At 34.5% G+C, this 57,671-nt stretch carries 59 protein-coding genes and 7 tRNA genes (1 of these 66 only partly in view); 51 read left to right on the plus strand and 15 right to left on the minus strand.

Going from position 1 to position 57,671, the window contains the following annotated elements; all coding sequences use genetic code 11:
* Positions 1-332: 332 nt before the first annotated feature.
* The gene (locus C794_RS03035) at positions 333-524 is read right to left on the minus strand and encodes a hypothetical protein (RefSeq protein ID WP_017795674.1); all 192 of its coding nucleotides are present in this window, start codon (positions 522-524) and stop codon (positions 333-335) included.
* Positions 525-839: 315 nt separating this feature from the next.
* On the opposite strand from C794_RS03035, the gene C794_RS03040 reads away from it, so the two are divergent.
* The 7 genes from C794_RS03040 (at position 840) to C794_RS03070 (ending at position 6,882) form a co-directional block, all read left to right on the plus strand.
* Positions 840-2,006, plus strand: a complete 1,167-nt coding sequence (locus tag C794_RS03040) for a CapA family protein (RefSeq protein WP_017795675.1) — start codon at positions 840-842, stop codon at positions 2,004-2,006.
* A gap of 90 nt (positions 2,007-2,096) precedes the next feature.
* Positions 2,097-2,909, plus strand: a complete 813-nt coding sequence (locus tag C794_RS03045) for a DUF368 domain-containing protein (protein WP_017795676.1) — start codon at positions 2,097-2,099, stop codon at positions 2,907-2,909.
* Positions 2,910-2,931: 22 nt separating this feature from the next.
* On the plus strand, positions 2,932-3,252 hold the full coding sequence (locus C794_RS03050; RefSeq protein WP_017795677.1) for a thioredoxin family protein: 321 nt from the start codon (positions 2,932-2,934) through the stop codon (positions 3,250-3,252).
* A 117-nt stretch (positions 3,253-3,369) separates the two neighbouring features.
* Positions 3,370-4,059 carry a response regulator transcription factor gene (locus C794_RS03055; protein WP_017795678.1) on the plus strand — a complete coding sequence of 230 codons (690 nt, stop codon included), beginning with the start codon at positions 3,370-3,372 and terminating at the stop codon, positions 4,057-4,059.
* Complete coding sequence (locus tag C794_RS03060) at positions 4,056-5,453, plus strand: sensor histidine kinase (RefSeq protein ID WP_017795679.1); 1,398 nt, start codon at positions 4,056-4,058, stop codon at positions 5,451-5,453. Before C794_RS03055 ends, C794_RS03060 begins: the two co-directional genes overlap by 4 nt.
* A gap of 87 nt (positions 5,454-5,540) precedes the next feature.
* Positions 5,541-6,173 carry a PepSY domain-containing protein gene (locus tag C794_RS03065; RefSeq protein WP_017795680.1) on the plus strand — a complete coding sequence of 211 codons (633 nt, stop codon included), beginning with the start codon at positions 5,541-5,543 and terminating at the stop codon, positions 6,171-6,173.
* Positions 6,174-6,318: 145 nt separating this feature from the next.
* Positions 6,319-6,882 carry a PepSY domain-containing protein gene (locus C794_RS03070; protein ID WP_017795681.1) on the plus strand — a complete coding sequence of 188 codons (564 nt, stop codon included), beginning with the start codon at positions 6,319-6,321 and terminating at the stop codon, positions 6,880-6,882.
* A gap of 384 nt (positions 6,883-7,266) precedes the next feature.
* Here the strand turns inward: C794_RS03070 and C794_RS03080 are convergent, their stop codons facing one another.
* The 5 genes from C794_RS03080 to C794_RS03100 all read right to left on the minus strand — a co-directional run bounded on the left by C794_RS03080 (position 7,267) and on the right by C794_RS03100 (position 12,416).
* Positions 7,267-8,847 carry a bifunctional metallophosphatase/5'-nucleotidase gene (locus tag C794_RS03080; RefSeq protein WP_017795683.1) on the minus strand — a complete coding sequence of 527 codons (1,581 nt, stop codon included), beginning with the start codon at positions 8,845-8,847 and terminating at the stop codon, positions 7,267-7,269.
* Between the two features lie 109 nt (positions 8,848-8,956).
* On the minus strand, positions 8,957-9,763 hold the full coding sequence (gene phnE, locus C794_RS03085; RefSeq protein WP_017795684.1) for a phosphonate ABC transporter, permease protein PhnE: 807 nt from the start codon (positions 9,761-9,763) through the stop codon (positions 8,957-8,959).
* On the minus strand, positions 9,763-10,578 hold the full coding sequence (phnE, locus tag C794_RS03090; protein WP_017795685.1) for a phosphonate ABC transporter, permease protein PhnE: 816 nt from the start codon (positions 10,576-10,578) through the stop codon (positions 9,763-9,765). Before phnE (C794_RS03090) ends, phnE (C794_RS03085) begins: the two co-directional genes overlap by 1 nt.
* A complete protein-coding gene (gene phnC / locus C794_RS03095; RefSeq protein WP_017795686.1) occupies positions 10,575-11,351 on the minus strand; it encodes a phosphonate ABC transporter ATP-binding protein in 777 nt (258 codons plus the stop codon). The genes phnE (C794_RS03090) and phnC overlap by 4 nt, the downstream gene beginning before the upstream one ends.
* A 102-nt stretch (positions 11,352-11,453) precedes the next feature.
* Positions 11,454-12,416 carry a phosphate/phosphite/phosphonate ABC transporter substrate-binding protein gene (locus C794_RS03100; RefSeq protein ID WP_017795687.1) on the minus strand — a complete coding sequence of 321 codons (963 nt, stop codon included), beginning with the start codon at positions 12,414-12,416 and terminating at the stop codon, positions 11,454-11,456.
* 232 nt (positions 12,417-12,648) lie between these two features.
* Here C794_RS03100 and C794_RS03105 point away from each other — a divergent pair, with 232 nt between their 5' ends.
* The 4 genes from C794_RS03105 to C794_RS03120 all read left to right on the plus strand — a co-directional run bounded on the left by C794_RS03105 (position 12,649) and on the right by C794_RS03120 (position 14,916).
* Positions 12,649-13,095 (plus strand): MarR family winged helix-turn-helix transcriptional regulator, encoded by a 447-nt coding sequence (locus C794_RS03105; RefSeq protein ID WP_017795688.1) that lies wholly within the window; start codon positions 12,649-12,651, stop codon positions 13,093-13,095.
* A 307-nt stretch (positions 13,096-13,402) separates the two neighbouring features.
* Entirely contained in the window at positions 13,403-13,678 is a 276-nt protein-coding gene (locus tag C794_RS03110) for a glutaredoxin family protein (RefSeq protein WP_017795689.1), read from the plus strand.
* Positions 13,679-13,752: 74 nt separating this feature from the next.
* Entirely contained in the window at positions 13,753-14,115 is a 363-nt protein-coding gene (locus C794_RS03115) for a YppG family protein (RefSeq protein WP_017795690.1), read from the plus strand.
* A 108-nt stretch (positions 14,116-14,223) separates the two neighbouring features.
* Complete coding sequence (locus C794_RS03120) at positions 14,224-14,916, plus strand: alpha/beta hydrolase (protein WP_017795691.1); 693 nt, start codon at positions 14,224-14,226, stop codon at positions 14,914-14,916.
* 42 nt (positions 14,917-14,958) lie between these two features.
* Here the strand turns inward: C794_RS03120 and C794_RS03125 are convergent, their stop codons facing one another.
* Together C794_RS03125 and C794_RS03130 are read right to left on the minus strand one after the other, a co-directional pair.
* Positions 14,959-15,822 (minus strand): DegV family protein, encoded by an 864-nt coding sequence (locus C794_RS03125; protein WP_017795692.1) that lies wholly within the window; start codon positions 15,820-15,822, stop codon positions 14,959-14,961.
* Between the two features lie 84 nt (positions 15,823-15,906).
* Positions 15,907-16,818 (minus strand): DMT family transporter, encoded by a 912-nt coding sequence (locus C794_RS03130; protein WP_017795693.1) that lies wholly within the window; start codon positions 16,816-16,818, stop codon positions 15,907-15,909.
* A gap of 448 nt (positions 16,819-17,266) precedes the next feature.
* Between C794_RS03130 and cshA the strand changes: the two genes are divergently transcribed.
* A complete protein-coding gene (cshA, locus tag C794_RS03135; RefSeq protein ID WP_017795694.1) occupies positions 17,267-18,754 on the plus strand; it encodes a degradosome RNA helicase CshA in 1,488 nt (495 codons plus the stop codon).
* A gap of 199 nt (positions 18,755-18,953) precedes the next feature.
* Here the strand turns inward: cshA and nagB are convergent, their stop codons facing one another.
* On the minus strand, positions 18,954-19,706 hold the full coding sequence (gene nagB, locus C794_RS03140; protein WP_017795695.1) for a glucosamine-6-phosphate deaminase: 753 nt from the start codon (positions 19,704-19,706) through the stop codon (positions 18,954-18,956).
* Positions 19,707-19,836: 130 nt separating this feature from the next.
* Between nagB and C794_RS03145 the strand changes: the two genes are divergently transcribed.
* The 5 genes from C794_RS03145 (at position 19,837) to C794_RS03165 (ending at position 25,441) form a co-directional block, all read left to right on the plus strand.
* Positions 19,837-20,583 carry a GntR family transcriptional regulator gene (locus C794_RS03145; protein ID WP_017795696.1) on the plus strand — a complete coding sequence of 249 codons (747 nt, stop codon included), beginning with the start codon at positions 19,837-19,839 and terminating at the stop codon, positions 20,581-20,583.
* Positions 20,584-21,022: 439 nt separating this feature from the next.
* Positions 21,023-21,871 (plus strand): MurR/RpiR family transcriptional regulator, encoded by an 849-nt coding sequence (locus C794_RS03150; RefSeq protein ID WP_017795697.1) that lies wholly within the window; start codon positions 21,023-21,025, stop codon positions 21,869-21,871.
* Positions 21,872-22,004: 133 nt separating this feature from the next.
* A complete protein-coding gene (gene murQ / locus C794_RS03155; protein ID WP_017795698.1) occupies positions 22,005-22,889 on the plus strand; it encodes an N-acetylmuramic acid 6-phosphate etherase in 885 nt (294 codons plus the stop codon).
* 11 nt (positions 22,890-22,900) lie between these two features.
* Positions 22,901-24,268 carry a PTS transporter subunit EIIC gene (locus C794_RS03160; RefSeq protein WP_017795699.1) on the plus strand — a complete coding sequence of 456 codons (1,368 nt, stop codon included), beginning with the start codon at positions 22,901-22,903 and terminating at the stop codon, positions 24,266-24,268.
* 99 nt (positions 24,269-24,367) lie between these two features.
* Positions 24,368-25,441 (plus strand): DUF871 domain-containing protein, encoded by a 1,074-nt coding sequence (locus C794_RS03165; protein WP_017795700.1) that lies wholly within the window; start codon positions 24,368-24,370, stop codon positions 25,439-25,441.
* 159 nt (positions 25,442-25,600) lie between these two features.
* On the opposite strand, the gene C794_RS03170 is transcribed toward C794_RS03165, so the two are convergent.
* On the minus strand, positions 25,601-26,356 hold the full coding sequence (locus C794_RS03170) for a prepilin peptidase (protein WP_017795701.1): 756 nt from the start codon (positions 26,354-26,356) through the stop codon (positions 25,601-25,603).
* 290 nt (positions 26,357-26,646) lie between these two features.
* Entirely contained in the window at positions 26,647-27,423 is a 777-nt protein-coding gene (locus tag C794_RS03175) for a rhomboid family intramembrane serine protease (protein WP_017795702.1), read from the minus strand.
* Between the two features lie 175 nt (positions 27,424-27,598).
* On the opposite strand from C794_RS03175, the gene acpS reads away from it, so the two are divergent.
* The 14 genes from acpS to C794_RS03245 all read left to right on the plus strand — a co-directional run bounded on the left by acpS (position 27,599) and on the right by C794_RS03245 (position 39,281).
* On the plus strand, positions 27,599-27,958 hold the full coding sequence (gene acpS, locus C794_RS03180) for a holo-ACP synthase (protein WP_017795703.1): 360 nt from the start codon (positions 27,599-27,601) through the stop codon (positions 27,956-27,958).
* A 60-nt stretch (positions 27,959-28,018) separates the two neighbouring features.
* Positions 28,019-29,548 (plus strand): bifunctional ADP-dependent NAD(P)H-hydrate dehydratase/NAD(P)H-hydrate epimerase, encoded by a 1,530-nt coding sequence (locus tag C794_RS03185; RefSeq protein WP_017795704.1) that lies wholly within the window; start codon positions 28,019-28,021, stop codon positions 29,546-29,548.
* Positions 29,549-29,589: 41 nt separating this feature from the next.
* A complete protein-coding gene (locus tag C794_RS03190) occupies positions 29,590-30,633 on the plus strand; it encodes a LolA family protein (RefSeq protein WP_017795705.1) in 1,044 nt (347 codons plus the stop codon).
* 358 nt (positions 30,634-30,991) lie between these two features.
* The gene (locus C794_RS03195) at positions 30,992-31,276 is read left to right on the plus strand and encodes a CopG family ribbon-helix-helix protein (RefSeq protein WP_011065027.1); all 285 of its coding nucleotides are present in this window, start codon (positions 30,992-30,994) and stop codon (positions 31,274-31,276) included.
* Between the two features lie 4 nt (positions 31,277-31,280).
* A complete protein-coding gene (locus C794_RS03200) occupies positions 31,281-31,640 on the plus strand; it encodes a type II toxin-antitoxin system PemK/MazF family toxin (RefSeq protein ID WP_011065028.1) in 360 nt (119 codons plus the stop codon).
* A gap of 357 nt (positions 31,641-31,997) precedes the next feature.
* On the plus strand, positions 31,998-32,867 hold the full coding sequence (locus C794_RS03205; protein ID WP_017795706.1) for an RsbT co-antagonist protein RsbRA: 870 nt from the start codon (positions 31,998-32,000) through the stop codon (positions 32,865-32,867).
* Between the two features lie 2 nt (positions 32,868-32,869).
* Positions 32,870-33,226 carry an STAS domain-containing protein gene (locus C794_RS03210; protein ID WP_011065030.1) on the plus strand — a complete coding sequence of 119 codons (357 nt, stop codon included), beginning with the start codon at positions 32,870-32,872 and terminating at the stop codon, positions 33,224-33,226.
* Between the two features lie 2 nt (positions 33,227-33,228).
* The gene (locus C794_RS03215) at positions 33,229-33,630 is read left to right on the plus strand and encodes an anti-sigma regulatory factor (RefSeq protein WP_017795707.1); all 402 of its coding nucleotides are present in this window, start codon (positions 33,229-33,231) and stop codon (positions 33,628-33,630) included.
* Positions 33,631-33,700: 70 nt separating this feature from the next.
* The gene (locus tag C794_RS03220; protein WP_017795708.1) at positions 33,701-34,714 is read left to right on the plus strand and encodes a PP2C family protein-serine/threonine phosphatase; all 1,014 of its coding nucleotides are present in this window, start codon (positions 33,701-33,703) and stop codon (positions 34,712-34,714) included.
* Positions 34,715-34,802: 88 nt separating this feature from the next.
* Positions 34,803-35,135, plus strand: a complete 333-nt coding sequence (locus tag C794_RS03225) for an STAS domain-containing protein (RefSeq protein ID WP_017795709.1) — start codon at positions 34,803-34,805, stop codon at positions 35,133-35,135.
* Complete coding sequence (rsbW, locus tag C794_RS03230) at positions 35,135-35,611, plus strand: anti-sigma B factor RsbW (protein WP_017795710.1); 477 nt, start codon at positions 35,135-35,137, stop codon at positions 35,609-35,611. Before C794_RS03225 ends, rsbW begins: the two co-directional genes overlap by 1 nt.
* The gene (gene sigB / locus C794_RS03235) at positions 35,583-36,374 is read left to right on the plus strand and encodes an RNA polymerase sigma factor SigB (protein ID WP_017795711.1); all 792 of its coding nucleotides are present in this window, start codon (positions 35,583-35,585) and stop codon (positions 36,372-36,374) included. The genes rsbW and sigB overlap by 29 nt, the downstream gene beginning before the upstream one ends.
* Positions 36,371-36,967 (plus strand): SpoIIE family protein phosphatase, encoded by a 597-nt coding sequence (locus C794_RS03240; protein WP_017795712.1) that lies wholly within the window; start codon positions 36,371-36,373, stop codon positions 36,965-36,967. The genes sigB and C794_RS03240 overlap by 4 nt, the downstream gene beginning before the upstream one ends.
* A gap of 139 nt (positions 36,968-37,106) precedes the next feature.
* On the plus strand, positions 37,107-39,281 hold the full coding sequence (locus C794_RS03245; RefSeq protein ID WP_017795713.1) for a Tex family protein: 2,175 nt from the start codon (positions 37,107-37,109) through the stop codon (positions 39,279-39,281).
* A 45-nt stretch (positions 39,282-39,326) separates the two neighbouring features.
* Here C794_RS03245 and C794_RS03250 read toward each other — a convergent pair whose 3' ends face one another.
* Positions 39,327-40,790 (minus strand): catalase, encoded by a 1,464-nt coding sequence (locus tag C794_RS03250; protein WP_017795714.1) that lies wholly within the window; start codon positions 40,788-40,790, stop codon positions 39,327-39,329.
* A 620-nt stretch (positions 40,791-41,410) separates the two neighbouring features.
* Between C794_RS03250 and C794_RS03255 the strand changes: the two genes are divergently transcribed.
* The 8 genes from C794_RS03255 to C794_RS03290 all read left to right on the plus strand — a co-directional run bounded on the left by C794_RS03255 (position 41,411) and on the right by C794_RS03290 (position 42,954).
* Positions 41,411-41,863, plus strand: coding sequence for a SprT family protein (locus C794_RS03255; protein ID WP_017795715.1), 453 nt, complete (start codon positions 41,411-41,413; stop codon positions 41,861-41,863).
* A 190-nt stretch (positions 41,864-42,053) separates the two neighbouring features.
* Positions 42,054-42,128: transfer RNA gene (locus tag C794_RS03260), tRNA-Asn, on the plus strand.
* 5 nt (positions 42,129-42,133) lie between these two features.
* Positions 42,134-42,224 (plus strand) — tRNA-Ser (locus C794_RS03265).
* A gap of 19 nt (positions 42,225-42,243) precedes the next feature.
* A tRNA-Glu gene (locus C794_RS03270) sits at positions 42,244-42,315 on the plus strand.
* A 23-nt stretch (positions 42,316-42,338) separates the two neighbouring features.
* A tRNA-Asp gene (locus tag C794_RS03275) sits at positions 42,339-42,415 on the plus strand.
* A gap of 5 nt (positions 42,416-42,420) precedes the next feature.
* A tRNA-Gln gene (locus C794_RS03280) sits at positions 42,421-42,495 on the plus strand.
* Positions 42,496-42,788: 293 nt separating this feature from the next.
* Positions 42,789-42,864 (plus strand) — tRNA-Lys (locus tag C794_RS03285).
* A gap of 6 nt (positions 42,865-42,870) precedes the next feature.
* Positions 42,871-42,954 (plus strand) — tRNA-Leu (locus C794_RS03290).
* 121 nt (positions 42,955-43,075) lie between these two features.
* Here C794_RS03290 and C794_RS03295 read toward each other — a convergent pair.
* From C794_RS03295 to C794_RS03305, 3 genes are all read right to left on the minus strand, one after another.
* The gene (locus tag C794_RS03295) at positions 43,076-44,185 is read right to left on the minus strand and encodes a tyrosine-type recombinase/integrase (RefSeq protein ID WP_017795716.1); all 1,110 of its coding nucleotides are present in this window, start codon (positions 44,183-44,185) and stop codon (positions 43,076-43,078) included.
* Between the two features lie 44 nt (positions 44,186-44,229).
* Entirely contained in the window at positions 44,230-44,571 is a 342-nt protein-coding gene (locus tag C794_RS03300) for a hypothetical protein (protein WP_017795717.1), read from the minus strand.
* 207 nt (positions 44,572-44,778) lie between these two features.
* The gene (locus C794_RS03305; RefSeq protein WP_017795718.1) at positions 44,779-45,180 is read right to left on the minus strand and encodes a helix-turn-helix domain-containing protein; all 402 of its coding nucleotides are present in this window, start codon (positions 45,178-45,180) and stop codon (positions 44,779-44,781) included.
* A gap of 262 nt (positions 45,181-45,442) precedes the next feature.
* Here C794_RS03305 and xis point away from each other — a divergent pair, with 262 nt between their 5' ends.
* From xis to C794_RS20785, 12 genes are all read left to right on the plus strand, one after another.
* Positions 45,443-45,643, plus strand: coding sequence for an ICEBs1 excisionase (gene xis / locus C794_RS03310; RefSeq protein WP_017795719.1), 201 nt, complete (start codon positions 45,443-45,445; stop codon positions 45,641-45,643).
* A 417-nt stretch (positions 45,644-46,060) separates the two neighbouring features.
* A complete protein-coding gene (locus C794_RS03315; protein ID WP_017795720.1) occupies positions 46,061-46,438 on the plus strand; it encodes a DUF961 family protein in 378 nt (125 codons plus the stop codon).
* A gap of 112 nt (positions 46,439-46,550) precedes the next feature.
* Complete coding sequence (locus tag C794_RS03320; RefSeq protein WP_017795721.1) at positions 46,551-47,900, plus strand: FtsK/SpoIIIE domain-containing protein; 1,350 nt, start codon at positions 46,551-46,553, stop codon at positions 47,898-47,900.
* Between the two features lie 87 nt (positions 47,901-47,987).
* Positions 47,988-48,989 carry a replication initiation factor domain-containing protein gene (locus tag C794_RS03325; protein ID WP_017795722.1) on the plus strand — a complete coding sequence of 334 codons (1,002 nt, stop codon included), beginning with the start codon at positions 47,988-47,990 and terminating at the stop codon, positions 48,987-48,989.
* A gap of 377 nt (positions 48,990-49,366) precedes the next feature.
* The gene (locus C794_RS03330; protein ID WP_017795723.1) at positions 49,367-49,942 is read left to right on the plus strand and encodes a cupin domain-containing protein; all 576 of its coding nucleotides are present in this window, start codon (positions 49,367-49,369) and stop codon (positions 49,940-49,942) included.
* 239 nt (positions 49,943-50,181) lie between these two features.
* Positions 50,182-50,493: a hypothetical protein gene (locus C794_RS03335; RefSeq protein WP_017795724.1), complete on the plus strand. Its 312-nt coding sequence runs from the start codon at positions 50,182-50,184 to the stop codon at positions 50,491-50,493.
* Positions 50,486-51,451: a conjugal transfer protein gene (locus C794_RS03340; protein ID WP_017795725.1), complete on the plus strand. Its 966-nt coding sequence runs from the start codon at positions 50,486-50,488 to the stop codon at positions 51,449-51,451. Before C794_RS03335 ends, C794_RS03340 begins: the two co-directional genes overlap by 8 nt.
* A 13-nt stretch (positions 51,452-51,464) precedes the next feature.
* On the plus strand, positions 51,465-51,716 hold the full coding sequence (locus tag C794_RS03345; protein WP_017795726.1) for a hypothetical protein: 252 nt from the start codon (positions 51,465-51,467) through the stop codon (positions 51,714-51,716).
* A 12-nt stretch (positions 51,717-51,728) separates the two neighbouring features.
* Positions 51,729-52,274 (plus strand): conjugal transfer protein, encoded by a 546-nt coding sequence (locus C794_RS03350; RefSeq protein ID WP_017795727.1) that lies wholly within the window; start codon positions 51,729-51,731, stop codon positions 52,272-52,274.
* Positions 52,243-54,645 (plus strand): ATP-binding protein, encoded by a 2,403-nt coding sequence (locus C794_RS03355; protein ID WP_017795728.1) that lies wholly within the window; start codon positions 52,243-52,245, stop codon positions 54,643-54,645. Before C794_RS03350 ends, C794_RS03355 begins: the two co-directional genes overlap by 32 nt.
* A gap of 40 nt (positions 54,646-54,685) precedes the next feature.
* On the plus strand, positions 54,686-56,764 hold the full coding sequence (locus C794_RS03360; protein WP_017795729.1) for a CD3337/EF1877 family mobilome membrane protein: 2,079 nt from the start codon (positions 54,686-54,688) through the stop codon (positions 56,762-56,764).
* 49 nt (positions 56,765-56,813) lie between these two features.
* Positions 56,814-57,671, plus strand: the 5' portion of a protein-coding gene (locus C794_RS20785; RefSeq protein ID WP_017795730.1) for a lysozyme family protein. The gene runs 165 nt beyond the window's last position; 858 of the gene's 1,023 nt are visible here — the first part of the coding sequence; its start codon is at positions 56,814-56,816; its stop codon lies beyond the right edge, outside the window.

The raw sequence follows: 57,671 nt of genomic DNA on the forward strand, positions 1-57,671 counted from the left end.
GTATTAACACATTATAAACTCATGACGAGGAATTGTGACAACAATCTAACAGATGTGGATTCTAATGTTTATTTGAATCAAAAAAGAGGTTGGGACAAAAGTATTTACGCAAAAGATAAATCCAAATGAATGTCCTTTGAAAAACCGCTTCAGAAATATACTCCGTTTATCCTCAGGCTAGTCTAGGCCTCCCACCCATAAAGATTCTCCGTGTATTTCTTACGCTTGTTCTAGCTATCATCCGTCTTTTGATTAAACCTTTTTGTTATGTCCTAACCTCTTTTTGGAATAGTGATTTTTGTTTCATAACCTTAAATCGTACTTGTTCTTTTCTACACTTCTCCGTTTTTCTTATCTTGTTCTTTTTCATTTGGAATATATCTAGAATAGTATGCTGCAAATACTAAACAAATTAATGCTAAGCCCCATGCTACAATACCGCTCCAATAAACCTCAACTTTAGAACCAATATAAATAATCAGAGCGCTAAGCAAAATCAATATTAATGTATAATATCTCTTCATGATCGATCATTCCCCCAGGTAAGGCACCTATATAATTATTGTTTATTTATTAGTATGTGTTTTTATATGTCCTTATTATACCAAATGAACTTACCTTCTACATATTATTTGTTTTTTTAATCTATGATTTTCATAATAAGATATTTTATAAAATCCGAATGTTGCTTTGTCTGATTTTTTATTGCGGGAAAGAATGTGAAATTGATTGATTCAGGTCAAAGAAAATATCATTAAATTTTAATGAATTTATCAAAAAAGAATCGAAAATTTAGTGGATAAAATGGTATGATATAGACTAGTGAGGGAGTGCTGGGTTTGAGAATGTTACATCGATTTTTTCCTGTTTCTATAATCGCTATTTTCATCTTAATATTCATTAGTTTTATCAATATTGAAACCACTGAGAAAAGGTATAATGTTCATGCTGGACATACATCATTGTTACAGGAAAAAAATTCTCCAACTATAGAAAAAGAAATTACTGTATCTGCTGTTGGAGATGTATTGATTCATAGTCCGATTTATGAAGATGCAAGAGTGGAAGATGGATTTGATTTTAATCCAATGTTAAAACATGTTAAAACACATCTTGATTCCTCTACTGTTACGATAGCTAACCAAGAAACCATGATAGGTGGAGAAGAAATGGGTTTATCATCTTATCCGTCTTTTAATAGCCCATTTGAGGTTGGGGATGCACTCAAAGAGAACGGGGTGGATATTGTAACGCTTGCCAATAATCATACACTAGATCGCGGTGAACAAGCTATAACTAATGCAATTGAACATTGGCAGTCGATAGACATACTTTATGAAGGTGCTTATCAAAGTCAGGAAGATCAAGAGAATATCAGAGTATTGGAAACTGAAGAAGGTATTACAATTGCTTCTTTAGCTTTTACATATGGTACAAACGGAATACCAGTTCCACAAGGAAAAGAATACTTAGTCAACTTAATTGATCAAAAAAAAATGAAAGAAAAAATTATCGAGGCAAAAAAAATAGCGGATGTGATTGTTCTTTCGCTACATTTTGGTAATGAAAATGAGCGCTATCCTAACCAATCTCAGAAAGACTTAGCAAAATTCGCTGCTGATCTTGGGGTAGATGTAATTATCGGACATCACCCACATGTATTACAACCAATTGATTGGGTTGAAGGAGAAGACGGACACCGGACTTTAGTTGCCTATTCACTTGGGAATTTTCTTTCTAATCAACAAAAGTATAATCAACGTGTTGGTGGGATATTTGGATTCTCGATAACCAAACAAATGAAGGATGAAGAAGAAAAAATAGAAATTCATTCTCCGACGTTTGTACCAACATATGTTGATTTTGAAAATGACTACACTAACTATAGGGTCATCCCGATGTTTCAATTAACGAATGATCAATTAACTAATGCTCAAGAAAAATATGAAGAAACAAAACAACATGTCAATCAATATATAAACGAAGTGGAATTTCTAGAAAAATAATAAATAGAGATCTTTATTGTATCGTTTCTGTTCATTTTGGTATGATTGATTTGTTCAAGATTGTTGGTAAAAAAGAGGAGAAATAATGACATGGAATGGAAAAATATATATCGTGGTTTAGCTATGGGAGCAACCGATGTTGTTCCTGGTATAAGTGGAGGTACAATAGCTGTTCTGTTAGGCATTTACGATCAATTGATACAAGCATTGAATGGAATTTTTAGTAAAGAATGGAAGAAGCATTTGAGCTTCCTAATTCCCCTAGGTATCGGAATGCTAACAGCAATATTCTTATTAGCTAGTGTAATTGAGTGGTTATTCGAGCATCATCCACAACAAACACAATTTTTCTTTTTAGGATTAATTTTAGGCGTATTACCGTACCTATTTCACAAAGCTAACGCAAAAACAGACTTTAGAATTAGACATTACGTATATTTAATCATTGGATTTATCGTTGTGAGTATTATGGCATTCTTTAATCCTACAGAAGGGCAAGCAATTGAGAATATGACTCCAGCGACATATTTATGGTTATTTGTTTCGGGTTTTATTGGTAGTAGTGCGATGATCATTCCTGGTATCAGTGGTTCGTTTATGCTGTTATTACTCGGAGTGTATGCTACGGTTATATCAGCAATTAGCAATTTATATTTTGATATAATTATCGTTACTGGGTTAGGAATTGCGATTGGTTTTATTGTCATGAGCAAAATTATTGCCTACTTTTTAAGGAATCATTATACTTCCACTTATGCAGTAATTATTGGACTTGTAATTGGAGCAGTAGTAGTTGTTTATCCAGGTTTTTCAGATGGAATAGTAGGATTAATTATTAGTGTTATTACATTTGGTTTTGGTCTTTTTGTAGCGTATATATTAGGTCGTGTAGAGTATAAATAACAATAGATTGGAGCGATGCGTAATGAAAGCAATTGAAAGTGTTGAAACGTTTAACGAAATTATTGCTAGTGAGCAACCGGTAATTATTAAGTTTTATGCTGATTGGTGTCCAGATTGCAAACGGATGGATATGTTTATCGATGGAGTAATCGAAGAATTTAACAATTATGATTGGTATGAAGTGAATAGTGATGAGGTAGAGGGGCTAGCAGAAAAATATGAAGTGATGGGGATTCCGAGTATGTTAATCTTTAAAAACGGTGAGAAAATTGCTCATCAACATAGCGCATATACGAAATCACCTGAATCTGTGTCGGAGTTTTTACATCAACAATTAGATTAAAATTACATTAAAAAAGTGATCATTCTCTTAGAATGGTCGCTTTTTTTACGATTCCTAGTTTATAATAAGAAGAAAATTGCCTTAATTTATATTTAAATGAAGGAAGGGACATGATTCATGGCAGAACGTATATTAATTGTAGAAGATGAACATAAAATTAGTAGAGTATTACAGTTAGAGCTTGAATACGAAGGTTATGAATCTGAAGTAGCTAGTAATGGAAAAGACGCGTTAGAAAAAATTAAACAGGGAAACTGGGACCTTGTATTATTAGATATCATGATTCCCGAACTAAGTGGATTAGAAGTGCTAAGACGTGTCCGGCGAGCAGAAAATCAAACGCCGATTATCTTATTAACCGCTCGTGATGAAGTGCATGATAAGGTAAGTGGTCTTGACTTAGGGGCGAATGATTATATAACGAAACCATTTCAAATTGAAGAATTGCTTGCTCGCGTACGTGCGCATTTACGAAAAGGTGTCCAAACAACGAATGATAATCAGAATTTATCTGTAGCAGATCTACAAGTGAATTTACATGCATATGAAGTCACGCGTAGCGGTGGGAAAATTGAATTAACTCCTCGTGAATTTAATTTATTGGTATGCTTATTAAAAAATAAAAATATTGTTCTCTCACGGGAACAGTTAATTGAATCAGTATGGGGATACGATTACTTTGGTGATACAAATGTGGTAGATGTTTATATTCGTTATTTACGCCAAAAAGTAGATAAAGACTTTGAGACACCGCTGATTCAAACAGTACGCGGGGTAGGTTATACAATTAAGGACGATAAACAATGATATTTCGAAAAATAATTAATTTCTTCTCTTCCATAACATTACGAAAAAAAATCATCTTTTTCTCAACATTTTTTATGTTGATTTTAATATTAATTGTAAATACGGCAATTTATTTCCTGTTTTATCAATCAGCTTCAGAAGGAGAGTTGGATCAATTAACAACTCATACGGATACATTGATTGAGACAATTGGGAAGAATTCGTCTGTTTCTCGAGAAGAGATGAGCGATTTATTAACGGCGTATTTACCAACAAATGGAATGATTCGAGTTATTGATGAGAATGAGAATGATGTTACTGGTAAACTTGCGAAATCACAAGAATACACTGATGTGCCCATTGAGTATACAACAACGGAAAGAAGAGAAGTTATTTCTTTTAATCAAATGGATGTTGCTATTGTCACGAAACCAATTATTTGGCAAAATGGAGAAATTGTAACCATTCAAGTCTCCGATCATTTAATTCATATGAATGAAACGATGCAAACGTTAAGGTATGTGCTATTTTTCTCGAGTGCGATTATATTAATTCCGACTATTATTGCAAGCTTTCTGTTGAGTCGTTTCTTATTAAACCCAATTCAAAAATTAAAAGAGACGATGCAGACCAATATTTCAAAGAGAGATTGGCAAAAGATAGATATTGAAAACAGATCAAAAGATGAACTTTATGAAATGGAAGTAACATTTAATGAAATGATCGATTCTTTGAAAGAAAATTATGAGAAGCAGGAAATTTTTGTATCAAACGCATCTCATGAATTGAAAACGCCTATTCAGATTATCAAAAGTTATGCACAGTTATTAAGTCGACGTGGGGAAGGTAATCCTGAATTGCTGCAAGAATCTACGGAAGCTATCGATTCCGAAGCTGACCGAATGCAAAATTTAGTCGAGCAAATGTTAGCGTTAGCCAAGAATCAACAGGAACAAGTTATGGAAACATTGGATATGAGAGAACTTCTCCAACAAGTTATCATTACATTCCAAAAAGCGTATGCTCCAAGAGAGATAAATTTATTGGTGGATGAGAAAACAAAGTATGTATGGCAAGGAAATCCTGATCAAATCAAACAAGTTATTTATATACTGTTAACAAATGCGCTAAAATACAGTGAAAAAGAAGTGCATATCCGACTACAACAACAGAACGATGAAATGATAGTATCTGTTCAAGACTTTGGAGAAGGTTTAGCGGAGCAAGATCAGCAACATATTTTTGAGAGATTTTATCGAGTAGATCGTGCACGTAATAGAGAATCAGGCGGTACGGGACTAGGACTAGCAATCGCTAAGGTCATAGTTGAATCCTATCAAGGAGAGATAACTGTCCAGAGCAAGATAGGTGAAGGTTCGATATTCCGTATTCATCTTCCTAACATGGACCAATAAGATAACAGATTCTCATCAAATTCTAATCTTTTTATTAGTATTTTATGATGATTGGTATGATAAAGTTTTCATGTAGAGGTGAAGCATATGAATAAACGTACACTACTCATCGGAGTAGTAGTAATATTAGTCGTTAGTTTGTTTTTTATTTATCGTACAGGAGCTTCTTCCAGTGAACCAAAGCTATCCCAAGCCGAAATAAAAGAACTAGTGGAAGCACAGTACCCTGGGAATCAAAATGAACCAAATCTGCAATTAAAGGATGGCGAGCCTGTATATCAAGTGGAAGTACAGCAGGAAAATGGTAGTTACGAAGTGTTATTAGATGGGAACACAGGTAAGGTATTGGATATCTATCAAACAGAAGCTGAAAAAGCAGAGAATGTGGAACCAGATGATAACAATAATACAACACCTGATGAAAATTCAAATAAAGATAATGACCAAGATGGTCAGCAGAATAATGATGATACAGATAAAGCTGATAAAGACGAACCATCATCTGAACAAGGAAACAATGCGATCATCTCATCAGATGAGGCAAAAGAAATTGCATTACAACAGTTTTCTGGAACTGTAAGTGAACTTGAGTTAGACGAAGATGATGGAACAATGATCTATGAAATTGAAATAGTGGATGGGAATAAAGAAGCGAATATCGAAATTAATGCGTACACGGGAAATGTTATTGTAATTGAAACTGAAGTGGACGATGATTAGGCTACTAATTCATATTGGTAGCTTTTTTAATAAGCTACATTAAATACCTTTCTATAAATTCTCATGAAATTTTAATCTTTATCAAAGCGTCTTATAATCCTTGTTGGATATGATGTAGTTAACAACAACAAGGAGGTAATTTTAAATGAAAAAGAAATTAGTAGTGCTAGTAGGTGCGTTAACAATCTCAACAGCGGTAGGATTAGGACTTTCCCAATCGGATCAAGCGGCTTCAGCTTCTGAAAATCAAGAACCAACTTTATCTTCGGATGACATTACATCCATCGTTAAAGAACAGTATGAGGGTAAAATTACTGATTTTGAACTAGACAGAGATAACAATCAATCTCATTACGAAGTAGAGGTAATCCATGATGATGAAGAATATGACTTGGAGATTGATGCGGAAACAGGGGAAATTATCAAAGAAAACGTAGAGAAATTTCAACTAGAAAATAAACAGGAAGCAACTAAAAATTCTAATTTTGATAGCTCAAACTTCATTGGTGATCAAAAAGCAAAAGAAATTGCGTTGAAACAATTCTCTGGTAAAGTTGTAGGATTTGAGTTAGATGAAGATGATGATAAGTATGTATATGAAATTGAAGTAAGAGAAGGAAATAAAGAAGCGGATTTTGAAATTGATGCAGTAACAGGTGATATTTTGGAAATGGATACCGAAATTGATGATGATCGATTCGATGATTAATTAAATTTCTTGTTCTATACCCTTGAGTGTAAAATGAGATTACATGAACAAAGAGCTTTGGTTGGATTCTTTTAAAAAAGTATTGTAGGCTGGGTTACTAATCAACAGCTTCTAACTATAGTTAACTGCACAAAAAAGCACAAGAGGTTTGCTCTTGTGCTTTTTTTATATTAATCAAAATACCAAAATAGCTTAAGAGATCCAAAAAGTGGTGAATAGAGCCGTTTTAAAACCCAAAAAAGAGCTTAAAAATCAAAAAGTAGTGAGTAGAAAGCTCTTGGGACATGACCCGCACGAATTGCTATATCCCAAAGTAGACTCGTTATTAGCCGTTCAAGAGTAATCCTGTTTTGTTAAAAGCCGCCGTCCAATTGAATTTCCCAACTAATTGTGATTCATAACCACCTGATAATTATTCGTCGTAATAGCAGCAACACGAGGATGTTTTTCGAAATACGTTTGAATGAGTTCTACAGCATCCTTTTGGATTTCTTTTACTACTTTCTTATGTTTAAACATATCGTAATTACCACCGCCAGATGCACGGTAATTATTTAATACAACGTGAAAAGTATCGTGACTTTTTATTGGTTCACCATGGTAGCACATATTGGAAACACGATCACCTGGTGGATTTGAAATGTTCATTGTATAATCAATTCCATGCCAGATATCATAATTATAATGTTGTGGTTTTGGTTCTACAAAACTAGGATTGACGATAATTTGGTTATCTTCAATAGTAAAGTATTCTGCGCTTTTTTCTAAGGCATCTTTTATGTCTTGTCCAGTTAATTCTAATACAGTTAACGTATTGGGATACATATAATTAGATACAATATCGCGCATTGTAACTTCCGAAGAAAATCCTTTTGACGTGTTATTCAATAACGCAGAAACAGATATATCAACTTCCGCCGCATCCATTTGTACTTTATGAATAAATTCTATAAATGGATGCTTATTAATACGTGCTTGAAAAGAGTCATGAATAACCATATCTCCATCAATCTTCCCAATAGGTTGATCTAACCATGTTTGCGTGGAAGATTCTAATGCTTCCATGTAGTTAAGTACTTGTTGATTGGATTTTACATCTGTAAATTGCTGAATATGGCCTTTTTTACTATCAATCATCCATTTATCCTGTTTATCTTTGATGAGAGTAATTTCGGCTTTCCCATAAGCTTGCCCATTGTGTCCTGGTTGTAAAACGATAACATTATTTTTTAGCTCATTAATTCGACGATGTTGATGACCAGTGAGTAAGATATCGATACCTTCAATTTCTTCAACCATTTGATAGCCTTGATTTTCACCAGTCAAATCTTCGGTAGCTTCTCCTGTATGTAAGTCTTTTTCAAATCCTCCATGATAAGCAGCAATTACAATATCGGGCTGTTCGTTCTCTTTAATGTAAGAAACCCAACTATTCAATATATCAAATGCATCTTCAAATGATAAACCTTCAATATGCTCAGTGGACTCCCAATTAGGAATGTAATGGGTAGTTACCCCTATTATTGCTGCTGTTATTCCATTATTAAATGTTTTAATAATATAAGGGGGACCAAATGCAGGTTCTTTTGTTTGTATATTTATAATGTTTGCAGATAACCAAGGGAAATTAGATTCATGAATGGCTTGTTGTAAAACCGCGTGTCCAAAATTAAATTCATGGTTTCCGATTACTCCCGCGTCTATTTGTAATCGATTCATTATTCCTACCATAGGATTTGGTTTATCCAGATGTTCCTTCACGTAATGTGTCATAAGTGGTGTTCCTTGAATTAAATCACCATTATCAATAACAATTAGATTCTCTTCGGATTCTTTATGTTCCTCTACCACTGTTGCATATTTAGCAAGTCCAATATCTTCTTTTTTATTTGTTCCATACTGTATTGGCATTGCATGTCCATGTACATCACTTGTATATAAGATAGTTACTGTTGATTGATGCAATCAAAAAACATCCTTTCTATCATACTACTGTCTGCTTGTAATCGTTAAAACGCCCTCGAGCAATAGTAGACTTTACTCGAGGACGGAAGAATTGCCATTAATAAGTTTCTTATACAATCTTACGACGAATTTTTGCAGAAGCAAAATCAATGATCGTTACTACAATAATGATCGCCAGCAAAATCATACCCATTTCATTCCAATTACGGTTACTAGATGCGAACATAATCATTGTACCAATACCACCTGCTCCAACGATACCTAGTATAGAAGAAGCACGGATATCTACTTCAAAACGATAAATGGCATAAGACAGGAATTCTGGAATGATTTGTGGAAGGACACCGTGGAATAAAATTTGAACTTTATTCGCACCTGAAGCTTCCATTGCTTCGATGACTTGCATATCAATGGATTCGATAATTTCAGAGAACATTTTTCCTAGCATCCCTGTAGATCCAATCGCAATAGCGAGCACCCCTGCAAATGCATTTGGTCCAACTGCTACTACAAATAGAATGGCAAGGATAATTTCTGGAAATGCACGTACGGAAGATAAGAAAAATTTCCCGATGACCGAAGTGATGATTCCGCCCATCATATTGCGTGCTGCAATAAATGATAATGGAACAGCTATTACTGCTGCCATTAACGATCCAGCGAATGCGATAAAGATAGTCTCTAACATACTTGCGGATACATCACCTAAAGCAGACCAATCAGGACTGAATAATTCTGGGATGACACGCTGGAAATTATTTATAGCTCTTTCGATTGCACGTCCCCAATCAATATCAATAGTCACAAACGTCCATATGTACATTGCAATAACAAGTATAGCAATAATAATATTACGGACTTTCTTCGCTAAAGAGTTCTTTGGTTTTGGAGGTAAGGAAAGATTTTTATTTTCCATTATAATAACGCCTCCCTTAATTTCGTGCTGATATACTCAATGATAATGACAACTACTAAAATAACGACAATAATCATCATTGCATTTGGATAATTATAAAATTGTAATTGTTGGTTCAGTACTAAACCAATACCACCAGCACCTACAAGACCAAGGACGAGTGATGCACGAATATTAATTTCAAATACATAAAGCACAAGTGAAGTAAATTGTGGTAATACTTGTGGGACTAGTGCATACAAAATGACTTGAAATACATTTCCTCCAGATGCGCGCATTGCTTCTAGTGGATTCATATCGACGGCTTCAATCGTTTCACTAATTAACTTTGCAAGAATTCCAATAGAAAATACAATTAGTGCTAAGATACCAGGAAAAACACCGATACCAAACAATCCAACAAAAATTACTGCAAGAACAAGGTCTGGGATAGTACGTAATATATTTAAAAAAGTACGAGATATGTAATATAATGGTTTGACTGTTGTAATATTGCGTGCTGCAAGTAATGATAGTGGCACAGTGAAGAGCGCTGCCACTGTAGTTGCGATAATTGCCATTTGTATCGTTTCAATAATAGCAGGTAGTATTGGCATAATAACTGCTGGATTTGGTGGGAAGAACTTTTCAATTACTTCTTTCATATTAGAAAGTGCATTTTCAAATCCGCTTGTCATTTGTTGTTGTGTATTTATCATGCTATATAAATACATTGCTAGTACAACAAAGAAGATAACAGTAACCTGCATTTTTGTTTTTGCTGGATAAAGAGATGGAATTTCTTTTTTACTCAATGGTTGCTTGGAGTTTGTCACGACTCTTTTGCACCCCCACGTAGGTCATCTTCACGTATAGAGCGACCATAAATTTCTTCGAAGGTACTTTCACTAACCTCCGATACAGGACCGTCAAATACAACTTCACCAGCTCGCATTCCTATAATCCGATCCGCATATTCCATCGCCATATCGATAAAGTGAAGGTTTACGATTGTTGTAATTTTGTCTTCACGGTTAATTTTCTTTAAATAAGTCATTACTTGATGAGAAGTCGGAGGGTCGAGTGATGCGACAGGCTCATCAGCTAAAATATACTTTGGTTGTTGGGTGAGAACACGTGCAATGCTAACCCGTTGTTGTTGTCCCCCACTAAGTTCATCGGCACGGTTATAAATCTTTTCTGCAATATTAACACGGTGCAGACTCTCATAAGCTAATGCAACATCTTCTTTTTTATATTGATTAAAGATAGATCGGATAGTGCCCGTATGCCCAAGGCGACCAGCTAGCACATTTTTAAATACATTAGAACGTTTAACGAGATTATAATTCTGAAAAATCATACCTGTTTTCGTGCGTAACATACGTAACTTATTTCCGCTATACTTTAAAATATTTTCATCATCAAGGATTAGCTCGCCAGTTGTTGGAGTAACTAATCGGTTAATACTGCGAATAAATGTAGACTTACCAGCCCCTGATAAACCGACAATTACAACAAATTCTCCATCATTGATTTTTACATTAATATTTTTCAGACCTTCCGTTCCATTTGGATAGACAAGGCCGACATCCTTAAACTCAATCATAGTAGAAATCCTCCATTACAAAATAAGTCAAAACACTAGGAAAAAAGGGGAGTATAATAACTCCCCTTTTTTATTAGTGTAGTCGATTGAAAAAGCATTGAATTATAGTTCGATATTATCTTTGAACTCCTGGTATGTATCTCGAACAATGTCGTATTCTTCATCCGATGCTTCATCGATTGCATCCCAGTTATATACTTCGTTCATAATTTGAATCATCTCTTCATCATCATTAAAAGACAAGAACGCTTCTTTTACTTTTTGTACAAAGTCATCTGGCAGTTCTTTTGTTACAGAAATAGTGTCATTTGGAATTTCATCTGTATAACCAAGAATTGATAAGTCTTCCATTACAGTTGGATATTCTTCTTCTAATTCCGTTCTTACATCATCAAATGTTGTTGCAACGTCTGCATCTCCATTTAAAACAGAAATAGCTGAGTTGTCGTGTCCACCGGAAGAAATAGACCCTCCGAAGAAATTACTTTCTAATTCAGCAGCTGTATCATAATCAAATTCTTCCATTAATTGACTGGCAGGGAATAAATATCCTGAAGTGGAACCTTGATCCGCATAAGCCCAAACTTTCCCCTCTAAGTCTGCTAAACTCTCAATGCCAGAATCAGAGCGTACTACATATTGTGCCTTATAGGTTCCAGAACCGTAACGAATGGATTTTAAAATAACTTCTGCATCATATTGTTCACTAGCAAGCACATAACCAAATGCAGGGATAAATCCAACATGTACTTGGTTTGCACCCATTGCTTCTACTAACGCATTATAATTAGTCATAACTCGACCCTCTACAGTAATTCCTAGTTCTTCCCCTAGTCTTTCTGCTAAAGGTTCTACTGTATCTGCAATGGTGTCAGAATCCTGCGATGGAACAAATCCCATTACAAGCGTTTCAGGGATTTCACCATCAGCAGCTGCTTCATCTCCATTTGCTTCATCCCCATTCGAGCTTGAATCATCAGTACCTGCATCTTCATCAGAGCTACCACATGCTGCTAAAAATAATACAAGTCCAATGATTAGCAATAAACTGTAAAATTTCTTCATCTTGACCCTCCTATGTAATATAAAGAAATATCTTACAGTTCTATTAAATAATATTTTCAACTAAAAATCTAGTCAATTTCTGTAAATTAACTTTGTTTTAACAATTAATTTTGAGATAGATCGGAATTTTTGTATTATTATTTATGGTTAGTTATGTAATAATTTATGCTTTTTTTTTGAAAACCGATATAATAAAAGTGGGGGAATGTATAATTGAGGGAGTGGAGCAAAGATGGAATTGGTAACGAAGAAACAGGATCCATCCTTAAAGTTACTAGTTATATTATCCAAAGCGTACAAAACAGTAATGGAGCAAGTAGAGTTAGATGTGAAGTCCAGGGGAATAAGTTTAACTGATTTTGCTGTTTTGGAATTATTGTATCATCGGGGGAAACAACCTTTACAAAAAATCGCAGATAAAATTTTGTTAACAAGCGGAAGTATTACGTATGTTGTAAATAAGCTTGAAAAACAAGGATATTTAACGAGAGAACAGTGTGAATTAGACAAGCGAGTTACCTATGCTGTTATTACTGATAAAGGTACAGAATTACTCGATTCTATTTTCCCAGGACATTGGGAAAAAATTAAAAAAATCATGCATGGACTAGACTATCAGGAAAAGGAAGAAGCAATTGTTTTATTAAGAAAGTTAGGAACGGCAATTCGAGAACTTTAATATTTAGTTATTATAATTTTTATCATGAGGCTGAGGCAAAGGTAGAAAAATACTTTTCCCGGTCTCATTTACGCATGAAGCCATTACTGTAAAAATCGGCATTCTGCCATCTGCAATAGAAGCCAAACAAATATCTTATTAAGGGATCTAAGAAGTAGATAACCTGCATAGAGAGTAATATAAGTTAATTTTTAGGGGATTATAACAGTAAAGTTTCAATATTGTTAAGTTAATGTTTAGGTCAATGCTTTCATGGGTAAAAGATAATACGAAGAATAAATTTCGTACTACATCAGGAGGAATGACAATGAGTAAAGTGGTGGTCTATGTTAGTGAAGTTAACGAACCCTCCAAAAAAGTTATTGAGCTATTGGATGACTATAAAATAACTTATGAGATGAAAAATGTAACTAAAAATAAAACGTATTTGCAGGAATTACAAAGTAAAGGGATTTATGGTACTCCGGCTACAGAAATAGACGGAGACATGGTATTAGGTTTTCAAAAAAATAAGTTGAAGTACGCATTAGGCGTAGATGATGTTTCGCATTATTCCTCTTTGTTTGATGGGTTCAATTCATAATATATTTGACTTTCACATCTCATTCTGGCTGAACATATACTATTATAAAAAGTACACCAAAGGGTGTGTGAATCATGCAACGTCATAGGTATCCACGTCAAATGAATACTATTCCTGAGAATTATAACTTTAATCAAGTACCCCAACAACAACCTTTATCTCAATTAACTACTAACTGGAATACACAACAACACCCCTCCACCCCGTACGAAGTTTTTGCGAAACCGGAATTACCATTACAGAGTTTGGTAAATCAGCAAGGGCAAGGAAATTCGCCTAATTCGGCTCAATCTAACCAACAGTTCAACACCGGGGAAGGAGAAAATCCGTTGAAGTTTGATAAGGTTATGAATACAGTTGGACAATTAGCAAGTACGTACCACCAAGTTTCACCAATAATTAAAGAGTTCAGTACGTTCGTTAAAGCTTTTCGTTAATTTAGCTAACCCGCATAACATGCATGAGATTTAGGTAAAATAAAACTGTTCTTCCACTTTTGGAAGAACAGTCGTTTTGGGGAAGCACACCAAAAAGGAGAAATCATTATGATAGCGTGCTTGATCATACACGGCTACACGGGAGGTCCATATGAGGTAGACCCTTTAGCAGACTTTTTAAGAAATAATACAGATTGGCATGTAGAAGTTCCTACATTACCAGGACATGGGGAACAGCTTAGTCTCGAAAATGCATCTTACAAAAATTGGATTCAAGCAGCAGAGGCTGCTCTTGAGCCTTTACGAGATAAATATGAAAAGGTGTATGTAATTGGTTTCTCTATGGGAGGAATGATTGCTGCCTATCTTGCGGCAAGGTATCAAATAGACAAATTAGTGTTATTAGCACCTTCTGGAAAATATTTGAGTTTCAAGCAAATTGGCTTAGATATTGCAACATGTATAGGTGATGGTATCCGTGGGGATTTAAGCAAAAACAAGCTGTATAATCATTATAAGAAGAAGTTAGGTATGGTACCTTTAAAAGCAAATATTGAATTTATGAAATTGGTTCGCTTTACAAGGCGCTACTTGGATAAGGTGAATTCTCCAGTTTTAATTGCACATGGACAACTTGATGGGATAGTTCCTTATAAAACGGCATATTATTTAGATAAGGAAATCCATTCTGAGGAAAAAGAAGTCGTCGTGTTTGAAAGGTCTAGGCATTTAATATGCTTGGGAGAGGATAAAGATACCTTAAATGGAATGGTATATGATTTCCTCATTCAACAACAATAAAAAAACGTATGCTCTTTCCTGGTAGAGCATACGTTTTTTTAGTTATTTATCTTTATCTTTAAAGAATGCCATTACAAGAGCGCCTTCCCCGCCATAAGTCGAAATTAAGGGCCCTGTTTCAGCAAGAAGAGCATCTTTAAAATGATATTTATTTCGTATTTCTTTAAGAACGCTGTTCGCACGATCCTCGTCTCTACAGTGCGTCATTGAAATGATTTTGCTCTCAGTATTTTTTGTGTATTCACCAATTTGATCAATAAAACGACGAATTGACTTTTTATCGCCACGTACTTTTTCAGCTACTTCAATTTCTCCCTCATCTGTAGCTTTCATAAGAATTTTGATATTAAGTGTTTTTGCAATTCGGCCTTTCATCTTTTCAAGTCTTCCCCCAAGTACGAGGTTTTCTAGTGTCTTTAAAACAAATAAAGTAGTTGTTTGTTCCACTCGTTCATGTAGGTGTTCGACGAGGTGATCAAATGAATATCCTTCTTCTAATTTTTTACCTGCTTCATGTAATAAAAGTGAAATTCCACACGAAGCAGTTTTTGTATTGATTACTTCAATTACACGATTCGGTTCTTCTTCCAATAACAACTCTTTTCCAGCTAATGCATGATCATACGTACTACTTAGTGCACTAGAAAGGCTAAGCATAATAATAGGTTTGTCTGCGGGGATTTTCTTATATTCTTCATAAAAGTTATGTGGGCTGGGTGCTGCAGAACGAGGTAACTCACCTAAATCCTTTACTTTTTTATGATAAGCTTCAATTCCCATCGTAACTCCACTTGTATATTGTCCATCACTAAAATGAAGATAGAGTGGAACTACCTTCACATCTAACTTTTCGCTTAAAAATGCTGGAATATCAGCAGAACTATCTGTCATTAGTTGAATATGCATCTCTTCACCTGCTTTTATAGTAACTGTGAACTTTATTATAACAGTTAATGTATAGTAATAATACGATTTTAGCGATTTATGTGTTTATTTATGACGTTTAGTTGAAATTGTTACCTGTTTTTTTCTTGAGGTACTTACGATAAATAAAAATAACCCAAAAATGATAATTGTTCCGCCTAACAATTGAGCCCAAGTGGGGGTTTCGCCTAGAAAGATTACTGCTAGGATACTTGCTCCAATTGGTTCAAAAACAATCGCCATGGAAATTGTTGCCGTACTTAGCCATTTTAATGACCAATTAAATAAAGAATGGCCTAAAAAAGTCGGGATTATTGCTAAGGCAATGAAAATCCACCAATGGTCAGCAGGATAATGAAAGAAATCTTCTTGTCTAATAATATTAAAAAGAATAAGTGTGATAGCACTTACACCGTAAACAACAAATGTATAAGTTATTAAAGAGACATGCTTACGAACTTGTTGTCCAGATAAAAAGTAAATTGTTACTGCTACAGCCCCAAGTAACGCTAATATATCTCCAAATAACGCACTCCCAGAGATTTGGAAGTCATTGAAACCGATAATGATACTGCCTATAATTACAATGGCAATGCTAATAATTGCTCCAGATGAAAAACGTTCCCCAAATAAAAAATATGTTCCAATAAAAGCAAATATTGGTTGCATGGATACAAATACTACAGAACTGGCGACGGATGTATAGTTTAATGACTCAAACCAAAAGATAAAATGCATTGCAAGGAAAATACCTGCTAAGATAGATAAAAACCAATTTTTACTGGTTATTTTTTTGAATTCATGACGATATTTTCCAATAACAATGGGTAATAATAAGAGTGCAGCAAATAATAAGCGGTAATTTGCAATAATAGAGGCGGGGGCTTCTGTAGCAAGCCTTACAAATATAGCTGAAGTAGAAATGGATAAAACTCCTATTGCTACTGCAACATATGGATTAAAAGGTGATTTACGCATAATATGACATCCTTTAGTTTCTTGATGATTCAATACTGTAAATAATATGTTTTAAACGTAATAAATTAAGTAGATACTATTTTATCATGTACGATAAAAAAAATCATTTTAAGCTATAGAGTAGATATATGTACTTTAAATGTGATATGATAATGGGAGCATTCGTTTCGAGGCCTCTTACCAAACGGTGAAGCCTTTTTTATACTTTACATGTTAGAAGCCGATTATTATGGATAACCACATAAAGGTCTTATTATTCCCTTTAATTGCTGACGATGAATGTAAGTTTCATTTCAGCAATTTTTAAATCGTGCAATGGATAGGAGACCCATTGCTCTAATAGGGTTCTACTTCTAAAAATTGTACAACCAAAAGGATGGAATAAAGTATGAGAAAATCACAGGCCTCTTTTGCGATGAATATTCACAAAAAAGGAGTCGACTATTAGGTGACAAAATTCAACGAACTAGGTGTTTCCGCCCCAATCATGAAGGCATTAGAAAAAATGGGGTTTGAGGAAGCTACACCAATTCAAGCGGAAACTATCCCTCATGCACTAGAAGGTCATGATGTTATTGGCCAAGCACAAACAGGAACAGGTAAAACAGCTGCATTTGGTATTCCGTTAATCAATAAGATAAATCCAAAAGTAAGAAAGGTGCAGGGCTTGATTGTAGCACCTACACGCGAACTTGCTATTCAAGTAGCAGAAGAAATAAATCGTTTAGCTAAATTTAAGAGTGTAAGAGCTCTTGCAATATATGGTGGTCAACCAATGGATCGTCAAATTAGAGCGTTAAAAGATGGTCCACATATTGTTGTGGCAACACCAGGTAGATTATTGGATCATATGCGTCGCAAAACAATTCGCATTGATGAAGTGCACACAGCTGTTTTAGATGAAGCTGATGAAATGCTTAATATGGGATTCATTGACGATATTCGTGATATTCTAAAAGGTATTCCAGAAGAAAGACAAACTTTACTTTTCTCTGCGACAATGCCTAAAGAAATCCGTAATATCGCTACTACGCTTATGAAGGAACCAAAAGAAGTTAAAGTTAAAGCGAAAGAAATGACTGTAGAGAATATCGATCAGTATTTTATCGAAATTCCTGAGAAATATAAATTTGATACTTTAAACAATCATTTGGATATTAATTCACCAGAACTTGCGATTATATTTGCACGTACGAAAAAGCGTGTTGATGAAGTAGCTGAAGGGTTACAAGCAAGAGGGTATCGCTCTGAAGGTATTCACGGTGACTTAACACAAGGAAAACGTATGTCTGTGTTGAAGAAATTCAAGCAGGGTCGTGTTGATGTATTAGTAGCAACAGACGTAGCAGCACGCGGTCTTGATATTTCTGGGGTAACGCATGTTTATAACTTTGATATCCCGCAAGATCCAGAAAGCTACGTACACCGTATTGGACGTACAGGACGAGCTGGAAAAATGGGTGAGGCAATTTCTTTCATTACTCCAAGAGAAATGGCTCATTTAAATCTTATTGAACAAACAACAAAGAGTAAGATGAAGCGTATGGCACCACCAACGAATCAAGATGCTCGTCGTGGACAACAACAAGTAACGATTGAAAAGCTAAAGAAAGCAATTAATGAAAAAGACTTAAAAGTATACGAAGATGCAGCGAAAGAATTATTGGATGAGTACGATTCAATTACAGTTGTTTCAGCTGCTATCAGTATGATGACGAAAGAGCGTCGTGATACACCGGTTCGTATTTCTTCTGTCGCACCAATCAGCGTGAAGAAAGCGAAAAACCAAAAAGATAATAAAAATAATAGACGTTCTAATAACAAACGTTTTTATGGTGGTCGTGGACAAGGTGGCCGTAACCAAGGAGGACGCGGTCAAGGTGGTCGCAACCGAAAAGGAAAAGGTAATTACCAACGCCGTAATAGAGATAATTAAGTAACAAAGGCGCGAGCGCCGGACGCGATTGGTTCAGTAATTTAATTGTTTGCTGCACACAACTTTTATAATCTTCCTATGCAAGTTAAAAAATCCCGCTACACAAGATATGTAGTGGGATTTTTTTCGAAGTTTTTCACAAAATATGTTGTCTAGTTATGAGTAACTCGTTTGGTTAATAGGTTACTGAACAATTTGATTACATAGTTTCTGAAACATAATTACAAGAGATGTTTCTTAAAGCAGCTTTATCTGCGATAATTTTGACATTCTGATGTGTTTGAAGAATAGATGCTGGAAAATCCTCATTTACTTCAGCATTTACTAATTTTTCAAGCGCATCTGCTTTCTCGCTTCCAGAAACAAGTAGGAGTATTTCCTTTGATCGCATAATAGATTTTATTCCCATTGTGATTGCCTGTTTTGGTACATTGTCAAAGGAGTCAAAAAAACGTGCATTTGCTTTTCTAGTAGATTCATCTAAATCAATGACATGTGTTTGACTTTCAAAGGAAGTACCAGGCTCATTAAAACCAATGTGCCCATTTCGACCGATTCCTAGAATTTGAATATGAATACCACCAGCCTGTTGGATTTGTTTTTCATAAGATGTACATTCATTGGTTAAATCATTTGCCATTCCATTAGGCAAATGGATATTTTTAGAAGGAATATCAACATGGTTAAATAGAAATTTCTGCATGTAATAGTGATAACTATTTGTATTTTCTTTGTGCAGACCAACATATTCATCTAAATTAAATGTAGATACATTTGTAAAGGAAATTTCATGATTATGATAAGCTTTAATTAAATGTTGATAGAGACCTTCAGGAGTTGATCCAGTCGCTAATCCGATAACTGGTTTATTTATTTGCTTTATGGTATTGATTACGTGCTGGCTAGCGAGCTTACTCATCAATTGATAATTTTCGGTTTGTATTATTTTCATTTTCATCCGACCTTCTTTTTTTAAAATAAACATATACAGTTGTCTATACATGTTAATGTACATTAAACGTTAATTCTGATAAGCTATTTTTAATTAAATTTTTCACTGCATCAATTAAAGGGGTATTAAAATGATTGATAAAAATTCACCTATACCAATTTATTACCAATTAGAAGAATATATAAAACATCAAATTGATAAACAAAAGTGGCTTCCGGGAGAACTTCTACCATCTGAAAGAGAATTTGCTGAACAATATCATATAAGCCGTATGACAGTTCGCCAAGCCATAAATAATTTAGCTGCTGCAGGCCTTCTTTATCGTGTGAAAGGAAAGGGAACTTTTATTGCTCAACCTAAATTTGAACATGATCTTTCTGGCTTAACAAGTTTTACTGAAGATATGAAACAGCGTGGCTTAACCCCATCCAATCAATTGCTATATATTCAGCTTCACAACCAACCAAGTCAAATTGCACATAAACTTCAATTACAACCAGAGGAAGCCTATTATGAAATAAAACGTATTCGTTTTGCTGATAAAGATCCCCTGGCATTTGAAATTATTTACACTCCAAAAAAATTGGTTGGAGAATTGGAAGAAATTCATTTACAAGGCTCTTTTTATCAATATATTGAACAAAAAGTAGGGAAGCATATTATCGTTGGAAATCAAACGATAGAAGGTGCACTTGCAACTAAAGAACAAGCTAACTTCTTAAATATTCAAACTGGTGATCCCGTGTTGATTATGGAAAGAATAAGTTATCTAGACCAACCGACAGAAATCCCAATTGAATTTACCCAAACAATATATCGTGCAGATAAATATAAATTCCATCTCACACTTCATAGAGATGAAAAAACCAAAGGCTAATGTAAGTGAGCCTTTGGTTTTTTAAATAGGCTCTTATATTTACTCTAAGAAATAGTTACTGATGCACACCATTTTTGTACACAGTCAATAAAGTAAAACACGTTAACTAGTATAGTTGTATATACCAGTTAACTGTATTTTACTATATATGAAGAAAATATCAAGAGATTTTTTTGAAATTTATTTTGCACCTAACTTGCAGTAATAACCGTACTTGAAGACTAGAGGTTTAGATAATTGTCCGACTCTGTTTAAGGGACTTTTAGGTATAGTCCTTACTAACATTTTAGTGAGAGAAGAATTAACGCTGTTGATTGCTTAAGTTTAACACTCTAAACGAAAGCCTGAGTCTATTAAGTTATTGTTCAGTTTAGTGAAATTGGTAAAAGTATGTATAATTAACTTTAGAAAATAAATTAAAGTTTGAGAGGTACTATTTATGGGATCTATATTAAAACGACTTCAACAAAAGATTAATGATTTATCCGAAGCAGAAAGAAAAATAGGTGATTTTATTTTACAATATCCAGAGCTAGTTCCGAATATGACTACGAAGGATATGTCTAAAAAAACAGGAAGTAGTGAAGCGACTGTAGTCCGATTTTGTAAATCCGTCGGAATCGAAAGTTTTAAGACATTAAAGCTAGAACTAGTTAGGGAAATCACCAAATCAGATAGTCAATTAACTGATTTTTCAATTCTAAAAACAAAGGGAGAACCATTTGATTTTTTTCAACAGGTCGTCCACGTTAATAAAACGGCGATTGAATCAATGCTCTCGTCTATTGATCGCAAGGCATTAGATAAAGCAGTTAATCTTTTACAACAGGCGAATCAAATATTATTTTTTGGTGTTGGGGGGTCTTCTACAGCAGCATATGATGGGTATTATAAATTTACAAGATTAGGATACGCTTGTACTGCTCCACAGGACTTTCATTTGATGCTTTCGACGATTCCTTATTTAAAAGAAGATGATGTACTTATTGCAATCAGTATGTCTGGGAAAACAAAAGATGTAGTTGATCTTGCTGAAGTAGCGAAGCGTAGTGGAGTTACTGTAATCGCAATAACAAATTTAGATAAGTCTCCTTTATATAAATTAGCAGAAATTCATTTGTGTACACCAACCGTAGAGGATGATTTTAGAATAGGAAGTATACCTTCTAGAATGACGCAACTTACAGTAATAGATGCACTTTATTTAAGTATATTTCATTCTAAAGGTGATCAAGTCTTATCAAAATATCAAGACGCCAGAAAAGAAGTAGAACGACTAAGGCGCTAAAAGTGAAAAACATAAATAAATCATTACTACTGTTCATGAAATTAAATTTCATTATTTATAAAAATATGATTGACTAATAGTTTCACTATTGTAAAATAAAAATTAAGAATAGTAGAGAAAAGGAAGTGAAGATTTGTTAGATAAATTACCAACTGAGCAGCGTAATCCAAAAACGATGGATATCGATACTAAATCTATAAAAGAAATTCTAGAGATTATGAATCGTGAAGACTATACGGTTCCACAAACAGTTCAAAAAGAAATCCCTTCTATTGAGAAGGCGGTTCATCGAACTGTTCGTTCGTTTAAAAGCAATGGTAGATTAATTTATATCGGTGCAGGGACTAGTGGTAGATTGGGAGTGTTAGATGCATCTGAATGTCCACCGACGTTTGGAGTTTCATCTGAAATGGTAAAAGGATTGATTTCAGGAGGAATGGAAGCGATTACAAAAGCCAAAGAAGGAGCAGAGGACTCCGAAATAATGGCTAAACAAGATTTAACAGACATTAATTTAACGGAGAATGATACTGTAATTGGAATTGCTGCAAGTGGAAGAACTCCTTATGTAAAAGGAGGACTATCGTATGCAAAAGAAATAGGAGCATCCACCGTTTCGATAAGTAATAATAAAAATTCAGAAATAGGAAAAATAGCTGAAATTGCCATTGAGGCAGAAACAGGACCAGAAGTGATAACAGGATCGACACGGCTAAAGGCGGGAACTGCACAAAAATTGATCTTAAATATGATTTCTACCTCTTCCATGATCGGTGTAGGAAAAGTATATGAAAATCTAATGGTAGATCTCCAACCAACGAATAAGAAGTTAGTAGATCGTTCCAAGCGAATTATTGTGGAAGCTACTCAAGTCGATTACGCTACTGCAGAAAACTACTTACAAAAAGCAAACAACTCTGTTAAGACAGCCATTGTAATGATTTTATTAAATTGTAATTTTGAAGAAGCGACACAACATCTAGATCAGGCAGAAGGGTTTATACGTAAAACTAATTAGGGGGAGAGTCAATGAAGAAGGAAGAAAGGATAGCAAGGGAGATATTAGAACATATCAGTGGAAAAGATAATATTCGTTCTTTCACACATTGTATGACAAGAGTGCGTATAGATATAAAAGATGATGAGAAAGTTGATAAGTCTGCTCTGAGGGAAATAGAAGGGGTAATGGGTGTCATTGAAGATGAAGTATTACAAATAGTAGTTGGACCAGGTACTGTAAACAAGGTAGCTGCATACATAACAGACATTACCGGTATTAAAATCGGTGATTCTTCTGAATTATTTGGTGACGATGTTGCCAAAGAAACAAAAGAAGGAATAAAGCAAAAAAATAATACACCAATGAAAAATCTTCTTCGTAAAATTGGTAGTATTTTCATTCCGCTAATCCCAGGTATTGTAGGTTCAGGGATAATAAATGGTGCTGCAGGGTTCCTAAAAAACACTGGGGTCGATCCAACATTAACATGGATGCAATTGTTAACCGTCTTAGGTGGCAGTATATTTGGTTATTTAGCCATTGTTGTAGGGTGGAATACAGCTAAAGAATTTGGTGGAACGCCAGTATTAGGGGCTATTGCAGGTATTATTACAATGAATCCGGCATTGGCTGATATTTCGCTGTTTGGAACCAATCTCACCCCGGGGTATGGAGGATTAATTGGTGCCATGTTTGCTGCGTGGCTAATGGTTCTATTTGAAAAGCAATTTCGAAAGATTATTCCAAGTGTTGTGGATATTATTTTCACACCAACACTTACCATTCTTACCGTTGGAATGTTGACGTTAGTAGTAGTCCAACCAATTGCTGGTGTCCTTACAGAAGGGATTACAGTGGGAATAAATTGGGTGTTAGATGTTGGAGGAGCTTTTGCTGGTGCGGTATTAGCAGGTTTCTTCTTACCATTAGTCATGTTTGGTTTGCATCATGGATTGACTCCTATTCATATGGAATTAATTAATGCTTATGATGCAACTGCACTATTACCTATTCTAGCAATGGCAGGTGCGAGCCAAGTTGGTGCCGCAATTGCAATCTATGTTAAAACAAAAAATCAACGATTGAAGAATGTGATTAAAGGTGGTCTACCAACTGGTTTCCTGGGTATAGGCGAACCACTTATCTATGGGGTTACCTTACCTTTAGGGCGTCCATTTATTACAGCATGTATCGGAGCTGCAGTGGGTGGAGCGTTCCAAGCAACGATGAAGACAGCTTCATCTAGTATAGGTGTTTCTGGCTTACCGTTGATACCGTTAATTGTTGATAATAAATTTTTATTCTACTTTCTTGGGCTGTTAATCACATACACTGCAGGATTTTTAGTAACATATTTCTTCGGATTTAAAGAATCGATGGCAGATAATCTAAAATAAAATTTAGTTATAAGAAGACTCCTAATAAATGTGGATTTCAAGGGAGTCTTCTTAGCTTAATAGATCAAATATAAAAGATAAAGATATGGAGGGCATCAGATGTTAGGGATATCCGTATTCTTAAATGATCCGAATTACGAGCAATGGGAAAGGTATATTTATCAAATGAATACAGGTGGGTTTAAAGGGATATTTACTTCCTTACATATTCCAGAAGATGATCCAAACGTCTACGTAGAACGTCTCCAAAAATTAGGAGAACTTGCCAAGAGTTATCATATGGATTTAGTAGCAGATGTATCTCCAAAATCATTAGAATATCTTGGCTATTCGTGGGAGAATGCCTATGAACTGATTGATTGGGGAGTTACTGGTTTACGAGTAGACTATGGTATTGATGATTCAACCATTGCAAACCTGTCTAAGCAGATGAAAATTGCACTAAACGCAAGTACGATTACAGAGGAAAATATAACTCGTATTATCCGTCAAGGCGGGAATCTAGCGAATATGGAAGCATGGCATAATTATTATCCTCGCCCAGAAACAGGATTGGGTTTAGAAGATTTTAATCGGAAAAACCAGTGGTTAAAAACGGTTGGTTTAAAAGTAATGACCTTTATACCAGGCGAAGAAACATTACGAGCACCATTATATGAAAGGTTACCAACACTTGAAAAACATAGAAAAACATCGACATTTTCATCATTTGTTGAATTCGATCATAATGAATGGGTAGACCATATATACGTTGGGGATCCGGGGATCAGTGAAACATCTAAAGAACAAATTCAACAATATGTGCATGAAAAGGTATTCGCATTAAGAATAGATGTTTTAACCAAGGATGAAGAGATAATAAAACTTCTAGATACTAATCATACCAATCGAATGGACGCAGCGCGGGATGTTATTCGCTCTGTAGAATCAAGAAGTTATGCGAGTAAAGGAACATCGACGATTAAACCTCTAGGAATAGATGCGAGAAGCAAAGGTTCGATTACGATTGATAATAGTAATTACGGTAGATATCAAGGAGAATTACAAATTACGAAGGTGGATTTACCTAAAGATAAAAGGGTGAATGTGATTGGTAAAATCATAGAAGAAGACATATCTATTCTAGAGTATATGGAAGCTGGAGCAAAATTTACGTTTCTTTTTTTGGATTGAGAATAGAAGAAGGCATAACTATTTATTTAAAAGATAGCCGCATGAGAGGTGAAAATGCGCTTCGGTCACTATTGAAACTGTCTAGTGAAGCTGCCTTATAGAGACTGTAGTGTATCTGATCGTTAATATAGGCACTCAATTACTATTCAAAGATGTTATTTATATTAAATATTGAAGATACCAATTGATTAATGAATCTCCATAGAAATATGATATGAAAATACCAACTGCGATAAAGGGACCGAATGGAAATGGTTTATTTCGTCGAATTAAATGGATGGATAATAAAAAAATACTGATGACAGAACCAATTACACATGCTAAGAAAAATGCTAGAATAATATTTTTATAACCCAAAACAAGACCTGCTAAACCAAGTAATTTCATATCTCCTGCCCCCATACCACCTTTACTTATTATTATGATTAGAAATATAATGCTAAAACCTATGGCAGCACCTGCAAACATAGACCACCATGGGTCTAAAGGTAGTAAAATTCGTGAAATAATAAAGGTGGGTAGAAAGAAAAGTAACAGTTTGTTTGGGATTACCATGTACATAAAATCTGTAATAGAAATAATAATTAATAAAGATACAAGTAATAAGGAAATAAATAGCTCCCACTGTATACCGATGTGATAATAGCTTGCTGTAAATAAAATTCCTGTTATGATTTCTACTACAATATGGAGCGGATGGATTCCTAAATTACAATTCCTGCATTTTCCCCTAAGAAAAATATAAGAAATAATAGGAATATTATCGTACCATCGAAGTTGATAGAAACAATGATCACAACATGATCGAGCATTAGCGAAGGGAATTTGTTTGGGGAGTCGTAAACCAACGACCATAAAAAACGAGCCGAAAATAGCTCCGAGAGTAAAAAATAATGGCGGATAAATATAATACATAATCGAGGCTCCTTACTGTTAAATGATATTAAATTACTTGCTATAATTTCATTACTTGTTTAGTCTCATAGTTCCATAATTGAGGTTCCTTTCTGTTTAGTAGAATAGTTTTTTAACACATTCAAGTGAGTCTTTTAGACTAATCCTTTTTGTTTATTATATCATTAGTATAGATGTTATTGAAATAATTTTCTGACTTTATTTAAGGGATAAGGTGACACTTTAATTTGCTATGTTGGTTTTATTAGAAGACTTAAAAAAAACACGGCCGTTATAACTTGGCCGTGTTTTTAGAGTATCCCCATTCTTCCTAGTATGCCTAATAAAACAAAGAATCCGATTATGATCCAAAGGAGGTTTTTTCGAATAAATGTTGGAATTCTTTTTTTTCTTCGCCAACGATTAGGGTCAAACTGTACAGCGTCATCATCTGCAGCAAATTTTGTTCTACGTCTTATCCAAGGGGAATAGCTAGCTACATTCCTTAATAATAATGGAGCATAGATGATTCCACTAAGAAAGCCGAAAAGATGACCAAGAATACTGATATTAGGTCTGATAAAGGTCATTACAAGTCCAATTCCGACAATGACAGCTATCATTTGACTGCTGGATTGATCTATTAAATCTTTGCGATACATTACCATAAATACATAAATACCAAATAACCCGAATATCGCTCCAGAAGCTCCTAAATGAGCATAATTCATTGGTTGTAGAAAAAATATTGCAATGTTAGCAGTAATAGCAGTACCAAGATATGCAAGGATAAATTTAAATTTACCTAACATTTGTTCTAATGCTGGTCCAAATAGTACAAGTGAAAATGAATTGAATAACATGTGCATTAATCCACCGTGAAGGAAAATTGGTGTAATTATTCGCCACCATTGTCCATCTGCAATTGCTGCATTGAATCCTATTCCGTAAATTTCGATAAACCTACCAATTTGTAATTGCAGTAAATCGTTAATTGCCCATAATATAATATTGATAATAACTAATACAGAAACAACAGGATATAGACTCATAAATTCTTTAATACTTCGTTCATTACGTATAAACAATGAGGAATCCCCCGATACATGTATAATAGAAGGTAAGAGTGATGCTAATACCTTATAAGAAATACTATCATTATAATACGGAATTATATCAATTATGACCAATATAAGGTCTTTTAAACAATTTTAACCTCTTAAGTTAAGGAGAGAGTACGATTTAAGTTAAGGAGAGAGTACGATGATTTGTGGAGTAGGAATTGATATCATTGAACTGAATCGAATTGAAGCACTAATAAAAAGAGATGATCGTTTTATAGATCGTATCTTAACAGAAAACGAACAAAGGAAGTTTCAACATTTATCAGATCATAGAAAAGTGGAATATGTAGCCGGAAGATTTGCTGCTAAGGAGGCATTTGCTAAAGCTATAGGAACAGGTATTGGTGAGGTGAGTTTCAAAGATATGGAAGTTATCAATAATGTTCATGGTGCACCATACATGAAGGTGAGAGGATATAATGATAATGCGATTTATTTATCTATTTCGCATAGTAAAACATATGCAGTTGCAAATGTTATTTTAGAAACACGTGAGTAATGGAAAATGCATAATTGTATAGTTTGTCTCATATATTTTAGTGCGGTAGGAGGGAACGACATGTTTATTGTCACCGCAGAAGAAATGTACGGTATTGATAGGGAAACAATGGGAAGTATCGGTGTAGACGGAAAGATATTAATGGAAAATGCAGGTAGAGAAGTAAGTAGGGAAATCAAAAAAAGAATAACAAAAAAGGATGTCATTACGGTACTTGTCGGTGGAGGGAATAACGGAGGAGATGGGTTTGTAGTAGCTCGGACGTTACATGTGGAAGGCTACAGTGTAAAAGTAGTCCAAGTTGTCGGTGATGAAAAAATTAAAGGAGATGCAGATTATCATAAAAATTTGTTTCTCCGATGCAACGGATTGATATTTTATCGAGATTTTATATCGGATGAAGTAAAGCACATTATAAAAGATTCAACAGTAATTGTTGATGCAATGGTAGGAATAGGAGTAAGGGGAACATTAAAAGATTCCATATTATCTATTGCACAATTCGTAAATGAATCAAATAAACAAGTGATTGCTATTGATATTCCATCGGGGCTTCCAGCAGATGAATATCATTCTGAATTTTATGCTGTACAAGCTGATACAACAGTCGTAATTGGAGCCTTAAAACAGTCGTTATTTTTACAGGATACAGCTTCCTATTATGGAGAATGGATGATGGTCTCCATTGGTTTTCCATTTGAAGTCATTCATCAATATACGGATAAGCAGTGGTGGAACATAACAGATTTTCAATCTTCTTTTCCTAAGCGAAAGGAAAATTCCCATAAAGGAACGCATGGCAGAGGGTTAGTAATAGGGGGTAATCATTTAATGCCCGGATCTGTCATGATGACTACGAGGGCAGCAGTACGATCTGGAGCGGGATTGACGACAACGGGCACTTCCAAATCTGTAATATCTATGATGGCTTCTAGTTGTAATGAATCCATGTATATACCAATTCAAGAACAAGAGGGTTATCTTTCCGGTGCATCAGAAATTGATTATTCTGTATATGATGCAGTAGCAATTGGAATGGGAATTGGTAGAAAGAAAGTAACACAAAAACTGATTCAGGAAACAATTACTGCAGCGAAAGGTATATTACTTGTAGATGCAGATGGGCTTTATCATTTAAAAGATCAATTAAATGAATTGAAGTCACGACAAAAACCTACAATACTCACTCCACATCCTGGAGAAATGGCAACTTTACTAGATGTAACCATATCAGAAATATTGCAAAAACCATTTAGTTTTAGTAAGGAATTCGCGATGGAGTATGGGGTATATTTAGTATTAAAAGGAAAATTTACTATTATTACATCACCTACAGGTAGGCAAGTTGTTGAATCTGGAGGGAATCCTGGCCTTGCTAAGGGTGGTAGTGGAGATGTATTATCAGGGATTATCCTTGCTATGGTAATGCAAGATCAACCGATATTTGAAGCAATCTGTAATGCTTGTTATTTACATTCTGCTTCAGCAGATAATTTAGTGAAAGAAAAGCATTCCGTCTATGATTTAACTGCAACTGATATTATTGAAGGAATCCCTAATGTCCTGCGTACATTAACTTCTAGTGAGTGAGAATAGTTCCCTTTGTTAATTGAGACAAGGGAGATATGCTGATGAAAAAACACAATGCTTTTAAAGTAGCATTTATTTTAGTAGCTGTTGTAGGTTTGCTGGCAGCATGTGGTGAAAAATCACAAGAAGATGTTGTGGCAAAACTACAAGAAACAACGGAAGATTTGGATGGTTATAAGGCAACTGCGGAAATGGCTATGAATACTGGTTCTGAGGAACAAACATTTGCCATTGATGTATGGTTCCAAAAAGATAATAAATATCGAGTAAAGTTAGAGAATGGAATGGATCAGCAGGAAAGTCAAATTATATTGAAAAATGATGATGGCGTATTTGTGTTAACTCCAGCTTTAGATAAAAGTTTTAAATTCCAGACCGAGTGGCCGGATAATAGTAGCCAACCATATCTCTTCCAATCATTGGTTACGGATGTTGTTAATGATCCAGAGGCAACTTTTGAATCAACGGATAATCATTATGTTTTTAAAACAAAAACAAATTATCAAAGCAATAATAATCTTCCATTTCAGGAGGTTTATTTCGATAAAGATGCATTTACTCCAGCAATGGTTAAGGTTTTAGATAAAGATGGTAATGCATTAGTGAATGTAACATTCTCTAATTTTGAGTTAGACCCGACTTTTGCAGAAGACGATTTTTCAATGGAGAAAAATATGGAAGGTGCAGGTAACAATGGAGAAGAATCATCTGCCACAGAAGATGTGGAAGCGAGCGGAAGTGTTACAGATGATTTAATGGTTGTATACCCACAATTTACTGCAGGAGCAGAGAATACGAGTAAAAGAGAAGTTGAAATGGAAGATGGTGCTCGTGTTATTTTAACCTTTGAAGGCGAGAAAAACTTTACTCTAGTGGAAGAAAAGAAATTAACTGAAAATGTAATGTCTCAACCATTGGAGGTAAATGGAGAAATTATTAACCTTGGAAATACGATTGGTGCATTAGAAGACAATACACTTCAATGGACATTCGGAGGTGTAGATTATACACTCGCTAGTGACGAGCTTACGAAGGAAGAAATGATACAAGTAGCGCAATCTGTACAAGGACAGGTCGTAAAATAAACCAGATGATAGCAGGCTCACAACAATTGGGCCTGTTCTTTGTCTTTATGAGGCAATAAGTAATCATTAAAATGGACGCAAAAGCTCACCAGTTTGTATAGGTTCTTCTACGTGGGATGCAATTCTTTTTAGCATGATTTAATTATTTGTGCATATATTTTACAGGAGTTCCAAATGATAAGAGAAACTTAAAGAAGTATAACTAACATTATATACCACCATTTCTACAGGAATAAACGACAAATTCATATATTTTTTTAATAAAATCGCCAGAACCCCTTTGCAAATCGACCGATGAGATGCTATGATAAAAAAGAATTTAATATCGTTCGTTAACAGTTGTTGGAGGTGCATGGTTTTGTCAGAAAGTCTACAAGAAATCATGGTGAAGATGCCAAAGAACCTACTAAGTGAGGTGGATGGGTTAATGAAATATGAAAATAGCGATCTTAGCGATTTTATTTGTGAAGCAACGCAAATTTATTTAAACCATAAAAAAGAAGAGCATATTCAGCGCTTCCACGAAACGATGCAGCGTGGTTATGAAGAAATGGGACGTATTAATTTGACGATTGCTTCCGAGGCCTTTCAAGCTGAAGAGGAGGCTGAAAACACCCTAGAGCGCTCTGTGATCGGGGTGTAACAATTTGATCGTTCAAAGAGGCGAGGTATATTTCGCTGACTTATCCCCCGTTGTTGGATCGGAGCAAGGTGGGGTGAGGCCTGTCCTAATTCTCCAAAACGACATCGGTAACCGTTTCAGCCCTACTGTTATTGTCGCTGCGATAACAGCGCAAATTCAAAAGGCAAAATTACCAACCCATGTGGAGATTGATGCAAAGCGATATGGATTTGATCGGAATTCCGTAATTCTTTTGGAACAAATCAGGACGTTGGATAAACAGCGTTTAACGGATAAAATTACGAAATTAGATAAGGAAATGATGATTAAAATTAATCAGGCACTGGAAATAAGCCTCGGCTTAAAAGATGTATATGGTGGTTAAACTCCTACTCTTTCTTTGAGTAAGGAGTTTTTTGTGTTTATCTTAACCGAAGAAGCTAAGTGGGGGACCAACTGTCCGTTAAATGTTTAATCCTGTAAAGCTTTAGACCATGTCATGCGGTACTAACATGCGGTAGAAAAAGAGCGAAAAGCCACTGAATCAAGTTTCACTTAATAAAGGTAGACAATCAATAAACGAAGTTACAGATGTTTTTAGAAACTGTATCTGTGGTATAATTAGAAGGGAAAACAGTTCAAATACATACATATATGTATATATTAATTGCACAATTTGATATTACGTGTAACAATATGTCTAAATTTTAATTTAAATTATTTTGGTGGAGGTAGAGGAAGCATGAAACGAGGATTTAGAGAGCTCCTTATAGAAAATAGCGATTCAATTGTTGAAAATTGGTTGGAGGAAATTAGTTCATTAAAAACAGGGAATTATACAGCGACTATTTCGGACGAGTTGTATGAAAGTACAAATCGTGAATTTGTCAATGTAATATTCACTAGTATTCGTAACCAAGGTTCATCTAATGAAGTGGAGGACTTTTCTGAAAAAATCATTAACTTAGGATGGCCGTTGAGTTATTTGACGGATGGACTACAAATTTTTCGAAGAGTATCAACTGAATATTTGCTTAGTCAATCCGAACAAATTGATTCGAACCAATTCTCAATGATTTTGTCTAATGTTGATGAGTGGGTGGAGCCTCTAATTCGCCAATTAGTGAATGAATATTCTGGTAGCTGGGAGAACATCCTATCGTTGCAACGTGTTGCTTTACAAGAATTATCAGCTCCACTGATTCCTGTTATGGAAGGTATTACGGTAATGCCTTTAATCGGTACAATTGATACAGAAAGAGCAAAGTTAATTATGGAGAACCTTTTGGAAGGTACCATAAAACATAATTCAGAAGTAGTATTAATAGATATAACAGGTGTTCCAGTAGTTGATACGATGGTTGCACATCATATTATTCAAGCTGCGGAAGCTGTTCGATTAATTGGTTCTACATGCATTTTAGTAGGTATACGTCCTGAAATTGCTCAAACTATTGTCAATTTAGGTATTGATCTAAGTAATTTCCCTACGCAGAGTTCATTGAAAAAAGGTTTTACTAAGGCATTAGAACTTACAGGACGTGAAGTAATAGATTTAAAAACTCGTGAGGCTGACGTTGAAGGAATCATAAATTCCTTGAAAGGAGAATAAGTATGCGAATTCCAATTTTAAAACTTCATAACTATTTACTTATCTCTATTCAAACAGAAATAGATGACCAAACAGCAATTCAATTTCAAGAAGACTTATTAGATAAAATTCATAAAACAGGAGCTTCAGGAGTAGTAATTGACCTAACTTCTGTTGATATAATTGATTCGTTTATAGCAAAAGTACTTGGAGACGTTGTATCAATGTCAGATTTAATGGGGGCGAAAGTTGTACTTACTGGGATTCAACCTGCTGTTGCAATGACTTTAATTGATTTAGGTATCCATATGCAAAATGTCCCGACAGCATTAGATCTAGAACAAGGTTTAGTTAAGCTTCAACAGGAACTGGAGGTATAATGATGGATCCACAATCCTGCGTGAATATTAAAAAAGAGTGGGATATTGTTGGAGCAAGACAACTTGGTCGTGAAATGGCAAAGCAAGTAGGTTTCGGAACGGTTGACCAGGCGAGAGTTGCAACAGCAATATCTGAATTAGCTCGTAACATATACTTATACGCTGAACACGGTAAGATTTGTTTTGAAGTAATTAAAGGCGAAAAGAAACAAGGTTTATGCATGATTGCTTTAGATAATGGACCTGGAATAAGCGATATTAGTCGTGCTATGCAAGACGGCTATACTACTTCCGGAGGACTTGGAGCAGGACTTCCAGGAGTTAAAAGACTAATGGATGACTTTGATATTGAATCCGAAACAGGAAAAGGTACAAGAATAAAAGCTGTGAAGTGGGTTAGATAAAAAATATCCCATATGACGGTTCGAAACTAGTATAATTTTCCTCTACTTATAAATTACGGGGGATAATCAAATGGAAAAGACAATAAAAAATAATACAAAAAGATACCAAGATTTATTGGAAAAATATATTCATTCTCAAGATGAAGAAGCATTGTATGGCATTGAGAAAGTAAGTAAAGATTTTATAAAAAAGAATATATTACCTGAAGAAATCATTAATCTTCATATACAAGCAATGGAAAGCTTAAATCCACATTTACCGGATGATTACAAGCACTCCATGAACTTTTTATTGGAAGCTATGATTTTTTACGGATTGGCTTTACAAGAAGTAACTAATCTCAGGCAAGAGAAAGATGTATTAGCATCGGAAATATCCATTGCAGCTAATATGCAAAAGACACTGCTAGGAACAAAAAAGCCAGAAATCGCTGGTGTTGATCTTGGAATTATTAGTGTTCCTGCACATCAGATGAATGGTGACTACTATCATTTTGCTAAAGGTAGTGGAGATACCTTTGGAATTGCTATTGCCGATGTTATTGGTAAAGGTATTCCAGCAGCGCTTTGTATGTCGATGATTAAGTATGCTGTTGATAGTTATCCTGAGGAATCCATGCGTCCGAAAACAATTTTAAAAAACCTTAACCGAGTTGTAGAAAGAAATATTGACCCAAGTATGTTTATTACGATGTGTTATGCACATTATCATCCATCGGAAAATTTACTACGTTTTTCTTCAGCTGGTCACGAACCCGGTTATTTTTATCATGCAGAAACAGATACCTTTGAAGAAATAAAGATGAAAGGGTTAGTGTTAGGTGTTATGCCTGACGCAACTTATCAAGAAATCGACTTAACGATGAAAGAAAATGACATGGTAATTTTACTAACAGATGGTGTGACCGAGTGTCGTGATGGAGACCGTTTTATTGAAACAGAAGAAGTACTACAAGTGATTCGTGAATACGCGCATTTATCTGCACAAAAGATGGTTGAGAGTGTTTACAAACATTTTGAGCGGTTGCAAGGATTTCAACTTCGAGATGATTTTACATTATTTGCCATTAGAAAAAATGTTTGATTTTTTATTTGATAGGGTACATAAGTAAAAGTTCTAATAAGAAATACTATGTCTTATACCATTATGTTAATGAACGAGGAGGTACGTAATGAATTTATCGGTAAATACGGAGGAAAAAGATGGTCGAATTGTATTAAAGGTTGCAGGTGAAATTGATGCTTATACTGCTCCAAAATTAAAGGAAACATTGTTACCATTGATCAAAGAGTCCTCTAATCATGTGCAAGTTGATTTAGAAGAGGTAAATTATATGGATAGTACGGGTTTAGGAGTGTTTGTAAGTGCACTTAAAGCTTCAAAAGAAAAAGAAAGCAATTTTGAGTTGATTAACGTACAGGATAGAGTTTACCGCATATTTGAAATTACTGGTTTAGATGAAATCATTCAGTTAAAAGCAGCGATTCGAGGTGTCAATGAATAATGAGTAACTATGATTATATTGAAATGAAAGTTCCAGCAAAGCCTGAGTATGTAGGTGTTGTCCGTCTTACATTATCGGGAGTTGCCAATCGTATGGGTTTTTCATACGAATCTATTGAGGATCTAAAAGTTGCGGTATCTGAAGCAATTACAAATGCGGTAAACCATGCTTATAATGATAATGAATCAGGAGAAATTACAATTGGTTTCGGAATATATGAGGATCATATCGAAATAATGATTGCCGATCGTGGAGAAAGCTTTGACCTAGAAAAAATTAAAAAGGAAACAGGTCCATACCACCCTGAAGAACCAGTAGAAAAATTGAGAGAAGGTGGGTTTGGTTTATTCCTGATTGAAGCACTAATGGACGATGTGAAAATCAACAATCAATATGGCGTAATGATTATGATGACTAAATATATAACAGAAGAAGAGGTGGACGTGGATGACGACCAAATCTCAACCACACAATAAAGGGGGAGATGAGGTTTACCAATGGATTGAATATCTACAGAAAGATCCAACTAACGAAGAAATACAAGAAAAAATTGTCCTGAAGTATCAAGACTTAGTGGGATCCATCGCGAGAAAGTATTCCAAAAATAGTGCGATTCATGAGGATTTAGTACAAGTAGGAATGATTGGATTACTAGCAGCGGTAAGGAGATATGATCCAACATATGGTAAGTCATTTGAATCCTTTGCTATACCAACAATTATAGGTGAAATTAAACGATTTATACGTGATAAAACATGGAGTGTACATGTACCACGACGTATTAAAGAATTAGGACCAAAAATAAGAAAAGCAGTAGACGAATTAACTACGGATAATCAGAAATCTCCTACTGTAACCGAAATAGCAGATTATATTGGTACATCAGAAGAAGAAATTTTAGAAACGATGGAAATGGGTCAGAGCTATAAAGCATTATCAGTTGATCGGAAAATCGAAGCTGATTCTGATGGAAGTACAGTGGCTATTCTAGATCTTGTAGGAAATAGTGAAGATGGTTATGATAATGTAGAACAACGCATGATGCTAGAAAAAATACTTCCGATTTTATCTGAAAGAGAACAACAAATATTAGAATGTACGTATTTTAAGAATATGAGTCAAAAAGAAACAGGAGAACTCCTTGGTATATCTCAAATGCACGTTTCTAGACTACAACGTCGTTCTTTAAGAAAGCTTAGAGAAGCGATTCAGTCGGAGAGTACGGAGGTTTTAGATTGATTTCTGGAGAACATGTAGATGTCTCTGTATTTCAAGAACCGAAAAAAGGGAATTATGAATGTGGAGATAGCTATTTTTATATAGAGTTAGAAAATGAATTTCTATGTGTAATAGCAGATGGACTTGGGAGTGGTGAGATTGCCAAAGAGTCATCTCAGGTAGTAATTGATATAATTAAAAGCCAAGTTCAAGCACCAGTAGAAGAAATTGTGCGAGTATGTAATGGTGAGTTAGCTGGAAAAAGAGGCGTCGTTCTTGGAATATTAAAAATTAATTTCCATAATAATATTGCATCATTCTCTTCGATCGGTAACATTGGAATTATGGTCTTGGAAGAAGGAAAAAAGAAAAAGCGAAATATCCCGAATGCGGGTTATCTAGGTAGTTTCAATCGTAAATGTAAAGTAATGACGTATCAACTTAGAAAAAACACAAATTTAATCATGTTTTCTGATGGTGTTCAAGATAAAGAGTTATCTCAACGTTTTTTTATTGATTCTAATGTAGAAACTATAATTGATACTTACCGCCAGACTACGGATAAGATAAGACACGATGATACTACTTTAATTGCAATGCGATTTAAGAAATAAGCTGATTTCATAACTAACGCTAAGTTAGTCTCTTATGAAATCAGCTATTTTTTGTGTTAAGAATGAACGAACCCTATCAAAATTAGGATTCAAGTGAAGTTTTTGATAAAATAGATAATATATTCAAGGAGGAGTAGTAATGTCTGAAATAGATAAAAGTTTGTTAAAAATTGTAACTGATGAAACCAAAGTGGAAACAACTACGGTTGAAAAAGTAATTGCATTACTAGATGAAGGAAATACCGTTCCTTTCATCGCAAGGTATCGTAAAGAAGTTACAGGTGGATTAGATGAAGTTAAAATAAAGTCAATCCAAGACAAGTGGAATTATGCAGTTAACCTTTCTGAACGTAAGCAAGAGGTTTTGCGAATCATTGAGGAACAAGGAAAACTTACCAAAGAACTAGAAAATGATATTAAATCTGCTACGCAATTACAACGAGTGGAAGACTTATATCGTCCATATAAACAAAAACGTAGGACGAGAGCAACTATTGCGAAAGAAAAAGGCTTGGAACCTTTCGCTCTAATCGTTTGGTCACAAGAGAAAGATATTGATCTACACGAAGAGGCAAAGCGATATCTTTCTGAAGAACATGAATTACATACAATAGAGGATGTATTGCAAGGTATGAATGATATTATTGCAGAATGGATATCCGACGATGCAAAATACCGTGATTATATCCGTGATATTACGTTTAAGCGTGGCCTCATTCAATCTGAAGTGAAGAAACAAGAAGACGATGAAAAAGGAATATACGAAATGTACTATTCTTATAGTGAAGCGGTACGCTCATTAGTTTCTCATCGAATTTTGGCATTGAACAGAGGGGAAAAAGAAAAGATATTAAAAGTGCAAATTGAACCCCCTGTAGATCAAATAACATCTTATTTAGAGAAGCAAACCATTAAAAATAATATTAATGAACAAATTACCAACTCTTTGAAAATGGCGGTGGAGGATAGTTATAAACGACTTATCCAGCCATCTATCGAGCGAGAGATTCGTAATGAACTCACTGAGAAAGCAGAATCGCAGGCAATTGAAGTATTTTCTGTGAATTTAAAAAATCTTTTATTACAACCACCATTGAAGGGGAAAGTTGTCTTAGGAGTGGATCCTGCATTTCGAACAGGTTGTAAACTAGCAGTAGTCGATGAAACTGGGAAGGTACATCATATTGGAGTAATTTATCCAACAGCTCCGAAAAATGATGTCAAAGGAGCAGAAAAAGTCGTTTTACAACTCATTGAACAGTTTAATGTTGAACTAATTGCTATCGGGAATGGAACTGCTTCTCGTGAAACAGAGCAATTTATTTCTGATGTTATTCGAAATAAAGAGCTAGATCTTCCGTATATTATTGTCAATGAAGCAGGTGCCAGTGTTTATTCTGCATCTCCTTTAGCTAGAGAAGAGTTCCCAGACCTACAAGTAGAAGAAAGAAGTGCGGTATCTATTGCTAGACGTGTACAAGATCCTTTAGCAGAACTTGTAAAGATTGATCCAAAATCTATTGGTGTAGGTCAGTACCAGCATGACGTGAGTCAAAAAGAGTTATCCGGGTCATTGTCATTTGTAGTAGAAACAGCCGTTAACCAAGTCGGTGTAAATGTAAACACTGCTTCCTCTTCATTACTGCAATATGTCTCTGGATTAAGTAAAACAGTGGCGAATAATATGGTGAAGCAGCGAAATGAAGAAGGAAAATTTACGAACCGTAAGCAATTAAAGAAAATTCCAAGACTTGGAGCGAAAACGTATGAACAAGCAATAGGCTTCTTGAGAATTCCTGATGGAGATACGGTTCTTGATCGTACTCCAATTCACCCAGAAAGCTATGATCAGACAAAAAATCTATTACAGATGTTAGGGTATACAGAGAATGATATTGGTAGTGAAAAACTACAAGAGGATCTAAATAATATAGATAAAAAAGCTACTGCTGAGAAATTAGAAATAGGGTTACCGACGTTAGAAGATATAATGGAAGCATTAGGGAAGCCTGGTAGAGATCCTCGTGATGATTTCCCTCAACCCTTGTTAAAGAAGAATGTAATGAACATGGAAGATCTAAATTCAGGTATGGAACTGCAAGGAACAGTGAGAAATGTAGTTGATTTTGGCGTGTTTGTTGATATTGGCGTTAAGCAAGATGGACTTGTGCATATTTCGAAGATGTCGAAGCAATTCGTTAAACATCCAATGGATATTGCGTCGGTTGGTGATGTAGTAACAGTCTGGGTTGATCAAGTCGATGTACAAAAAGGTAGGATTGCATTAACGATGGTTGGAAATGATGATAAATAAATAGCATGGCTCTAAAAAGAGCCATGCTTTAATATTAATTAATAATTATTTTACGCTTTCTGGTACTTGTAATCCAAGACCTTGAGCTACGCGCTCTCCCCATTCAGCGTCTGCTTTATAAATATGCTCAATTTGACGAAGTTTAATTTCATCTTTAGTAACTGGAGTCATATGACCTACAAATGCTTCAACTAGACGGTCTTTTTCATCTGCTGACATAAGTCGATAAAGATCACCAGCTTGAGTATAGTGATCATCACTGTCGTAAGTTACACTATCTGCTTGACCATATATTTCAAATGGTTTGATTTTGGATTCACTATCTTCTGTAGGACCATTTACGCTATTTGGTTCATAATTTGGCTTGTTTCCACCATTACCATCTACACTCATAAAACCATCACGCTGATAATTATTTACTTCGTTTTTAGGACGGTTTACTGGAATACTATGATGGTTTGCTCCTAGACGGTAGCGATGTGCATCAGAGTAACCGAATAAACGACCTTGAAGCATTTTATCTGGAGATGCTTCAATTCCAGGTACGAACTGACCAGGAGAGAAAGCAGCTTGTTCTACTTCTGCAAAGTAATTCTCCGGATTACGGTTTAATACCATGCGTCCAACTTCAATACGAGGGTAGTCTTTTTTAGACCAGATTTTTGTTACATCAAATGGATCCCATTTGTACGTTTTTGCATCTTCGTAAGGCATAATTTGCACATATAGTTTCCAAGCAGGGTGATCCCCTTCTTCAATTGCATTAAATAGATCTTCTGTATGGTAATCAGGGTTTTCACCAGCGATTTTATCTGCTAGAGCAGGGTCTAAGTTTTTAATACCTTGTTCACTAATAAAGTGATATTTAACCCAGAATGCTTCTCCTTCTGCATTCACCCATTTGAACGTATGACTTCCATATCCATTCATGTGACGTAGTGTAGCAGGAATACCACGATCACTATGAAGATAGGTAACTTGGTGTAATGATTCTGGTGATAACGACCAGAAATCCCATACCATATCTTTATCTTTTAAATGAGTTTGTGGGTTACGTTTTTGAGTGTGAATAAAATCAGGGAATTTAATCGCATCACGAATGAAAAAGATAGGTGTATTATTACCAACTAAATCGTAGTTACCTTCTTCAGTATAAAATTTAACTGCGAAACCACGAGGGTCACGTACAGTATCCGCAGATCCTAGCTCACCAGCAACTGTAGAGAAGCGGATGAACATATCCGTGCGTTTACCTTTTTCACTGAGGAAATCAGCTTTTGTATATTTTGAAATTTCGTCATTTGTAACTTCGAAGTACCCATATGCACCCGCACCTTTTGCGTGTACAACTCGTTCAGGAATACGTTCTCTATTAAAATGAGCAAGTTTCTCTAGTAAATGAAAATCTTGTAGTAGTGTAGGTCCGTTATGACCAGCTGTAATTGAGTTTTGGTTATCGCCTACTGGAGCTCCAGAAGCAGTTGTTAATGTGTTTCTTTTATTACTCAATGTAAAATCTCCTCTCTATTCATTAAGTATTAAATCTTCTACACTTAATATTATAATATACTCCAGATAAAAATCAATATTTAATTACAATTATTTTAAATAACAAATGAATACAGGATTAAATTGGTAAGAGAACAGGCATATGGTAGATTGATTATATTTACTTAAAACCCTTGATTTCATGCATTTTTTCTTATAACTAAAGAGAATCAAAATTTGCGGAGTAGTTGTATGCTTTTTACTACATATAATAGGAAATGATAATAACTACTGTAAATAGTTTCTTAATATGAATCAATTTCATAATAAGATATTTTAATGTAAAATTTTAATGTTGACTGTTTAGATTTTCATTACAGATGGGCGCTTTTTAGCAGCCGATGGGTTTTTAGCTAACTTGATAAAGAAGAACACTTTTCAAGTGGATTTTCAGCTCGCTATTCTGAGGAGGAGTAGCCGTCTTCCATTACAATCAAAGCCAAGTCATTGCTTTAATCGGAATATTGTTATATAACTATCACTAAAATGTTCGTTTTTTAAATTAAACTTAGCTATGATGAAATTGACTTAACATATTAAACTAAAAAAATAGTTAATGGTAAGGTAAGGTGAGAATTTAAATGAGAATTCCTAGTGATATTGAATTGTTCGAATTAGTCGATAAGCTATCCTTAAAGTATTTTAACAAACATTTTGTTGATAAGGTGTATTTCAATACACGTTTAAGAACTACTGGTGGCAGATACCTACCAAGTAAAAGAGTAATTGAACTGAATCCCAAATATGTAATAGAGAGTAATAAAGAAGAGTTTTATGGAATAATAAAGCATGAATTATGTCATTATCATCTTCATATAGAAGGGAAAGGATATAACCATGGAGATCGCGAATTTAAAGAACTTTTAAAAGCTACTGGATCTCCAAGACATTGTTCTCCATTACCTTCACAACAGAGAAAACATCGTTATGAATATCAATGTAATCAATGTGGTTTTGTTTACAAAAGAATTAGAAAAGTAAATATGAAAAAGTATAGATGTGGGAAATGTAGAGGTAGTTTAAAGGAAATTTAATTTTTTTCAAAAGAAGTATTGACTATGAATATCTATCCATGTTAAATTAATTAAGCTGACAGTTGATCAGACAAGCAATGCATCAATCGATTTGAAAAAATATGTATTAACTTGTTGACAATCAACAAAATATGTAGTATGATATTTTTCGTTGCCGTAATTATTCAGTTACGCTATACATAATTATTATTCCACAGTAGCTCAGTGGTAGAGCAATCGGCTGTTAACCGATCGGTCGTAGGTTCGAATCCTACCTGTGGAGCCATTAAGGGAGAAGTACTCAAGTGGCTGAAGAGGCGCCCCTGCTAAGGGTGTAGGCCGTTTACGCGGCGCGAGGGTTCAAATCCCTCCTTCTCCGCCATTACTTTTACTTAAATAATGGCCCGTTGGTCAAGCGGTTAAGACACCGCCCTTTCACGGCGGTAACACGGGTTCGAATCCCGTACGGGTCATCCTTCTATATAAAATAAATATTGGTCCGGTAGTTCAGTTGGTTAGAATGCCTGCCTGTCACGCAGGAGGTCGCGGGTTCGAGTCCCGTCCGGACCGCCATAAGTTGGGCCATAGCCAAGCGGTAAGGCATCGGGTTTTGATCCCGTGTACCCCAGGTTCGAATCCTGGTGGCCCAGCCATTTTTATTTTTGAAGGTACAATACTATTAGCATTAATAGTATTTTTTTATTGTTTTTTATATAAGAGCCACTAGTAGCTCAGTGGTAAACAACGAGCGAAACATCGACCGAATTAACGTCGAGTAACCTCGAAGCATAGACATGCTAGAGTAAGCTAGTAGATGTAGAGGTTAATACTTTGAACTACTATGTTCATGCTTATAAGGAATGCAGCATCATTGAAATGTCATACAACATGACAAACCGCTACATTGTATATTAAACAATTTCTGTTTTACATGTATTTTGAATTGGAGCCATTAGCTCAGTCGGTAGAGCATCTGACTTTTAATCAGAGGGTCGAAGGTTCGAATCCTTCATGGCTCACCATTTTGCGCGGTCGTGGCGGAATGGCAGACGCGCTAGGTTGAGGGCCTAGTGGGCGTATAGCCCGTGTGGGTTCAAATCCCACTGACCGCATCTTCATAGGAAACCAGTAATACCAATGGATGAAGTTCCGTTGGTATTTTTTTGTATTGAAAAAGAATAAGAATTCTTGTTCGTTCTATACTTTCTAAGTGTCCATGAAATGTCCAATTTATTAAAATAGGTCATCTAAACGGTCTGCCGTTTCACGTTGTTTGTTCGGAAATAGGTGACCATACACATCAATTGTTGTTTTAATAGAGGCATGTCCTAAGCGTTCTTTAATAGTTGTATAATCTTCCCTTTGATGTATTAATAAAGCTACGTGAGAGTGTCTAAAATCGTGTAATCGAATGGCTTCTATTTTATCATCTCTTTCACATATAGTTCTTATCTTTCTACTGAAAATATCTTTAGTTGGTGCTTGATCTTTGTACTGGAAGATATGGATATCATTAGAATGCTTCATTCTATATTTAGAAAATAAATCTTGTTGTTCCTGTTTCCAATCATGTAGTAACTCAATAAGTTTAGAATTGATACTTATTCTCCTGATTGAGTTTTTTGTCTTAGGTTTTGTGATAATAATTTCTCTATTTATATAAGTTAGAGATTTATATACGTTAATTTCTTTTCGAAATTCATCAATATCATTCCATGTTAAAGCAAGTATTTCTCCACATCTCATGCCCGTAAAATAAGCGAAGGTATAAAAGACCTTAAACATATATTCATCCTTATTGATAAGTTGAATGAATAATTTAAACTGTTCTGGAGTCCAAAATTTCATTTGCTTATTATCAAGGCTAAGATTCTTAACGGACTTACATGGATTAGTGGAAATTACTTGTTCATCAATAGCTTTATCAAAAATTTTTTTTAATATTATCATGATATTATTAATTGATTTATAGCTTAAACCATCATCGATTAATTTTGATTGATATTGTCTAATATCAGTTGGAGTGACCTTTTTAATAATGCTATTTTTGAAGGTTGGTATTATGTGCTTGTTAATAGTATATTCTTGTATTTTATAATAATTGGGTTTGTGATGAAGTTTACTTTCCTCAAGATAAAAGTCTTTTACGGTACTGAAATCTAAATGTCGATCACTTATAAATTGTTGTGATTTATAAAGTTGTTTCGTTTTACTAATCCATTCTTCGGCATCTTTTTTATTTTTGAATATTTTTCTTTTTCTCCTTCTTTTACTTGTTAATGGGTCAATACCAATACTTATATCAGCAAAGAAACGACCATCATTTAACTTTCTTATTGACATATTTATTACCCCTTTCAGCAAATAACAGAATATACGTTCGGTTTTTAGTGATAAAAAATAAACTGATTATCAGATAACCCGTTTAATTTAGATTGAATTATTGGAAGTGGTTGCCCAAAAAGTATTGCTAATTGATGAATGTTATTCTGCTCGATTAAATCTTGTTGTTTTAAAATTTCAACATCGGATATAAGTAGCTCAGAAGCAAATTTAATAGAAAGTTGATTATCGATATTATTAAAAATAACTGTGTGATCTTGTTCATGATGAAGATAAAAGTAACCTATTATATAAGCTATTAATGCTTTTTTATATTTAATTGAACTATCAATATGGATTAATTTTTTATAGTTATGATCTTGTAATATTCCTTTTACGCTGTGCAAGTCATTATAAAGGATATGTAATCTTAAACATCGACATAACTTAAAAATGTCTCTTGTCTTATAAAATGATGTAATATCTTCTACTTCTCCTTTAATGTTGTTTTCGGTAATGATAATACCCCTCCTTGATATTTAAACCATTTCAACCCATATTGTATAGTTCAATATTATATGGAATTATTTGTATAATGTCTATTATTTGGAATATTATTTCTCATTTCGTTTCATCTCGTCTACAAATTTCATCCCATTTATTAATGCTTTTTTTATCATACGAATAGTTTCCTCATCTAAATTAGATTCATCAAGGTATATAGTGGGGTCATTACCGTTTTGAATTTCCATTACAACCTCGTCAAATATATTATCTAATTTAGATTTTTTTTGATTATAGGAATCTTTATTTTCATAATCAGTTAAACCAAGTAAATAATCGGTAGAAACCTCATAAATTTCACTTAATTTCTTTAAGGTTTTTGTGTCTGGGTCAGTTGTATCTCTTTCATATGCTGACAGTGATATATTAGAAATATTTAATTTTTTTGCAACGTCTTTTTGAGTTAATTTTTTTCTCATACGAGAAATTCTTAACCTTTCTCCCAATGTCATATCTATTATCTCCTATTCAAAATATGTGATGATTAAAGATTTCCTTAAAATTAAAATAAATGATTATAACTATTATAACAATTTGTTCTATATTTTTATACATATTGTATATAATTTTATCCATTGTATATTTTTATACTTAGTTAATTAATATTAAAAAAATATAAGAAATCTTTAAATTATGTATTGACTTTAAGTTTTATTAAATCTATAATGTACTTAACAGTTAAAAGATATCTTTAAATAACAAGGAGGGAACAAATTGATTCAAGATACTTCATACGAATTTTTGACAGTTAAAGATGTACAAAACATATTACATGTTAAAGAAGCCAAAGCCTACCAAATTATAAGGATATTGAATAACGAACTAAAGAAAGATGGTTATTACGTTTTACCTGGTAGAGTTAATAAAGAAAAATTTGAAGAAAGATTTGTTTACAATAATATTAGCAGTTTTTGAATGCAAAGAGTGTCGATTTTTAGGAGGTGGTTCATTAACAGTAGAGTAGTAGAGTGAAAAGTTGACTTAATAAAAAGTAGAAGGATGGTTGGACAATGATAATTGAATATAGAAAGAAAGGGCATCCAGCAATATAAACCATATGGATTATATAACCGAAAGCCCTAATAAAATATCAGCAATTTTATTATATCATCTTTTCGGTTGTTTGTCATGGTTGCCTGAGTATTAAGTGTCGCAGTTATACACTTTTGAAAAGCTGTAGTACGTAAGAATATGCGTGCTGATGGTTATGAGATAACCTACTTTAGTTTGCCATGATCTATATAAATGGGGAGCAAATAAAAAGTATATTGTTTTAATTAAAAATGACAAATAATAAATGAAAATAATTAAAAAAAGAGGAGAGATTTTATAATGAGATTTGCAAATGGAATTCGCCCAGATGAAAAAACTACTTTTGGTGATATGATTTTTATGGGATTAAATAGAGAGAAAATGTTTTTTGATAGAGATAAAGGAGAACGTACGGATATTTTAGAGTCAAGAATTTATAATTTAGCTTCCAGTGCACAAAAGGAACAAATTGAGGTTACGTTACCCGAATATGTTGACCTTAAAGAAATTGAGTTTAATAAACCAGTGAAACTACAAAATCCAATTATTAAAATGAGAGCGCAAGCAAACGGTAATTTCGCAAATGTTGTATTTACAGTGGAAGCCGAAGATATTGTAGAAGTAGGTCAAAGTGGAGTGAAGAAAGAGCCAGTTGCAGCAGGAGAAAATAAGAAATAAGGTTTGATTAATTGAATCATATCTTTATGATCAAAAAAGTATTGAAGGTGGTTTTATCGCAAACATTAAAGAAGCGCTATGGAAATATAAAGGTCGAAGGATAACCAAGAATATGAGAAATGGAATAGTAAGAACGGCATTATATATTTATGTGCCGTTCTTTTTGCTTTCTATGGGGATTATATTTATACCGCATATCCTGAACTTTGGAGAATGGTTATCGTTTGAAGGATTAATTTATATACAAGACTGGAATTGGAGCTTGATACTCAAAGGTATTCTTCTCAGTGTGGTAATAGGTTTTATTCCGATAGTAGTTGCCTATTTTTTATTTTATGGCACATATAAGAAGATATGGCATAGGCAAAAGATTGCTCGAATGTTTATTTCGAATAAATATGCGGAAAGTGTACCAATCACAAGAGAATCACAATTTGGGGATAAAAAGCTAAAAAAGGAAAAGCTAAATTATTTCCCCAAAGCGTATTATCGAAGCAAAGAAGGCTATATTTATTTAAAAATTGCCTTGGATATGACAAGACACCAAAAAAGGTATTTAGAGTTAGATGAAGAATTAGAAAAAGGTTTGTTTGCGGAATTAGTGGATAAAACAATCGAAGAAAACTATGTCAATTATAAATTACTTTATGATATTGAGAAGAATAGAATAACTATTCATGATGTAGAAGTGTCTGACGGTAAAATAAAGCTGATGAAGCATATTACTTGGGATTATGAGAAATTACCTCATATGCTAATTGCTGGTGGAACTGGTGGAGGTAAGTCCTATTTTATGCTAACGATGATTCTATCATTTTTAGATACAGGTGCAGAATTAAAGATATTAGATCCTAAGAATTCGGATTTAGCTGATTTAGAAAATGTATTGCCTCGTGGTTCTGTATTTTCAAAGTCTACAGGGATTATGATGATATTGCGTAAAAGTGTAGAGGCAATGTTAGAGAGGTCAGAACAGATTAAAGAAATGCCGAATTATAAAACGGGTTCTAACTATTCGGATGTTGGATTAAAACCAGTTTTTATTATTTTTGATGAGTATGTTGCCTTTTTGGAATTGATTAGTAGAGAAGATAGAGCGAAAGCGTTGGAGTATATCAAACAGATCGTGATGTTAGGTAGACAAATGGGATACTTTCTTGTATTAGGACAACAGCGACCAGATGCGAAGTACCTTGCAGATGGAATCAGAGACCAATTTCATTTTCGAGTAGCGTTAGGGAAAATGAGTGAAACCGGTTATGGCATGATGTTTGGAGATACAGACAAATTATTTACATTTAAAGATGTAAAAGGTAGAGGGTACGCAGATGTAGGAGGTAGTGTTATTACAGAATTTTATACACCAATTGTACCTAACGATTATGATTTTATGACACAAATAGGGCATGCAGTGCAGGGGCAAGAGAGCGGGGCGACGGCAGTCGCCAACGGCAGTGATTAGCGAACGCCCCAAGCGAAATGTCCGTCGGAGGAGTGAGCGTAGCGAATGACGACCAAAAACCCCCCCTACTCTAACAGGGGGGTAGTAATGTTAAAAGATGAAGAAAACCCGTTAGAGGCGAAAATTGATTATTTACGAGTGTCCTTTAAAACCCACGATGTCGATTTGATATTAAATAACGTTGTGCATATTAAAAAAGAGTTTATGCAACACAAAGAAAGTGGTTTCTACGGCTATGTTGGAACGTATCAGTTAGATAATATAAAAGTATTTTATTCTCACGGCTTAGATGAACGAGGAATATTAGTTGAAATGTCGGGGAAAGGTTGTAGGCAGTTTGAATCGTTTCTAAAAGCGAGGAATAAAACATGGTATGACTTTTTTCAAGATTGTATCGACCATCAAGGGAAGTTTCCTCGTTTAGATGTAGCCATTGATGATAGGAAGACCTATTTTGATATTCCGATGGCATTAGAAAAGGTGAAGAATGGCGAAGCCATTTCTAGATTTAGAAAAAGTGATTATAATGGTTCGTTAAATATTGAAGATGGAGGCTATTTAGGAACAACCATTTATTTTGGTTCCAAACAATCCGAAGTTTATCTATGTTTCTATCAAAAAAATTATGAACAAGCAAATAAATATCATACAGAGGTTGAGGAATACGGGGAATGGAACCGTTATGAGTTACGAATTAAAAATGATCGAGCGCATAAAACGATTTTAGAAATGCTGAAAACAAAAAATTTACTCGTAATAGCAAAAGGGATTATGAATAATTATTTAAGATTTGTAGAAAAGGAGAATTCAGAAGAAAGAAGGCATTGGAAGACCTCTTTATTTTGGGAGGAATTTATAGGCGACGTAGGAAAGTTGAAATTATATACAGACCCAAGTGAAGATTTTTACCAGAAATCAAAAGAATGGTATTTAAAGTATGGCATACGCACGCACAAAATGATAAAGCTAGTTGATGATACGTTAGGTACGACAGATTTAGATGATGCTGTATTTAAATCGGAATTAACACCAAAACAGGAACATATGTTGATGGTTCATCTTGCGAATGTTCAAGAGATGGTTGTCTAACCTTGTTTTTGAGGTGTGAGGTTGGCTAGTCGTGTGGGGACTAAACCCCACGTAATGAACATACGGTTAGTGTTTTTTAATGCGTAAAAAGTCAAACGTTTTTGTCGGTATCATGATTAAGACAAGTCGAATCTAATAAACCTCGTTTTTGAGTATGTTCGGCTTGGCGACATAAGCAAACCGACAAAATGACGGAAAGCAAGGGGGAAAAGATGGAGATTTTTTAGCGTAGCGATCTTTTTGGGAAAAAAGAAAAAATACGATCTGTCCCTTGCTTGGAGTTAAGTTATATGAATAGGTAGTACAACTGTAGCATTTTATAACATTCAGCATAAGATGATTTTATAATTTATATGCCTATGGGAGGAAAGAAAAATATGTACCCTTATCAATATCCTTATTCGTATCCTTATTATGCTTACCCACCAATTTCTAATTATTATATGATTCCAAATGATCGGAGTATGTCAAATGAATCTGATTATGCAGTTAACTTTTGGCCATATACAAACACTCAAAGTGATAGAAACACTGTACTAAAAGATTATGGAAAAGAACCATTTGTAGTGAATATAAACCAAGCTACCAAGCATAACAATACATTTCGTACAGCTATATGGACGGGAAATCATTTACAGGTTACTTTGATGAGCATAAATGTGGGAGATGATATAGGTCTTGAAGTTCATCCCAATATTGACCAATTTTTACGTATTGAAGAAGGTCAAGGATTAGTTCAAATGGGAGATGCGAAGGACCAATTATATTTTCAAAAAAGAGTTTATGATGATGATGCAATCATGGTACCAGCTGGTAAATGGCACAACCTTATTAATACGGGAAATAGACCACTTAAACTCTATACAATCTATGCCCCTCCTGAACACCCATTTGGTACGATTCATAAAACAAAAGCGGACGCAATAGCTGCCGAGGAAAATCATCACGAATAATTGAGTTGAAAAAATGTTTGCCTAAATCTTTAATTAATAGGCCTATTTATTGGATATCACATCATAAAATGATCAAACTTTTTGTGGGGAATTTATACTAAATTATAAGTGAAGAATCCATTTTGAGTAATCTTTTTTAAAATGGATTCTTTGTGTTTTCCACGGTTTGCGGATTTGTTCTTTGAAATGATCAAACTTTATTCCAAAGTAAATTTAAAATTTTGTTAGGAGGTTATATTTTGATAACGAGCAATGAACGATTTGAAAAATTAGGTTTTATTGCTGATGTGCCAGTAATGAGAAATGGGAAGTTTACCGAACCATATAAAGCATATATTAAAGATTTAAGTCCACATACGAGTTTAATAGTAGAAGGATATAAAAAGAAAGGATACTCTACGTATCGGTATAGTTTTTATAAAGTTACCTATATAAAAGGTGGTCGAAAAATTAATCAAAAAGTATATGCGGAGAATGTTTCCTTAGTAAAGGTGTTACGACAAGTAACATCTTTTTTACATTTCATGGAAAAGGGTGTGAAACATGGATAAAGAAAAGAAGTCTAACCGTTTTAAAGAGCGAATGAAACGAGTGAAGAAACAACCAAAAGAAAAAGCAGGGGTTCGAAAAGATAGGTCGAGACTTATCGCAACCTGTTTATGGTTGGTGTTAATTACGATTTTTTTTGTTTCTGTATTAGGAACATGGTTGTCATTAAATACACGTTCTTCGTTAAATGAAACCAATCAAGTGGTAGAAGCGAAGCAAGCAGAAGATGAAGAAACGTTTAATGTGATAAGTGCAGATGAATATATAAGTAACTTTGTTCGTGCGTTTGTGAATGTAAAAAAAGATGATACTGCATTAGAAGAAAGAGCAGAAACATTGCGAAATTACTTTGTTTATACGCAAGAATTTCAAGATGAAAGCAATGTGATTTATACAATTCCCGACTTTCAAGGGGAGAGAACATTAAAACGTTTAAACCTTTTTAATGTCGTAGAAGAAGATAACCATTATGTCATGCAGTACAAGGTGAATATTACAAATAAATTTAAAAAAGAGGAAATAGATCAAGAACTTTTATTACATGTACCTGTCTTGATGGAAAATGAAAAGTATAGTGTGAAATCGGCACCCTATTTTACAGAGGTTTACTCGTTAAACGGAAATATTGAAGTGGAAGAAGATAACCAAACAATAGAAGAATATAACGGGGCAGAAAAAGAAAATATACTCGCCTTTGTAGCGAATTTCTTTGAAAAGTATACCACCGAAGATGTGGAGGAAATGGGTTACATCATGAATAACCCGACCAGTTTAAATGGTGCCTTTGTTTTTGATGAAATGCAGGAGACAAAAGTTATTCCGGAAGATGACCAATTCGTTATTGTTACACGTGTTGTATTTCGAGATGGATTAACGAATATCCCGCATGTGAATGAAGTGGAGTTGGTGTTAAGTAAAAGCAACAATAGCTATTTCGTAGAAGAACTACATTATCATTAGGAGGAATATGAACATGAATATGTTACACACGTTATTAATAGCGAGTGCGAATTTACCTAGTTTAGATGGAATTACCAACTGGGGGCAACAAATTATTGAACAAGTGGTTATGTTGACGGTGTTCTTTTTGGTAGGAAAATACCTAATCAATTTAAAAATCGGAAAAATCGTGATGATTACGATACTAGGTGGCGTGATTTACTTCATTATTCGAAACTGGTCAACTGTCAGCAACTGGATTAATGCGTTTATCGACACATTGTAAGGATGATCAACCATGAGATATGTATTTAATTATCGGAAGTCATTTCGTGAACCCAAAAAAATTAGGCAGATAACAGAAAGGTATTATCTGCCTTTTGCGGTTGAATTAGTACCTGCAATTAACTTTTTTATTTTTGTAGGAATAACGTTTGTGATTGGATTAGGGATACGTCAATTTTATCCCCATGCATTCAGTAGTACGTGGGTTATATTTTTAATTGGTATACCACTTGCATTAACGATGCTTGTGACAAAGGTTAATCCCGAAGGGAAAAATATTTATCTGTATATGATTGATATGTTTAAGTATTATTTCTTGATTAAACTTCCGAAAAAGAAATTTTGTAATGGGAAAGAAGTATCCTATTTGGATGATAAGAAAATCACATTTAAAAAACCAGTGAAGGTGGTGCGAAAAGGGAATGGCGAAATTAATGCCGGCGTTAAAGACGATACACAAGAATTTGTTTATTACGAGAACGGGCGACATGTACGCAGGATACAGAATCAAGAGCGAATCGATTTCCATGAGAAACAAGAAAGCAGTGGAAAACTATAAATCGAATTGGCAAGATTTTTTTGAAGAAATCACGAGTTATGAAGAATGGCATTTAATGATGTATCCCCAAGAATACCGATTAGGGGAACGATTAAATGAATTAAAATATGTTTTATCCCATGATAGTAAATCGGTTGGAGCATATTATTTAGATGAAACGGAACGTATTTTAAACGCTCGTTTAGGTGTGATGACAAAAGATGATTTTATTTTATTTATCAAATTGCGAGATGACCATATACGAATGGATGCCGATTTAAAAGACAATGTATTTAGTTTATTTAGCAGTTTAACAGATAATGTTGTCCGTCTGTTTGGGTTGGAACAAGATATACCCGTTTCTTTTTTTGAACGGTTTCAAGAGGAAGAGGAAAATCTCAGTAACATTGTGGCTAGTGTAGGTGGTCGGAAGTTAACTTATGAAGAAACGGTGTATGTGAACCGGTATCATTATATACGAGGTCTAAAACATGAAATTGCAGATGAAAAAATAAATGGGAGTGTCGAATCGATTACCAATACGATTATTGACCCGACAGAAACCTCGGTATTGAAATTAGATACGGATGAGGATGAAGGATATACGGCCATTTTGGTGGTGGATGATTTCTTGCATAATATGGCAGAAAGTAACTTGTTTTATCGTGTACAGTCCTTGCCGTTTCCTGTGGAAATACAAATCAAGGCGAAAGCAGAAAAGAAAGCTACTACCAAAATGAAATTAAATTTAAAACAAAAAGAATTGAAAGAATCATCCATTGAACAGGCGAAAACAGGAGATAGAATTGATTCTAGTGTCAGTGAAAGTCATTATCTCGTTCGAAACCTACAAGATGATATTAAAAAGTCGGATGTTTCATTAATCAATTGGATAGCAACTATATTTGTGTATGGCAAAACCAAAAAGGAAGTGTTGAATCGGGCGAAGGAAGTCAAACGGCATTTAAAAAACTGGGAAATCAAATGCCATGTTCCTGTCGCTGATCAATTGAGTTTATTTTATAAAATGTTACCAGGAGAACGATTAGACACAACGACAACAAATTGGCTTCAAAAAACAACCCAAGATGGATTGGCTGAATGCATGTTTGGGATAAATACCGAAGTTGGTTCCAAAATTGGTTTCTTTATCGGTTGGGTAGACCGTTTTTCCAAGCATGTGAATTTAGAAAGAGCAAAGTTAAGTAGTCGAGACCCTGTCTTCTTTCATCCGTTTTTAGCTAATGAAAATATTAGTGGAAGTAAAACACGTTCTCCGCATGTATTGATTACCGGAGATACTGGAAATGGAAAATCGTATCTAGCAAAAGTGATATTTAGTTATATTACCTTGATGAGTGTACGAAGTTTATATATTGACCCGAAGAAAGAGTATCGAAAATGGATTAATAAAGTGATTAATGATAGTGTGGTGAATCGTGATTTTCCGTTATATGTGGAACATTTGAAACGATTTAAATTTATTACACTGGATTATGAAGATGAGCGAAACTGGGGAGCATTGGACCCAGTAGTTTTTATGCCACCAAAACAAGCGAAAGATTTAATTGAGGATATATTCTTACAAGTATATGATTTTAAAGGAAAAGACGAAATATATACGGTATTTCTACAAGCAATTAATGAAGTCCTAGAAGCTCGACAACGTGGAGAAAGCGTTGGTTCGATGCATATTATTGATATGATGCAACATAGTGAAGAATCTTCTGTTCAAAAGGCAGGAGATTTTCTAAATGAAGTGATTGTGAATAGCGTATTAAAATTATGTATTCATGATGGGAGTCATGAAGGACTGAACTTAGATAATCGAGTTTCGGTTATTGAAGTAGAAAACCTTGATTTACCAGAGGCGAAAGATGACTATGAAACGTATACCAGTAGTCAATTAAAATCCAATGCGATTATGTTGGCATTAGGGAAATATTGTGAGTTATTCGGGAAACAAGATAAAGATGAAAAGACCGTAGAATTTATTGATGAAGCATGGATGATTACTTCTAGCCAACAAGGGAAGAAAGTCGAAAAAAGTATGCGACGAGTAGGAAGAAGTTATAATAATGCGTTGTACTTCATTTCCCAAAGTACCAAAGATGCGTTACGAGAAGAAGAAAATGAAACGAATAACTTTGGTGTTGCATTCGCATTTGATGAGCCTTCCGAACGTGAAAGTATATTGAGATGGATGAACATGGAAGTAACGGAAGAAAACAAAAAAATGTTTGATGATATGTTGCAAGGACAATGTTTATTTAAAGATATTTATGGTCGAACATCTAAAATAACCATCGATTGTTTATTTGAAGAATGGGAAGGTGCGTTGGAAACAATAACAAAATCCTCAGTCGCATATGCAGAAGAAAAATATTTATAAAGAGTCGTCTGAGGATGGCTCTTTTTTGTGAGGTGAAAAAGTGAATATCAAAAAGATAGTGTTATCTTTATTAACACTTGGATTGCTTGTTCTATTGATTGTACCATCGGTGTATGCGGATGATTCGGAGTATATGGAACGTCCACGAATAGAAGAAGATACGGTAAATCTGTTGATTGAAAGGTACGATTTAAATCGTTACAAGGTTAACAATGAAGATGAAGAAAATCGGTTTAAGGGTGCGCTTATCTCGTTGAATAATGGTATTTTTCAAATTACAAGTTTTGTCGTAGAAATGGTAGATACTGCATTAGACCATATGTTTAGTATTGATATGTTGAATGAGTTTGCGGATGATATTTCCAACATCAGTTATCAAATGTATGTGATGTTAAAAACGAATTTTGGAGAAATGTTATTTGTCTTTGCATGTGGGTATATTATATGGTTAGCGTTCAGTAAAGGAACGTTTCGAGAATCCATAAGAAGAAGTATTTTATTTATTGCGGTATTGGTTGTAGCTGGGTACTGGACATTTAATACGGGAACGATTATAAAGGTCGTCAATAATATTTCTAATGAAGCGCAAACCAAGATACTTGATACCGGAAATTCGATTATAGATGTTATTGATGATGGAAGTGGTGTATTTTCCGATACTTCTACGATAAATACAGGGAGTACGGATGAAACGGTGAGTAGTACATTAACGGTCATGCGGAATTTATATTTTGATTTGGCATTTGAACGACCCTATTTATTTATGAACTATGGAGATGTAAATAAAGAAGAAATTAATAATCATGATTTAAATGGGGATGAATTGTCCATCGGGAGTGGTTATGGTCGTGTAGATAGACTACTCGCATTCAAAAATACAAAAGATGCGCAAGAAATGCGTTTAGAATATGTGGAGAATGATGAAGTAGATGCGTTAGGAAATACGAATATGGGTGGTGGAAATGCATACTCACAACTGGGTATTGCTTTTTTATCTCCATTTTTAGCCATTGGTTTGGGGATACCATTTTTTATCCTCGCAAGTTTTAATTTTATTATCCAGTTGTTTATTATTTTGATCCTGTTTTGTATCCCGTTTGCGTTTATTTTGTCGTATATCCCGCAATTTGCGATGAGTGGATTTAAAATGATTGGTTATTTATTCACTGCGTTTGCGGTAAAGATTATTTTAAGTTTGTTTGTCTTATTTGTGTATCTCATGTGTTATTTAGTAGATACTTTTTTAGCCCCAACCAATATAGGAATGTATTTGTTGAATGTGGCAGTATTAGTCGTATTATTATTATTCATGATTATCAAACGAGACATGATTGTTAAAGTAGTTACGGCTGGAAGAGTACAATCGTTAGATAGTGGATTCATGAATAATGTGAACCAAAAAATGGTCAATCCAACCTTTGAGAAAATCAAAGATAAATTAACATCGAAAGGAAAGACAAATGAGGAAGTTTCTCCTGTTCCAAATCCAAATATGAATGCGAATCAACATAATGGGATGGCAAATGGAAAAGGAACGAATGTCAATCGAACACCGCAAGGGGAAAATGGAGAAGTGAATAAAGGGCAAGAGAAAGGTTTTTCGGTAAATCCTAGAGAAGATAATCATCGAACTCCACAAGGGAATAAGGAAGAAAATAAAGAGGGCAATAAAGAAAATAGGGAAATGGGTCAAGAAAAACAACCATCTACTCTTGATGAAAAACCTCAAGGTTTACAAACTGCGGAAGGAAATACAAAAGAATCCAATGAAAATGAAGACAAAGATAATAGAAAGATAGAACGAACAATACAGAAAGAATTAGAGGAACAAGAGAAACCATCATCCGTAGGTACAGAGGATAAAAAGGCACAAACGGAATATGTGGATAATAATCAAGTAGATGTAGAACGAGAAAAGCCAAAAGCAGTTCATCAAGAAAAAGAGAGACCTGTTCAACAAAGTCCTGTAGTTAATGTCCCTAAAAATGAAAGTCAATCATTGCACCATCAATCAGGTAAAAAGGTGAGATATGAAAAGTCTAGCAATCTTGGATATGGAACTTATGAGATAGAGAGAAATAAAATAGATTTTACCGATAGTAAAGGGAAGAAGGAATAAGAAGGAGACACGTTTTTGGTGTTTCCTTTTTTTGTGAGGTGAATAGGGTGTGTTCAAACTTAAAGTGATAATGATTGTTTTGTGTGTAAAAATATTTGTAGTTTTTATTGGAATTGCGTTTTTTGTGGTAGTAATGTTTTCGGTTGATAGTGGAGGGTTAGGTGGAGGTGAATTTGATGGCATGGAAACGGAGTATACCGTCAATGGTATTGCGCCAGAAGTGGAAAGGTTTCGCCCCTATTTTATAAAATATGCGAAAGAATATGGTATCCCAGAACATGTGGAACTATTAATGGCAATGGCGATGCAAGAAAGTGGTGGAAGGTATGTAGATGTCATGCAGTCATCGGAATCCTTAGGATTACCTAGAAATTCGATCACTGATCCCGAGGAATCGATTAAACAAGGAGCAAAATATTTTGCGCAAGTATTAAAAAGTGCGGGTGGAGATGTAGAACTGGCTTTACAATCGTATAATTTTGGGAATGGATTTATTGACTATGCGAAAGAAAATAATAATGGTAAATACTCGGAGTCGTTAGCATTGGATTTTAGCCGTTATATGGCAGAGAAAATGGGTTGGGATAGATACGGGGATGCAAATTATGTACAGAATGTGATGCGCTATTTGGATACCTCGACAGGAACGGCTGGGAATAGTGATGGATGGGCGTTACCACTTACAAATATAACGATAACTAGTGAATTTGGACCTCGTGTTCATCCAGTGACTGGAGAAGTGAACAAATGGCATGGTGGTTTAGATTTTTCGTGTACGCCGGCAGATATTATTATGAGTGTGGCAGATGGAGAAGTCGTGGAAGTTATTCATAGTAATGTTGGCTATGGAAATTATGTAACGGTGAAGCATGGAAAAAATGAATTTAGTCGATATGCCCATTTATCT

This window comes from Oceanobacillus kimchii X50, from assembly GCF_000340475.1.
Classification (GTDB): Bacteria; Bacillota; Bacilli; order Bacillales; family Amphibacillaceae; genus Oceanobacillus; species Oceanobacillus kimchii.

Excerpts from the sequence above, each read along its gene's own strand:
- C794_RS03145 (WP_017795696.1), top strand. The coding sequence starts at position 19,837 with ATGATTGATAAAAATTCACCTATACCAATTTATTACCAATTAGAAGAA.
- C794_RS03115 (WP_017795690.1), top strand. The coding sequence starts at position 13,753 with ATGCAACGTCATAGGTATCCACGTCAAATGAATACTATTCCTGAGAAT.
- C794_RS03050 (WP_017795677.1), top strand. The coding sequence starts at position 2,932 with ATGAAAGCAATTGAAAGTGTTGAAACGTTTAACGAAATTATTGCTAGT.
- C794_RS03150 (WP_017795697.1), top strand. The coding sequence starts at position 21,023 with ATGGGATCTATATTAAAACGACTTCAACAAAAGATTAATGATTTATCC.
- C794_RS03220 (WP_017795708.1), top strand. The coding sequence starts at position 33,701 with ATGGAAAAGACAATAAAAAATAATACAAAAAGATACCAAGATTTATTG.
- C794_RS03060 (WP_017795679.1), top strand. The coding sequence starts at position 4,056 with ATGATATTTCGAAAAATAATTAATTTCTTCTCTTCCATAACATTACGA.
- C794_RS03345 (WP_017795726.1), top strand. The coding sequence starts at position 51,465 with ATGAATATGTTACACACGTTATTAATAGCGAGTGCGAATTTACCTAGT.
- C794_RS03295 (WP_017795716.1), bottom strand. The coding sequence starts at position 44,185 with ATGTCAATAAGAAAGTTAAATGATGGTCGTTTCTTTGCTGATATAAGT.
- C794_RS03325 (WP_017795722.1), top strand. The coding sequence starts at position 47,988 with ATGTTAAAAGATGAAGAAAACCCGTTAGAGGCGAAAATTGATTATTTA.
- C794_RS03125 (WP_017795692.1), bottom strand. The coding sequence starts at position 15,822 with ATGCATATTCAACTAATGACAGATAGTTCTGCTGATATTCCAGCATTT.
- C794_RS03045 (WP_017795676.1), top strand. The coding sequence starts at position 2,097 with ATGGAATGGAAAAATATATATCGTGGTTTAGCTATGGGAGCAACCGAT.
- C794_RS03065 (WP_017795680.1), top strand. The coding sequence starts at position 5,541 with ATGAATAAACGTACACTACTCATCGGAGTAGTAGTAATATTAGTCGTT.
- C794_RS03165 (WP_017795700.1), top strand. The coding sequence starts at position 24,368 with ATGTTAGGGATATCCGTATTCTTAAATGATCCGAATTACGAGCAATGG.
- phnC (WP_017795686.1), bottom strand. The coding sequence starts at position 11,351 with ATGATTGAGTTTAAGGATGTCGGCCTTGTCTATCCAAATGGAACGGAA.
- C794_RS03130 (WP_017795693.1), bottom strand. The coding sequence starts at position 16,818 with ATGCGTAAATCACCTTTTAATCCATATGTTGCAGTAGCAATAGGAGTT.
- C794_RS03255 (WP_017795715.1), top strand. The coding sequence starts at position 41,411 with ATGAGAATTCCTAGTGATATTGAATTGTTCGAATTAGTCGATAAGCTA.
- C794_RS03110 (WP_017795689.1), top strand. The coding sequence starts at position 13,403 with ATGAGTAAAGTGGTGGTCTATGTTAGTGAAGTTAACGAACCCTCCAAA.
- C794_RS03160 (WP_017795699.1), top strand. The coding sequence starts at position 22,901 with ATGAAGAAGGAAGAAAGGATAGCAAGGGAGATATTAGAACATATCAGT.
- C794_RS03225 (WP_017795709.1), top strand. The coding sequence starts at position 34,803 with ATGAATTTATCGGTAAATACGGAGGAAAAAGATGGTCGAATTGTATTA.
- sigB (WP_017795711.1), top strand. The coding sequence starts at position 35,583 with ATGACGACCAAATCTCAACCACACAATAAAGGGGGAGATGAGGTTTAC.
- C794_RS03350 (WP_017795727.1), top strand. The coding sequence starts at position 51,729 with ATGAGATATGTATTTAATTATCGGAAGTCATTTCGTGAACCCAAAAAA.
- C794_RS03100 (WP_017795687.1), bottom strand. The coding sequence starts at position 12,416 with ATGAAGAAATTTTACAGTTTATTGCTAATCATTGGACTTGTATTATTT.
- nagB (WP_017795695.1), bottom strand. The coding sequence starts at position 19,706 with ATGAAAATAATACAAACCGAAAATTATCAATTGATGAGTAAGCTCGCT.
- phnE (WP_017795684.1), bottom strand. The coding sequence starts at position 9,763 with ATGGAAAATAAAAATCTTTCCTTACCTCCAAAACCAAAGAACTCTTTA.
- acpS (WP_017795703.1), top strand. The coding sequence starts at position 27,599 with ATGATTTGTGGAGTAGGAATTGATATCATTGAACTGAATCGAATTGAA.
- C794_RS03105 (WP_017795688.1), top strand. The coding sequence starts at position 12,649 with ATGGAATTGGTAACGAAGAAACAGGATCCATCCTTAAAGTTACTAGTT.
- C794_RS03305 (WP_017795718.1), bottom strand. The coding sequence starts at position 45,180 with ATGACATTGGGAGAAAGGTTAAGAATTTCTCGTATGAGAAAAAAATTA.
- C794_RS03245 (WP_017795713.1), top strand. The coding sequence starts at position 37,107 with ATGTCTGAAATAGATAAAAGTTTGTTAAAAATTGTAACTGATGAAACC.
- C794_RS03210 (WP_011065030.1), top strand. The coding sequence starts at position 32,870 with ATGCGAATTCCAATTTTAAAACTTCATAACTATTTACTTATCTCTATT.
- C794_RS03035 (WP_017795674.1), bottom strand. The coding sequence starts at position 524 with ATGAAGAGATATTATACATTAATATTGATTTTGCTTAGCGCTCTGATT.
- C794_RS03190 (WP_017795705.1), top strand. The coding sequence starts at position 29,590 with ATGAAAAAACACAATGCTTTTAAAGTAGCATTTATTTTAGTAGCTGTT.
- C794_RS03170 (WP_017795701.1), bottom strand. The coding sequence starts at position 26,356 with ATGTATTATATTTATCCGCCATTATTTTTTACTCTCGGAGCTATTTTC.
- C794_RS03355 (WP_017795728.1), top strand. The coding sequence starts at position 52,243 with ATGAGAAACAAGAAAGCAGTGGAAAACTATAAATCGAATTGGCAAGAT.
- C794_RS03330 (WP_017795723.1), top strand. The coding sequence starts at position 49,367 with ATGTACCCTTATCAATATCCTTATTCGTATCCTTATTATGCTTACCCA.
- C794_RS03205 (WP_017795706.1), top strand. The coding sequence starts at position 31,998 with ATGAAACGAGGATTTAGAGAGCTCCTTATAGAAAATAGCGATTCAATT.
- C794_RS03315 (WP_017795720.1), top strand. The coding sequence starts at position 46,061 with ATGAGATTTGCAAATGGAATTCGCCCAGATGAAAAAACTACTTTTGGT.
- C794_RS03055 (WP_017795678.1), top strand. The coding sequence starts at position 3,370 with ATGGCAGAACGTATATTAATTGTAGAAGATGAACATAAAATTAGTAGA.
- C794_RS03070 (WP_017795681.1), top strand. The coding sequence starts at position 6,319 with ATGAAAAAGAAATTAGTAGTGCTAGTAGGTGCGTTAACAATCTCAACA.
- C794_RS03185 (WP_017795704.1), top strand. The coding sequence starts at position 28,019 with ATGTTTATTGTCACCGCAGAAGAAATGTACGGTATTGATAGGGAAACA.
- C794_RS03215 (WP_017795707.1), top strand. The coding sequence starts at position 33,229 with ATGGATCCACAATCCTGCGTGAATATTAAAAAAGAGTGGGATATTGTT.
- C794_RS03340 (WP_017795725.1), top strand. The coding sequence starts at position 50,486 with ATGGATAAAGAAAAGAAGTCTAACCGTTTTAAAGAGCGAATGAAACGA.
- rsbW (WP_017795710.1), top strand. The coding sequence starts at position 35,135 with ATGAGTAACTATGATTATATTGAAATGAAAGTTCCAGCAAAGCCTGAG.
- C794_RS03120 (WP_017795691.1), top strand. The coding sequence starts at position 14,224 with ATGATAGCGTGCTTGATCATACACGGCTACACGGGAGGTCCATATGAG.
- C794_RS03320 (WP_017795721.1), top strand. The coding sequence starts at position 46,551 with ATGAGAAATGGAATAGTAAGAACGGCATTATATATTTATGTGCCGTTC.